The 57671-nt window shown below is 71.6% G+C and carries 49 protein-coding genes (1 of these 49 running past the window's edge); 24 read left to right on the top strand and 25 right to left on the bottom strand.

All coding sequences use genetic code 11. The features are described from left to right. From ACIO1C_RS30225 to ACIO1C_RS30205, 5 genes are all read right to left on the bottom strand, one after another. Positions 1–1493, bottom strand: partial view of a galactose oxidase-like domain-containing protein gene (locus ACIO1C_RS30225; protein ID WP_401869685.1) — the 5' portion only. It extends 952 nt beyond the left edge of the window; 1493 of the gene's 2445 nt are visible here — the first part of the coding sequence; its start codon is at positions 1491–1493; the stop codon falls past the left edge of the window. 44 nt (positions 1494–1537) lie between these two features. Next, positions 1538–2788: a glycosyltransferase gene (locus tag ACIO1C_RS30220; RefSeq protein WP_401869341.1), complete on the bottom strand. Its 1251-nt coding sequence runs from the start codon at positions 2786–2788 to the stop codon at positions 1538–1540. Further along, entirely contained in the window at positions 2785–4467 is a 1683-nt protein-coding gene (locus tag ACIO1C_RS30215; RefSeq protein ID WP_401869338.1) for a phospholipid carrier-dependent glycosyltransferase, read from the bottom strand. Before ACIO1C_RS30215 ends, ACIO1C_RS30220 begins: the two co-directional genes overlap by 4 nt. Continuing rightward, on the bottom strand, positions 4464–5720 hold the full coding sequence (locus ACIO1C_RS30210) for a glycosyltransferase (RefSeq protein ID WP_401869336.1): 1257 nt from the start codon (positions 5718–5720) through the stop codon (positions 4464–4466). Before ACIO1C_RS30210 ends, ACIO1C_RS30215 begins: the two co-directional genes overlap by 4 nt. 211 nt (positions 5721–5931) lie before the next feature. Further along, the gene (locus tag ACIO1C_RS30205) at positions 5932–7998 is read right to left on the bottom strand and encodes a thioredoxin domain-containing protein (RefSeq protein WP_401869333.1); all 2067 of its coding nucleotides are present in this window, start codon (positions 7996–7998) and stop codon (positions 5932–5934) included. Positions 7999–8111: 113 nt separating this feature from the next. Here ACIO1C_RS30205 and ACIO1C_RS30200 point away from each other — a divergent pair, with 113 nt between their 5' ends. Together ACIO1C_RS30200 and ACIO1C_RS30195 are read left to right on the top strand one after the other, a co-directional pair. Next, positions 8112–9602 (top strand): ATP-binding protein, encoded by a 1491-nt coding sequence (locus tag ACIO1C_RS30200; protein ID WP_401869330.1) that lies wholly within the window; start codon positions 8112–8114, stop codon positions 9600–9602. Positions 9603–9681: 79 nt separating this feature from the next. Next, a complete protein-coding gene (locus ACIO1C_RS30195; protein WP_401869327.1) occupies positions 9682–12924 on the top strand; it encodes a tetratricopeptide repeat protein in 3243 nt (1080 codons plus the stop codon). A gap of 55 nt (positions 12925–12979) precedes the next feature. On the opposite strand, the gene ACIO1C_RS30190 is transcribed toward ACIO1C_RS30195, so the two are convergent. Then, complete coding sequence (locus ACIO1C_RS30190; protein ID WP_401869324.1) at positions 12980–13318, bottom strand: hypothetical protein; 339 nt, start codon at positions 13316–13318, stop codon at positions 12980–12982. Between the two features lies 1 nt (position 13319). Beyond that, complete coding sequence (mca, locus tag ACIO1C_RS30185) at positions 13320–14201, bottom strand: mycothiol conjugate amidase Mca (protein WP_401869321.1); 882 nt, start codon at positions 14199–14201, stop codon at positions 13320–13322. A gap of 97 nt (positions 14202–14298) precedes the next feature. On the opposite strand from mca, the gene ACIO1C_RS30180 reads away from it, so the two are divergent. Beyond that, positions 14299–14700 (top strand): DUF4307 domain-containing protein, encoded by a 402-nt coding sequence (locus ACIO1C_RS30180; RefSeq protein WP_327234776.1) that lies wholly within the window; start codon positions 14299–14301, stop codon positions 14698–14700. Positions 14701–14903: 203 nt separating this feature from the next. Further along, positions 14904–15401, top strand: coding sequence for a transcription elongation factor GreA (gene greA, locus ACIO1C_RS30175; RefSeq protein WP_401869318.1), 498 nt, complete (start codon positions 14904–14906; stop codon positions 15399–15401). 107 nt (positions 15402–15508) lie between these two features. Here greA and ACIO1C_RS30170 read toward each other — a convergent pair whose 3' ends face one another. The 3 genes from ACIO1C_RS30170 to ilvA form a co-directional block, all read right to left on the bottom strand. Further along, positions 15509–16372 (bottom strand): ABC transporter permease, encoded by an 864-nt coding sequence (locus tag ACIO1C_RS30170; RefSeq protein ID WP_401869315.1) that lies wholly within the window; start codon positions 16370–16372, stop codon positions 15509–15511. Then, a complete protein-coding gene (locus ACIO1C_RS30165) occupies positions 16369–17379 on the bottom strand; it encodes an ATP-binding cassette domain-containing protein (RefSeq protein ID WP_401869312.1) in 1011 nt (336 codons plus the stop codon). The genes ACIO1C_RS30170 and ACIO1C_RS30165 overlap by 4 nt, the downstream gene beginning before the upstream one ends. Positions 17380–17637: 258 nt before the next feature. After that, entirely contained in the window at positions 17638–18879 is a 1242-nt protein-coding gene (gene ilvA, locus ACIO1C_RS30160) for a threonine ammonia-lyase (RefSeq protein ID WP_401869309.1), read from the bottom strand. A gap of 178 nt (positions 18880–19057) precedes the next feature. On the opposite strand from ilvA, the gene ACIO1C_RS30155 reads away from it, so the two are divergent. The 3 genes from ACIO1C_RS30155 to ACIO1C_RS30145 all read left to right on the top strand — a co-directional run bounded on the left by ACIO1C_RS30155 (position 19058) and on the right by ACIO1C_RS30145 (position 20560). Beyond that, positions 19058–19630: a MarR family winged helix-turn-helix transcriptional regulator gene (locus ACIO1C_RS30155; RefSeq protein ID WP_401869306.1), complete on the top strand. Its 573-nt coding sequence runs from the start codon at positions 19058–19060 to the stop codon at positions 19628–19630. A 151-nt stretch (positions 19631–19781) separates the two neighbouring features. After that, positions 19782–20312 (top strand): sigma factor-like helix-turn-helix DNA-binding protein, encoded by a 531-nt coding sequence (locus ACIO1C_RS30150; protein WP_401869303.1) that lies wholly within the window; start codon positions 19782–19784, stop codon positions 20310–20312. Next, positions 20309–20560: a hypothetical protein gene (locus ACIO1C_RS30145; protein WP_401869300.1), complete on the top strand. Its 252-nt coding sequence runs from the start codon at positions 20309–20311 to the stop codon at positions 20558–20560. Before ACIO1C_RS30150 ends, ACIO1C_RS30145 begins: the two co-directional genes overlap by 4 nt. Positions 20561–20965: 405 nt before the next feature. Here ACIO1C_RS30145 and ACIO1C_RS30140 read toward each other — a convergent pair whose 3' ends face one another. Further along, positions 20966–22126: a cystathionine gamma-synthase gene (locus ACIO1C_RS30140; protein ID WP_327234785.1), complete on the bottom strand. Its 1161-nt coding sequence runs from the start codon at positions 22124–22126 to the stop codon at positions 20966–20968. A gap of 95 nt (positions 22127–22221) precedes the next feature. On the opposite strand from ACIO1C_RS30140, the gene ACIO1C_RS30135 reads away from it, so the two are divergent. The 3 genes from ACIO1C_RS30135 (at position 22222) to ACIO1C_RS30125 (ending at position 24807) form a co-directional block, all read left to right on the top strand. After that, complete coding sequence (locus ACIO1C_RS30135) at positions 22222–23325, top strand: hypothetical protein (protein WP_401869297.1); 1104 nt, start codon at positions 22222–22224, stop codon at positions 23323–23325. Positions 23326–23418: 93 nt separating this feature from the next. Further along, a complete protein-coding gene (gene msrA / locus ACIO1C_RS30130; protein WP_401869294.1) occupies positions 23419–24084 on the top strand; it encodes a peptide-methionine (S)-S-oxide reductase MsrA in 666 nt (221 codons plus the stop codon). A gap of 51 nt (positions 24085–24135) precedes the next feature. After that, the gene (locus ACIO1C_RS30125) at positions 24136–24807 is read left to right on the top strand and encodes a hypothetical protein (protein WP_401869291.1); all 672 of its coding nucleotides are present in this window, start codon (positions 24136–24138) and stop codon (positions 24805–24807) included. A gap of 34 nt (positions 24808–24841) precedes the next feature. Here the strand turns inward: ACIO1C_RS30125 and ACIO1C_RS30120 are convergent, their stop codons facing one another. Then, positions 24842–25372 (bottom strand): hypothetical protein, encoded by a 531-nt coding sequence (locus tag ACIO1C_RS30120; RefSeq protein WP_401869288.1) that lies wholly within the window; start codon positions 25370–25372, stop codon positions 24842–24844. Positions 25373–25721: 349 nt separating this feature from the next. Between ACIO1C_RS30120 and ACIO1C_RS30115 the strand changes: the two genes are divergently transcribed. From ACIO1C_RS30115 to ACIO1C_RS30105, 3 genes are all read left to right on the top strand, one after another. After that, complete coding sequence (locus tag ACIO1C_RS30115; protein WP_401869285.1) at positions 25722–27167, top strand: ParB/Srx family N-terminal domain-containing protein; 1446 nt, start codon at positions 25722–25724, stop codon at positions 27165–27167. Positions 27168–27415: 248 nt separating this feature from the next. Continuing rightward, positions 27416–29113: a ribosomal protection-like ABC-F family protein gene (gene abc-f, locus ACIO1C_RS30110; protein WP_401869282.1), complete on the top strand. Its 1698-nt coding sequence runs from the start codon at positions 27416–27418 to the stop codon at positions 29111–29113. A 920-nt stretch (positions 29114–30033) separates the two neighbouring features. Next, a complete protein-coding gene (locus ACIO1C_RS30105) occupies positions 30034–31644 on the top strand; it encodes a hypothetical protein (RefSeq protein WP_401869279.1) in 1611 nt (536 codons plus the stop codon). A 14-nt stretch (positions 31645–31658) separates the two neighbouring features. Here the strand turns inward: ACIO1C_RS30105 and ACIO1C_RS30100 are convergent, their stop codons facing one another. The 5 genes from ACIO1C_RS30100 to ACIO1C_RS30080 form a co-directional block, all read right to left on the bottom strand. Further along, complete coding sequence (locus ACIO1C_RS30100; protein ID WP_401869277.1) at positions 31659–32642, bottom strand: GNAT family N-acetyltransferase; 984 nt, start codon at positions 32640–32642, stop codon at positions 31659–31661. Positions 32643–32734: 92 nt separating this feature from the next. Then, the gene (locus ACIO1C_RS30095) at positions 32735–33421 is read right to left on the bottom strand and encodes an ABC transporter ATP-binding protein (protein WP_401869274.1); all 687 of its coding nucleotides are present in this window, start codon (positions 33419–33421) and stop codon (positions 32735–32737) included. A gap of 157 nt (positions 33422–33578) precedes the next feature. Then, positions 33579–35036, bottom strand: a complete 1458-nt coding sequence (locus ACIO1C_RS30090) for an ABC transporter permease (protein WP_401869271.1) — start codon at positions 35034–35036, stop codon at positions 33579–33581. Between the two features lie 126 nt (positions 35037–35162). Next, complete coding sequence (locus ACIO1C_RS30085) at positions 35163–36434, bottom strand: Ig-like domain-containing protein (RefSeq protein WP_401869682.1); 1272 nt, start codon at positions 36432–36434, stop codon at positions 35163–35165. Between the two features lie 160 nt (positions 36435–36594). Then, entirely contained in the window at positions 36595–37068 is a 474-nt protein-coding gene (locus tag ACIO1C_RS30080; protein WP_401869268.1) for a hypothetical protein, read from the bottom strand. 109 nt (positions 37069–37177) lie between these two features. Here ACIO1C_RS30080 and ACIO1C_RS30075 point away from each other — a divergent pair, with 109 nt between their 5' ends. Continuing rightward, positions 37178–37492: an LPXTG cell wall anchor domain-containing protein gene (locus ACIO1C_RS30075; RefSeq protein ID WP_401869265.1), complete on the top strand. Its 315-nt coding sequence runs from the start codon at positions 37178–37180 to the stop codon at positions 37490–37492. A 51-nt stretch (positions 37493–37543) separates the two neighbouring features. Here ACIO1C_RS30075 and hutH read toward each other — a convergent pair whose 3' ends face one another. From hutH to ACIO1C_RS30060, 3 genes are all read right to left on the bottom strand, one after another. Beyond that, the gene (hutH, locus tag ACIO1C_RS30070) at positions 37544–39085 is read right to left on the bottom strand and encodes a histidine ammonia-lyase (RefSeq protein WP_401869679.1); all 1542 of its coding nucleotides are present in this window, start codon (positions 39083–39085) and stop codon (positions 37544–37546) included. Positions 39086–39812: 727 nt separating this feature from the next. Further along, positions 39813–40940: a diguanylate cyclase domain-containing protein gene (locus ACIO1C_RS30065; protein ID WP_401869262.1), complete on the bottom strand. Its 1128-nt coding sequence runs from the start codon at positions 40938–40940 to the stop codon at positions 39813–39815. 80 nt (positions 40941–41020) lie between these two features. After that, positions 41021–41821 carry an enoyl-CoA hydratase/isomerase family protein gene (locus tag ACIO1C_RS30060; protein ID WP_401869259.1) on the bottom strand — a complete coding sequence of 267 codons (801 nt, stop codon included), beginning with the start codon at positions 41819–41821 and terminating at the stop codon, positions 41021–41023. A gap of 149 nt (positions 41822–41970) precedes the next feature. Between ACIO1C_RS30060 and ACIO1C_RS30055 the strand changes: the two genes are divergently transcribed. Further along, on the top strand, positions 41971–42498 hold the full coding sequence (locus ACIO1C_RS30055) for a spore-associated protein A (RefSeq protein ID WP_401869256.1): 528 nt from the start codon (positions 41971–41973) through the stop codon (positions 42496–42498). A gap of 105 nt (positions 42499–42603) precedes the next feature. Here ACIO1C_RS30055 and ACIO1C_RS30050 read toward each other — a convergent pair whose 3' ends face one another. Both ACIO1C_RS30050 and ACIO1C_RS30045 read right to left on the bottom strand, forming a co-directional pair. After that, a complete protein-coding gene (locus ACIO1C_RS30050) occupies positions 42604–43752 on the bottom strand; it encodes an adenylate/guanylate cyclase domain-containing protein (protein WP_401869253.1) in 1149 nt (382 codons plus the stop codon). Positions 43753–44212: 460 nt separating this feature from the next. Continuing rightward, positions 44213–45061 (bottom strand): biotin--[acetyl-CoA-carboxylase] ligase, encoded by an 849-nt coding sequence (locus ACIO1C_RS30045; RefSeq protein ID WP_401869250.1) that lies wholly within the window; start codon positions 45059–45061, stop codon positions 44213–44215. 169 nt (positions 45062–45230) lie between these two features. Here ACIO1C_RS30045 and ACIO1C_RS30040 point away from each other — a divergent pair, with 169 nt between their 5' ends. The 4 genes from ACIO1C_RS30040 to ACIO1C_RS30025 all read left to right on the top strand — a co-directional run bounded on the left by ACIO1C_RS30040 (position 45231) and on the right by ACIO1C_RS30025 (position 47906). Beyond that, a complete protein-coding gene (locus ACIO1C_RS30040) occupies positions 45231–46817 on the top strand; it encodes an acyl-CoA carboxylase subunit beta (protein WP_401869248.1) in 1587 nt (528 codons plus the stop codon). 36 nt (positions 46818–46853) lie between these two features. Beyond that, positions 46854–47060 carry an acyl-CoA carboxylase subunit epsilon gene (locus tag ACIO1C_RS30035; protein ID WP_401869245.1) on the top strand — a complete coding sequence of 69 codons (207 nt, stop codon included), beginning with the start codon at positions 46854–46856 and terminating at the stop codon, positions 47058–47060. A gap of 79 nt (positions 47061–47139) precedes the next feature. After that, positions 47140–47268, top strand: a complete 129-nt coding sequence (gene mmpB / locus ACIO1C_RS30030; RefSeq protein ID WP_401869242.1) for a morphogenic membrane protein MmpB — start codon at positions 47140–47142, stop codon at positions 47266–47268. Positions 47269–47291: 23 nt separating this feature from the next. Continuing rightward, complete coding sequence (locus ACIO1C_RS30025; protein ID WP_401869677.1) at positions 47292–47906, top strand: nucleoside triphosphate pyrophosphatase; 615 nt, start codon at positions 47292–47294, stop codon at positions 47904–47906. Here ACIO1C_RS30025 and ACIO1C_RS30020 read toward each other — a convergent pair. Next, entirely contained in the window at positions 47841–48389 is a 549-nt protein-coding gene (locus tag ACIO1C_RS30020) for a hypothetical protein (RefSeq protein ID WP_401869239.1), read from the bottom strand. The two genes, ACIO1C_RS30025 and ACIO1C_RS30020, sit on opposite strands and share 66 nt — an antisense overlap. 305 nt (positions 48390–48694) lie before the next feature. On the opposite strand from ACIO1C_RS30020, the gene ACIO1C_RS30015 reads away from it, so the two are divergent. Together ACIO1C_RS30015 and ACIO1C_RS30010 are read left to right on the top strand one after the other, a co-directional pair. Then, positions 48695–50446: an acetyl/propionyl/methylcrotonyl-CoA carboxylase subunit alpha gene (locus tag ACIO1C_RS30015; RefSeq protein ID WP_401869236.1), complete on the top strand. Its 1752-nt coding sequence runs from the start codon at positions 48695–48697 to the stop codon at positions 50444–50446. Between the two features lie 153 nt (positions 50447–50599). Further along, on the top strand, positions 50600–51211 hold the full coding sequence (locus tag ACIO1C_RS30010; RefSeq protein WP_401869233.1) for a TetR/AcrR family transcriptional regulator: 612 nt from the start codon (positions 50600–50602) through the stop codon (positions 51209–51211). Positions 51212–51307: 96 nt separating this feature from the next. On the opposite strand, the gene ACIO1C_RS30005 is transcribed toward ACIO1C_RS30010, so the two are convergent. Together ACIO1C_RS30005 and ACIO1C_RS30000 are read right to left on the bottom strand one after the other, a co-directional pair. Beyond that, complete coding sequence (locus ACIO1C_RS30005; protein ID WP_401869230.1) at positions 51308–52285, bottom strand: DeoR/GlpR family DNA-binding transcription regulator; 978 nt, start codon at positions 52283–52285, stop codon at positions 51308–51310. A gap of 138 nt (positions 52286–52423) precedes the next feature. Further along, positions 52424–53863: an NAD(P)H-quinone dehydrogenase gene (locus ACIO1C_RS30000; protein ID WP_401869227.1), complete on the bottom strand. Its 1440-nt coding sequence runs from the start codon at positions 53861–53863 to the stop codon at positions 52424–52426. 220 nt (positions 53864–54083) lie between these two features. On the opposite strand from ACIO1C_RS30000, the gene ACIO1C_RS29995 reads away from it, so the two are divergent. The 3 genes from ACIO1C_RS29995 to ACIO1C_RS29985 all read left to right on the top strand — a co-directional run bounded on the left by ACIO1C_RS29995 (position 54084) and on the right by ACIO1C_RS29985 (position 57535). Then, complete coding sequence (locus tag ACIO1C_RS29995; RefSeq protein ID WP_161309502.1) at positions 54084–54521, top strand: gamma-glutamylcyclotransferase; 438 nt, start codon at positions 54084–54086, stop codon at positions 54519–54521. A gap of 270 nt (positions 54522–54791) precedes the next feature. Further along, on the top strand, positions 54792–55622 hold the full coding sequence (locus tag ACIO1C_RS29990) for a purine-nucleoside phosphorylase (protein ID WP_401869224.1): 831 nt from the start codon (positions 54792–54794) through the stop codon (positions 55620–55622). Positions 55623–55876: 254 nt separating this feature from the next. After that, positions 55877–57535, top strand: coding sequence for a phospho-sugar mutase (locus ACIO1C_RS29985; protein WP_401869221.1), 1659 nt, complete (start codon positions 55877–55879; stop codon positions 57533–57535). The last annotated feature ends 136 nt before the right edge of the window (positions 57536–57671 follow it).

The raw sequence follows: 57671 nt of genomic DNA, 5'->3' as shown, positions 1-57671 counted from the left end.
GTGCCCTGGGGCAGCGGCGGTCCCGCGACGTACTGCGGGCTCGGTGCCTTGAGGTCGATCAGGTCGGTGATGCGGTTCGCCTCCGGGTTGGAGTCGATGTTGCCGCCGCCGATGGTCAGCACCCGCTGGTCCTGCGCGGGCGGCAGCAACACGCTGGCCGACTGGTCGCGTTCGTCCTTGTTCCGCAGGCCCGGGATGTCCGTGACGGTGTTGGTGTCGTAGTCGTAGATCGCGGATCCGGTGCCCGGGGTGCCGTTGCCGAAGACATGACTGCCGGAGTAGAACAGCCGGCCGTCCTGCATGAGGATCATCGACGGGTACAGACCCCAGTACGACCAGGTCTGATTGACCTGCCAGAGCGGCAGCCACTGGTCCTGCGCGGCCGACCAGCGCTCGGCGGTGACCGATCCGCTGGAGTCCTCGCGCAGCCCGCCGAACGACAGCACGTCACCGTTGCCCATGACCGTGGCGGACGGGTACCAGTGGCCGTCGTTCAGGTCGTTGGTCCTGGTGTAGGTCTCCGTGTCGGGATCGAAGACGTACGAGTCCTTCAGCCCCTGGTAGCCGATCGTGCCGTCCGCCGACGCATAGCCCTTGTTGCCGCTCATCACCAGCACCCGGCCGTCGGCCAGTTGGACATGGCCGGAGCAGAACATGTCGTCGGGGGTGGGGATCGTACGGTACGTACCGGTCTCGGGGTCGTAGACCGCCGAGGTGAACGTACCGGCCTCGAAGTTCTCGGTGCTGTTGCCCGAGCCCGCGATGAGCAGGACCTTGCCGTTCTTGAGGACCACCGAATGCATCGAGCGCACGGGGTTGTTGGTGGGCAGGACTTCCCACTTGCCGTCGGCGCACTCCACGGTGGTGCCGGTGCAGGTCGGCTCGACGGTCGGAGGGGCGACCTCCTCCATCACGTAGTCGTCGGTGGTCACACTGCCCGTGCCGTACACGGAGACACCCCAGGTGATCCGGTCGGTGCCGGGCGGTACGGCGGGGGTACGAACCTCCGCGCGCTGGTAACCCGCGCTCAGGTCAAGCGTCTTGAGGTCGGTCCAGTACTGCCAGCCGGCCGTGGTGTCGTGTCGGAAGAGCGTGACCGACACGTCGGGGGTGGTGGACTTGTACCAGAGCGAGAGGTCGTACTGCTTGTCGGGCGCCACGGCCGGCGCGCACGCCGCGGTCTCCGTGATCAGCGCCTTGCGGTCGCCGTCGGCCCGGCGGGTCAGCTCGACCTTGAGGGCCTTGGTGCCGGAGTGGGCGTCCGCGACGGTGGCGAAGGTGAAGTCGTTGTCGCCCCAGCCGGACTGCTCCCAGCAGTACGGCATGGAGTCGCCGCCGGTCCCTGCGGTCTCGAAGCCGGGGTTCTTGATCAGGTTCGTCCCGGCCGCCGCCGGCTGCTGGGCGCTGAGGAACAGCCCGGCGGTCAGGGCGGCGACGGCGAGCAGGGCGGTACGGCGCCGGGGGCGCGGGGGCGTGCGGAAGCCGTTGCTCACACGGGTGCGGAAGCCGTCACGGACACGGCTCGTTCTCAGAAATCTCACCGGCTGACCCTCTCCGTACGGGTACGAGTACGGGCCACGGCCACCCGGCTCCGCGCGACCGTCCGTCCCGCCGCGGCACCCCGCCGCTCCCGCTTGGGCAGGTAGACCAGCGCCTCCGTACCCGCGAACCGCAGGACGAACGTCGCCAGCAGCGCGCACGCGGTCGCCGTCAGCACCCCCATGGAGAACTGCGAGACGAACAGCGCGATCAGCGGGATGCGCAGCAACAGGTCGGCGTTGGCGAGCAGCGCGAATCTGCCCACCCGGTCCGCCCAGTGCCGGTGGACCCGCCGGCTGCGGAAGAGCAGCACCTCGATCAGGACGAAGTTCCACACCACACCGAACTGGTTGGCGAGCACCTCGGCCGGCAGGTAGTGCAGCCCGGCCGCCGTCAGTCCGGACAGCGCGAGCAGGTTCGGTACGAAGCCGGTCAGCCCGATCAGTCCGAAGGCCAGCATCCGGGCGACCGGTGAGGCCGTCCGCAGCTCCACCAGGTGGCGCAGGAAGCGCAGGCCCTCCTTGGCGGACGACTTGGACTCGCCGGCGAACCGGTCGCGGAAGACGAACGGCACCTCGGTGGGCTGCCCGGGCCGGCACCGTACGGCCAGCTCCAGCAGGATCTTGTAGCCGAGGGGCCGCAGCGCGTCGGAGGTGACGGCGCTGCGCCGGATCGCGAAGAATCCGCTCATCGGGTCGCTGATGCCGCGCAGGCGCCCCGGGAAGACGCCCTTGGTGAGCCAGGTCGCGGCGCGGGAGACGGCGACGCGGTAGCCGCCGGCCAGTCCGGCCCGGCTGCCGCCGTCGATGTAGCGGCTGGCGACGACGAGGTCGGCGGAGTCCCGCTCGCCCGCCGCGACCAGGTCGGGCACGAGGGCGGGCGGGTGCTGGAGGTCGGCGTCCATGACGACGATCCACTCGGAGCCCGCCGCCTTGAGGCCGACGACGACGGCCCCGCCGAGTCCGCCGTCCGGGGTCTCCCGGTGGATGACGCTGACCGGGAAGGGGCAGTCCTGCGCGGCGGCGGTGATCACCGCGGGCGTGTCGTCCGTCGAGTCGTCGACGAAGAGGACTTCGCAGGGCAGTCTGGCGGGGACGGCGTCGGTGAGCTGGCGGAGCAACTCCCGTACGTTCCCTGACTCGTTGAAGGTCGGGATGATGACGGTGACGGCTCCGGGCTCGGCCACGGCCGTCGCTTCCAGCTCCGGATCGCCGAGCTCGCCGGCTCCGACGGGGGGAAGAATGCTCATCGCTTGCCTCCCACGATCTGCCGGATCTCGATCCGGTCCTCGCCCGCGCCGAACACGGCGACGGCGGTCGAATGGTTGAGGGCGTCCCGCACGTTGGGCAGGTCGCGCGCGTCGCGCCGTACGGTCGGGGAGGCGACGACGTAGTCGAGGTCGCGCCACCCTCCCGGCATGGTCTTGGTCACCGCGGGGTCGAGGTCCGCCTTGTAGAACCAGATCGCGCCGAGACCTGGTTCATACCCGGCGTGGACGAGGTCGAGCCACAGCGCGTCGTCGACCAGCACCCGGGCCGAGGACGGGTCGGGCACTTCCTTCGCCATCCACGAAGCGGCCGCCCGGTAGGGGGCGTTGGCGTCGGCGGTGATCGCGGTGTGGTTGCCGTCGTACCACCGCGGTACGACGTACACGAGCGAGGTCGCGGCGAGCACGCCGAGGGCCGTCCAGCGGACGACGGTCAGCGTGCGGCCCTCCTGGGGCCCTCGCCGCTTGCGCAGGATCGCGTGGGTGATGCTCGCGGCGCCGCCCGCCAGCACCAGGGCGAGGAACGGCAGCCCCTGGATGACGTACATCGCGGGCAGGTAGCCGGTCGGGCGCAGCGCGACGAGGGTGAGGATCACCACGGCGAGGGCCGGTCCGGCCAGCGCGCGGGCGGTGACGGACCAGCGCAGGGTGAGCATGAGCAGGACACCGCCGGCGATTCCGCCGAGCGGCAGGATCCGGTCGTAGTAGAGCCAGGAGCGCAGGACGCCGTTGGAGCCCGTACCGCTGTCGAGTACAAAGCCGGAGCCGGGCCTGCTCATCTGGTAGACGATGCCGTCCCAGAGCGACACGTGCCCGGCGCCCGCCAGCAACTCCCCCTTGAGCAGGGCGAAGAGAGGGTACGACAGCCCGATCAGCGCGCAGGCGGTGATGGCTCCCGTCAGCGCGAACTTACGGGTGTCGCGATGGCTGTGCCGCCACATCGTCAACAGCAGCGCGGGCAGGATGACCAGCATGGTCTCCTTGGTGAGCACCGCGACGGCGGCGGCGAGGCCGGAGGCGAAGTGGTGCCAGAGATGGCGGTTGGGCGAGGCCGCGAGGCAGAACGCCAGCAGCATCCACATCACGGCGATGTTGTCGAGGAAGATCTCCCGCTGGAGCACCACGGACAGCGGGGACAGTCCGAACAGGACCATCGCCAGGCCGGCCGCCCAGCGCGGCAGCCACAGCCGGCGGGCGAGTATGTAGAGCAGTACGGCGCTGGCCGCGCTGACGACCAGCATCGAGAAGCGCATCGGCGCGACGGTCATCGACTCGGGTGAGATGAGCGCCGGCAGCCAGGTCAGGAACGCGATCTGCATCCAGCCGAGCGGCGGATGGTCGTACCAGTACGTGTAGTGGGCGAGGCCCTTGCCCTCCTGGACCGCCCAGGCCTGGGCGAGGTAGGTGCCCTCGTCGTCGCTGAGGGTGGGGTAGTGCTGGATGTTCCAGCCCTGGACGATCAGGATCGCGACGAGCAGCACACCGCACAGCAGCAGGTCGGACCGCGAGCTCCTGAACCGCACCACGGGGCGGACCGTGAGGTGCCGCTTGTCCTTCCTTCCGCCGTTGTCCTTCTTCCTGCCGCCGTGGTGTGCGGGGGCAGGGCTTCGCTGCGCGGGGACGGCCGTTTCGGTCGTCACCGCGGGGAGGGTGGAGGTCACGCGTGGACGTCCTCTCGGATGAGGTGCGCGCCGACATGACTGGTCAGCTCCCAGTCGCTGCGTCCCCGTTGCTCGCGGTAGACGGCCCGGATCGCCGCGCCGGCGAGGAGCACCTGGTAGAAGGGGCCGCCGACGACGAGCTTCAGGTAGTGCCAGAAGCGGACGCGCAGCCCGTACTGCTTGCCGAAGTCGTGCAGCCCGACCACCTCGAAGACGAAGGTGACCATGGCGGTGACCAGCGGCAGGAAGGTGATGAAGGCGATCGCCACGGATACGTCGAGGAACAGCGCGATCGCCACGTTGAGCGGGATGACCACGCCGGTGAACGCCTGGAGGAACGGTGTCATCAGGGTGTAGCGGGCGAGCATCCGCTGGCCCGCTGTGGGGAGTTGCTTCCAGTCCTTCTTGCGGTAGACCTGAAGGAAGCCCTGGTTCCACCGGGTGCGCTGCTTGAGCAGGGACATCAGGGAGCCCGGGGTCTCCTCGCGGGTCACCATGTCCGAGTCGTACGCGACGACGACCTTCTTGCCGACGCTGGAGAGCCGTACGCCCAGGTCGCAGTCCTCGGCCAGGCAGTTGGGATCCCAGCCGCCGGCCTCGCGCAGGACGTCGGTCCGTACGAAGACGGTGTTGCCGCCGAGCGGGATGAAGCCCTTCTGGGCGTGCAGGTGGAGCCTGCTGCGGAACCAGAAGAAGTACTCCAGGCAATTGCGCAGGCTGTACCAGCTGGAGTGGAAGTTGATCAGCTGGACACCGCCCTGGACCACGTCGGCGCCGGTGGTGCGGAAGGCGTGGTCGACGTGGGTGAGCAGCTCGGGATGGACTTGGTCCTCGGCGTCGAAGACCCCGACGACCTCACCGGTGCAGTACGGCAGCGCGGTGTTGAGCGCCTTCGGTTTGTTCTTCGCCTCGTGGGTGTCGACGACGACCCTGACCCGCCCGGGGTCGCGGGCCGCGGCCCGCTCGGCGACCTCGGCCGTCTCCGGGTCGTCGTGCCCGACGATGACGATGATCTCGAAGTCGGTGTGGCTGGACTCCAGCAACCGCTTGATGGTCTGCTCCAGCACGGCCTGTTCGTGACGGGCGGGCAGGAGCAGCGAGAACGAGCCCGCCCGGCCGCCGTCGGGCCGGTCGAAGCTGGTCGAGGCCAGCGTCTCCGGCGTTCTCCAGGCATGCATCTGCCACCACAGCGTGAACGCGGCCATCCAGAAAAGTGCAAGTGAAACGGCGGCAATGAACACGGACGTGACCACTCGGCCCCCCTCGGCCTGGGCTGCCGCGGCAAGGCCCCCCTTGGCCGCCGGCTGCCCGTAAAACCCCCTAGGACGCAGGTCCCCCCTGCGTACCCCTTGTGTCTCTCGTGAAGAGAGTAGGGGGGACCTGTGACGGTCGGAGGGCTGATTTGGTGAATACTGCGTTTCAGGCCGATTCGCGTCGCATCACAATCCGGCCACAGCCGGGGGCTTACCGGTCAAATGCCCCCAACTCGGCTTTGAGGGCGGCCACTTCGGTCGTCGGGGCGGCGCAGACGAAGTGCCGGCAGACGTAGGCGGCGGCCTGTCCCGCGACCAGCGGCCGGTCCGCGAGGAGCGGGAACTCGTCGCTGCCGGGCGTTCCCGCGGCCACGACCGCGCCGGGTGCGGTCGCCAGCAGGGCCGTACGGTGCAGCTCGGCCGACCGCACGTCGCCGACGGGGCCGAAGGAGGGCCCGACAACCGCGATCTCGCGCGGGCCGTCGAGGACGGCCTCGGCGACGGCGAGTCCCCAGCCGATGAAGCGCGGCGCGCGCGGGCCGAGCGCCTTCACGACGCCCAACGCCCCTTCGGCGGCGGCCCGGTGGCGTGCGGAGCCGGTGTGGGCCGCGTACGAGAGCAGGGCGCCGGCGGCAGCCGTCCAGCCGGAGGGGGTCGCGTTGTCCGTCGGGTCCTGGGGCCGCCGGATGAGCCGCTCGGCGTCGTGCGCGGTGTCGTAGAGCGTCCCGCGCCCGCCCTCACCGTCCCTGGCGACGAACTGGTCGAGCACAATGTCCAGCAAGAAACCGGCGAATTCCAGCCACGCGCCTTCACCGGTCACCCCAGCCAGCGCGAGGAACCCTTCCGCCACATCGGCGTAGTCCTCCAGCACACCGGCGTTGGCGCCGGCCCTGCCGTCCTTGGAGGTACGGGCGAGCCGTGCGGCGTCGTCCATGTGCAGCCGTACGAGCAGATCCGCCGCCTCGGTGGCCCGCTCCACCAGGTCGGGCCGGTCGAAGTACGCGCCGGTCTCGGCCAGCGCGGCGATCGCGAGCCCGTTCCAGGCGGCCACGACCTTGTCGTCCCGGCCGGGGCGCGGCCGGGTGTCGCGCGCGTCACGGAGCCGCTGCCGTACACCTTCAACCCTCCCTGCGTCCTCCACCCCTTCCCCGAGGGGCAGTTGAAGCACGGAGGCGCCCTCCTCGAAGGTGCCCTCCTCGGTCACCCCGAAGTACCGCGCGGCGAACTCCCCGTCCACATCGCCCAGTACGTGGCGCAGCTGCTCCGGGGTCCAGGCGTAGAACGCCCCTTCGACGTGCTTCCCGCTCGCCTCGTCCTCGCTGTCCGCGTCCAGGGCGGAGGCGAACCCGCCCTCGGCGGTGCGCAGTTCACGCACCATGAAGTCGGCGGTCTCGACGGCGACGCGGCGCGCCAGGTCCGATCCGGTGGCGCGCCAGAGGTGGGCGTACACACGGCACAGCAGCGCGTTGTCGTACAACATCTTCTCGAAGTGGGGCACCACCCACTCCCGGTCCACGGAGTACCGGGCGAAGCCGCCCCCGAGCTGGTCGTAGATCCCGCCCCTGGCCATCGCCTCACAGGTGTCGGCGGCCATCTGGAGGGCGCCCTCGGCCCCCGTACGCCCGTGATGGCGCAACAGGAATTCGACCACCATCGACGGCGGGAACTTGGGCGCGCCACCGAACCCGCCGCGCCGCTCGTCGTACTCCCTGGTCAGCCCCAGCAGCGCCTGCGCCAGCTCCCCGTCCCCCGGCACGCCGTCCCCGCCCTGCGCGAGCGACCGCCCGGCCAGCTCCCCCACGATCCGCCCGGCCACCTCGGTGACCTCGTCACGCCGGTCGGTCCAGGCGGAGGTGACCCCTTCCAGGACCTGCGGGAAGGAGGGCATGCCCTGGCGGGGCGCGGGCGGGAAGTACGTACCGAAGTAGAAGGGCTCCCCGTCGGCGTTCAGAAACACGGTCATGGGCCATCCGCCATGCCCGGTGGCGGCCTGCACGGCCTCCATATAGACGGCATCCACATCGGGCCGCTCCTCGCGGTCGACCTTGATGTTGACGAAGTGCCGGTTCATGTACGTGGCGGTGGTCCGGTCCTCGAAACTCTCGTGAGCCATGACATGACACCAGTGGCAACTGCTGTACCCCACGCTGAGCAGCACAGGCACATCCCGCTTACGCGCCGCGGCAAACGCCTCCGGCGACCAGGGCCACCAGTCGACGGGGTTGTCGGCGTGCTGGAGAAGGTACGGAGAGGTCTCATGGGCGAGTCGGTTCACCATGTCCCCATCCTGCCCGAGGGCAGCGCCGCGAAGGGTTTCCCCACACCCAGAGTTAGGTAGACTGAATCTACGTAGAACAGATCTACGTAGATGAGATCTACCAAGGAGCCGCCATGGCAGCCACCCCCTTCGTGGGCCGCAGCACCGAGCTGGGGCTGCTGCGCAAACGGCTGGACCGGGTCGTCACGACGGGGTCGGGGAGCGCCCTGACCATCCGGGGCCGGCGCCAGGTCGGCAAATCGCGGCTGGTCCAGGAATTCTGCGACCGGGCTTCGGTCCCCTACTTCTTCTTCAGCGCCTCCAAGGGCGCGCCCACCCTGGAGGCGCTCGCGGCCTTCCACACCGAGCTGCGGACCTCGTCCCTGGGGAACACCGACTCCCTGGGAAACGCCGACGCCGTCCTTCCCACGAGCGCCCCGACCAACTGGCCGGACGCCTTCCGCCTGCTCTCCGCGACGCTCGCCGGCTCGCCGGCCGCGCCCGGCGTACCGAGCGTGGTTGTCCTGGACGAGCTGCCCTGGCTGGCGGAGCAGGACTCCGTCTTCGACGGAGCGCTCCAGACGGCCTGGGACCGGCTACTGGCGCGGCAGCCGGTCCTGCTTCTCCTGCTGGGCAGCGATCTGCACATGATGGAGCGGCTCACCGCCTACGACCGGCCCTTCTACGGCCGGGCCGACAACCTGGTCCTCGGCCCGCTCAGCCCCGCGGAGACGGGAACCGCCCTCGGGCTGGACGCGGCCGACGCGATCGACGCCCATCTGGTCTCCGGTGGCCTGCCGGGCATTCTCCGCGCCTGGCCGCACGGCACTCCGGCCCTCGCGTTCCTGAAGGCGGAGTGCGCGGACCCCGCCTCGCCGGTCTTCGGCGTACCGGAAGTGACGCTGATGGCGGAGTTCCCCGCCCCCGACCAGGCCCGGCGGGTCCTTGAAGCGGTCGGCAGCGGAGACCGTACGCACGCCAACATCGCCGCCACCGCGGGAAGCCAGAGCGCGGCGCTGCCGTCGGGGGTGCTGTCCCCGCTCCTGCGCAAGCTGTCCGAGGAGAAGCGGATCCTGGCCGTCGACCACCCGCTGTCCGGCAAACCGGGGAAACCCGCACTCCACCGAGTCGCCGACAGCAATCTACGGCTCTACCTGGCCGCCCTGCGCGCCGCCCAGGAACAGACCCGCCGCGGCCGCCCCGAGGCAGCCTTCCGCCTGATCGAACGCCGCTGGGCGTCCTGGCGGGGCCGGGCCGTCGAACCCCTCATCCGCGAATCACTCGCCCTCGCGGCCGGCAGCACCGACTTCCCGTGGCCGGAAACCGAGGCGGTGGGCGGCTGGTGGAACCGCCGCTTCGACCCCGAGATCGACCTGGTCGGCTCGGACCGCGCCCCGGTGGCCCGCACGGTCTTCTTCGCAGGCTCGGTCAAGTGGCTGAACACCCCGTTCGACCACCACGACCTGACCACCCTGAAACAGTCCGTGGCCCAGGTACCGGGCTACAGCGAAGGTCCCGGCGGCCTGGTGGTCGCCACGCTCAACGGCACCTCCCACCTCACCCCCCAGGACGGCGTCCAGGTGATCTGGGGCCCCCGCGACGTCGTCACGGCGTGGCCCGCGTAGCAGCGCGCCCGGCTCCCTCGCGCTCGGGCTGTGTGCGCAGGACAATGGCTCCTTCGTGGCCATCCGGAGGGGGACGTTCATGCGGGAGAGTCATCGGGCTGAGGCCGAACGGCTGTTGGTGCGGGCCGTGGAGGAGGAGGTGCGGCGGTCCGGGGGGCGGGTTGACGCGGGGGGCTTGTTGTCCCGGGGGCGGGGGGCGCTCGACTCGTTGGCCGCCGGGGCCGGGGAGGAGTACGCCGCGTACGTGCGGGCCCTTGACGCCGAGCGTCAGGGGCGGCCGGAGTTGTCGGCGCGGTTCAGCCGGCAGGCGCTCGGAACTCCCGTGCTGGTCACCGCCGTTGCCGCGGCCGCCGCCGTCGGCGCGGACGTCGCGCTCGGGACCGCCGCCGCCACCGCGCTCGGGGCGGGGGCCGTGGTCGCCGTCGCCGGGGCCGCGACCACCGTCGCCCGGGTCACCGCCTCCCACTGGCCCGCCGCGCACCGGCGGGCCGCCGCGGCCGGGCAGCCCGGCGGGGCCGAGCAACTGCGGCTCCAGTGGCTGACGGCGCTGGAGGTACGGTCCATCCGGCCGTTCCTGGACCAGCAGCGCGTCCTGACCTCCGCCACCCGGCGCACCACGAAGAAGCCCGCCGTGGCGCCCCGGCTGCGCGGCGGGGACCGCAGCGCAGCCGCGCGCCGCCGCAGTGTGCTGGAGCAGTCCTTCGGCCATCTCCCGCAGCCCACAGGGCCGTTCACCGGGCGCCGCGCCGAGATGGCGCAGATCGCGCAGTGGGTGCACGCGGCCCGGGTGTCCACGGAGACCAAGCCGACCGTCGTGGTGCTCCACGGCGAGCCCGGCTCCGGGCGTACGGCGCTGGCGGTACGGGCCGCGCACCAGCTCAAGGACCAGTTCCGCGGCGCGTGTGTCGTCGACCTCCGGGGCGGCGGTGCGGGCGAGGCGCCCCTGCCCACCCGCGACGCGCTGCTCCACCTGCTGAACCGGCTCGGCGCGCCCCGTGAACAGCTGCTGTTCCGTGAGCGGTCCTCCCCGGAGCAACAGGTCAGGCGGCTCGCCGAGTTGTACCACCAGCACCTGACCGGCCTGCCCGTCACCGTCGTCCTCGACGACGCCTCCGACCCCGAGCAGATACGCACCCTCGTCCCCGAACGCTCCGACAGTCTGGTGTTGGTGACCGCCCGTCAGAGCATTGAGCTGCCCGCCGATGTGCCCGCCTGGGTGCATCAGCTGCCCGTCGAGGCCCTGGACGCCGTCGGCACCGAGGAACTGCTGCGGGAATCCGCCGAACACTCCGCCGAGTCCGCCGCCGCCCCCTACGACAGCCAGTCGACCGACCTGGTAAGGGAGTTGTGCGCCGGCCTGCCCCTCGCCCTGCGCATCGCGGGCTCCTCGCTCGGCGCCCGCAGCACCCAGCAGCTCGCCGCCGAACTCTCCGTCGCCGGACGCGGGGTCGGGGCCGTCGAACGGGCCCTGTGGCTGCGCTACAACGACCAGAACGAACAGACCCGCAGGCTGCTGCGCCGCCTCGCCCTCGCGGGCCGCGCCTCCCTGGGCGCCGCCGCCGCGGCCGCGCTCCTGGCGACGGACGAGCAGGAGGCGGCACAGCGGCTCGTCGCGCTGTCCCGGGCCGGGCTGATCGACCACGTGCGGTCCGGCCGCTACCGGCTGCACGACGCCGTACGGGCCTTCGCCCACGCCCGCCTCCTCGACGAGGAGGAGGACTCGGACCGTACCGCCGCACAGGAACGGCTCATCAGGAACTACGGCGAGCTGGCCGGCTCCGTGATCCGGATGGTCGACGGCAAGACATCGACCCGCGCCGACCTGTTCAGGACCGCCGCCGGCGCCCACGGCTTCACGTCCCTGGACGCGGCGCTGCGCTGGCTGGACGACGAGTCGAGCTTCATCACCGCGACGCTGCGCCACGCCGAGGGCGTCGACCAGCAGGCCGTACTGAACCTCCTCGGCGCGCTCTGCGACTACTGCCTGCTGCGCGGCGACCTCTACCGGCTCGGCGAGATCAGCGAGTTGACCCAGGCCGTCGACCAAGGACTGCTGGTCCGCTCGGTCCAGTGGCGTACGGGCATCGCCGCCCGCCAGCTCGGTGAGCTGGACAAAGCCCGTACGACCCTGACCTCCGTGGTCGACCTCTACCGGGAGGCGCAGCACGACGCCGGGGCCGCCCTCGCGCTCTGCTCCCTCGGCATCACCCTGCACCACCAGGGCAATCTCAGCGAGGCGTCGGTGAAGCTGCGCGAGGCGCTGGACCTCCAGTCGGCGAAGGAGCTGGCGGGCGACCGCGCCTGGACACTCCACGCGCTGGCCGCCGTCGAGCGCGACCGCGCCAACCTCGCCGAGGCCCTCACGCTGCTCGCCACCGCGCTGGTGCTCCACCGCGAGAACGAGTCGGTGCACGGCGAGGCCTGGTCGCACTTCCAGCTGGGGCAGGTGTGCCTGCGCATGGGGGACGTCCCGCGCGCCGAGTCCGAACTGCGCACCGCCTCCGACCTGTACGGCCGCACCCAGGACCGCCGCGGCGAGGCCTGGGCGCTGACCCAGCTGGCCAGGGCCCGGCTGGTGGACGGCGAACCCGCCCCGGCGGCCGGGCAGTTGCGCGAGGCACTCGCCCGCCACCGTGAGAACGAGGACGCGCGGGGCGAGGCCTGGACGCTGTACTACCTGGGCCAGGCCCTGGAGGAGAGCGGCGATCCGGGCCAGGCCGTAAGGGAGTTGGAGCGGGCGCGCACGATGTTCTCCCGGATGCGGGACGTGTACGGGCTGGCCTGCGCCCGGCACCACTCGGGCCGGGTCACCCGCGACCAGCAGGCCGACCGGACGGGCAACCTGCGCAACTCGGGCTTCGCCCGCCAGCTGCTGGTCGACGCCCGCGCCGACTTCCGCCGCATCGGCGTGGCCCACGGCGAGGCCTGGACCTGTCTGGAGCTGGCCGTCATCGACGCGGGCAACAACCGCGCGGCCCAGGCGCTCCAGCTGTGCGACGAGGCGACGGCGCTCTTCACGTCGTACGAGGACCGGCGCGGCGCGGACTGGTCACGCTTCCTGCGCTGCACGCTGCTGCCGTACGCCTCACCCGGCGGGGTCGAGGTGGGGTCCGTGGTGGCCGAACAGGAACTGGCCGAACTGGCGGCCGCACGCCACACGACCCGCGACGGCAAGCTGGAGGACTGCGCGGAGGCGTTCGCGGTGGTGCTGGACCGGGGCATCACGCTGGAGGACGGGTGGCAGGCCTGGCGCCTGGGCATGATCCCGAACCGCCACGCGCGCGAGGTGATGGGCGTCCCGGTGGGGGTGGAGCAGCGCTGAGTGGGTGCGGTACGGGGCCGGTACGCGCCGCACGCACAGCGCGGACCGGCTCCGGCTACTTCTTCTTGCCCGGCACCCGGTCCGTCGGCGCACCGGTGGCCGCCCCGGCGCCCACCGCGTCCGCCGGCTTCGCGTCCTCGGACGCCGAAGACGCCGACGACGCCGAAGCCGCTGATGCCGCTGATGCCGCTGATGCCGCCGAAGACGCCCCGTCCTCCGGCGCCTCCTTGAAGTCGACCTTCCCCATGTGCCGGTTCATCGACTTCATCAGCCACCACAGCCCCGCCGCCATCACCGCGAAGACGACGAAGCCGAGAACGCCGGGAGTCACCTTGTTCTCGTCGAGCTCCTGCGCGAGCGGAACAACGTGTGTCACTGCCTGGGTCGCATACATATCAGGCATTGTCGCGGATGCCCGCGAAGAGGTCGCTCTCGGGGAGGGATGTATCGACGAGCGACTTCGCGAGCTCGTACTCCTCGGTCGGCCAGACCTCCCGCTGGAGATCCATCGGCACCCGGAACCAGCCGCCGTCCGGGTCGATCTGCGTGGCGTGCGCGATCAGCGCCTTGTCCCGGATCTCGTAGAAGTCCGCGCACGGGACGTGCGTGGTCAGCGTCCGTGCCTTGCGCTCGAACTCGTCCCAGCGCGCCAGCCAGTCCCCGTACGGAGACTCCAGGCCGCGCGCCAGCAGCGCCTCGTGCAGCGCGACCGTGCGCTGGAGGTTGAAGCCCTGGTTGTAGTAGAGCTTCTGCGGCTGCCAGACGGGGCCGAACTCCGCCTCGGGGTACTTCTCGGTGTCCGTCGCGCCGTCGAACGCGACCACCGAGATGTTGTGGGTCATGATGTGGTCCGGGTGCGGGTACCCGCCGTTCTCGTCGTACGTCGTGATGACCTGCGGCCGGAACGAACGGATCAGCCGGACGAGCCGCCCCGCCGCCTCGTCCACGTCCTCCAGCGCGAAGCAGCCCTCGGGCAGCGGCGGCAGCGGATCGCCCTCGGGCAGCCCGGAGTCGACGAACCCGAGCCACTCCTGCTTCACACCGAGGATCTCGCGCGCCTCGGCCATCTCCTTCTTACGGACCTCGTGGATGTGCTCCTCGATGTAGGAGTCACCCTGGAGCTTGGGGTTGAGGATGGAGCCGCGCTCGCCTCCGGTGCAGGTCACGACCAGCACGTCCACCCCCTCGGACACGTACTTGGCCATGGTGGCCGCACCCTTGCTCGACTCGTCGTCGGGGTGGGCGTGGACGGCCATCAGTCGCAGCTGGTCAGTCAAGACTCGATCCTCAGTGATTCGTCGCATCTGGCGGCTTCTATAGTGACGGATATCGGGGGGAGGAAATTCCGGCCGCCCGACTCCGGGAGGAACGACCATGGCTGTGGTACGCGAGCAGCTCCCCCAGGGACGCTACGGCCGCTCGGCCGACCAGCGTGCCGACCGCCGCCTGAAGATCACCGGCGCCGTCCTCGGAGCGCTCGCGGTGGTCCTGCTCGGCTGGTACGGGTACCACTCCATCGCCGGGCAGAGTGTCTCGGGCGAACTCATCAAGTTCAAGCGGGTTTCCGCCACCTCCGTGGAGGCGCATCTCGAAGTCCGCAAGAAGCGGGACGCCACCGGCACCTGCACCCTGCGCTCGCTCGCGGAGAGCGGCGCCGAGGTCGGCCGCAAGGAAGTCCGCTTCACCAAGGGTGAGACGCGGGTCGACGAGGTGGTCACGATCAGGACGACCGAGAGCGCGACCGCCACGGAACTCGTGGGCTGCACGACCGACTGACTCGTGGGCCGCGCGACCGGCTGATGCCGCCCATTCGACCCACCGCACCTTACAGCTCTGACCTGCGGTGACGTATTTCTGATGGCATTCGTCCTCCCCCTTACGCCCTGAAATTGTTAGGCTCGTGGTTTCGCCCCACCGAGAAGGCACAATCTTCTGGGTAGGGCGTTGCTTTGTATTCCCAGTACCTACGAGGAGCACCTGTGACCCAGACCAGCGAGAACGTGACCTGGCTCACCCAGGACGCGTACAACCAGCTGAAGGCCGAGCTGGACTACCTGTCTGGTCCCGCCCGCACCGAGATCGCCAAGAAGATCGAGGCTGCTCGCGAGGAGGGCGACCTGCGGGAGAACGGCGGGTACCACGCGGCCAAGGAAGAGCAGGGCAAGCAGGAGCTCCGGGTGCGCCAGCTGACCCAGCTCCTTCAGAAGGCGAAGGTCGGCGAGGCGCCCGCGGACAACGGGGTGGTCGAGCCCGGCATGGTGGTGACCATCGCGTTCGACGGCGACGCCGACGACACGGTGACGTTCCTCATGGCGTCGCGCGAATACGCGAGCGCCGACATCGAGACGTACTCCCCGCAGTCCCCGCTGGGCTCGGGTGTGAACGGCAAGAAGGTCGGCGACGACGCGGAGTACGAACTGCCCAACGGCAAGAAGGCCGCGGTGAAGATCCTCGCGGCCAAGCCGTACCAGGGCTGAGCGCGACACGAACGCGAGCAGGGCCTTACCGCGTCACACGAGGTGACGGGGCAAGGCCCTGCTGTGCTTACGGGTGCGTACGGGGTCGTGAAAAGGCGCCGGAGTCCTCAGACCGACGCCGACCGGTACTTCCGTACGGCCAGCGTCCGGAACACCACGATGATCAGGATCGACCAGATCACCGAGGCCCAGACCGGATGCTCCATGGGCCAGGCCGGGGAGTTCGACACCCCCGGGTTCCCGAACAGCACCCGGCAGGCCTGCACGGTGGCGCTGAACGGATTCCAGTCGGCGATGTGCCGCAGCCAGGGCGTCATCTGGCTGGAGTCCACGAAGGCGTTCGAGATGAACGTGACGGGGAACAGCCAGATGATCCCGCCCGAGGTCGCCGCCTCGGGCGTCCGCACGGACAGACCGATGAGCGCGCCGATCCAGGTGAAGGCGTACCCCAGCAGGAGGAGCAGGCCGAAGGCGCCCAGGACCCTCCCGAAGTTGGTCGGGTCGGGGGTGCCGGTGCGCCAGCCCACGATCAGGGCGACGATCGCGAGGACGAGCAGCGTGATGCACGTCTGCACGAGGTCGGCGACGGTACGTCCGGTCATCACCGCGCCCCGCGCCATCGGGAGGGAGCGGAACCGGTCGACGAGCCCCTTCTGCATGTCGTCCGCGATGCCGGCCGCTGATCCCGCGGTGGCGAAGGTGACGGTCTGCGCGAAGATGCCGGCCATCAGGAAGTCTTTGTAGACGTCGGCGTTGGTGCTGTTGCCGACTCTGATGGATCCGCCGAAGACGTACGTGAAGAGGACCACGAACATCACCGGCTGGATGATCCCGAACAGGACCACCTCCGGGATCCGGGTCATGCGGATCAAGTTCCTGCGCGCGATGACCAGGGAGTCCCCGGCCGACTGGATGATCCCGCCGCGCGGCCGGGGGGCCGTGGTCCGCGGTGCGTCGCTGGTGGCGGTCACTTCCGGGCCTCCTCGGTGGTGGTAGTGGTGTCACTGCGGGTGCTGTCACTGCCGGGGGCGTCACTCGCGTGGCCGGTGAGCGAGATGAAGACGTCGTCGAGGGTCGGCCGGCGCAGTCCGATGTCGTCGATCTCGACGCCCCGGCTGTCCAGCTCCCTGATGACCTCGGCGAGCAGCTTGGCCCCGCCGGTGACCGGGACGGTCAGCTTGCGGGTGTGTTCGGCGACCGCGACGAGCTCCTCGCCGCCCTTGCCGAAGGCGGCCAGGACCGTGCGGGTGGGCCCGATCTGGTCCTGTTCGTGTACGACGACCTCGACGCGCTCGCCGCCGGTCTGGGCCTTGAGCTGGTCGGCGGTGCCACGCGCGATGACCTGGCCGTGGTCGATGACGCAGATGTCGTGGGCGAGGTGGTCGGCCTCCTCCAGATACTGCGTGGTGAGCAGCAGGGTCGTACCGCCCGCCACCAGCTCCTGGATGATCCCCCACAGCTGCTGGCGGTTGCGCGGGTCGAGTCCGGTGGTCGGCTCGTCCATGAACATCACGGGCGGCGAGACCACGAGCGCGGCGGCGAGGTCGAGCCGGCGGCGCATGCCGCCCGAGTAGGTCTTGGTCGTACGGTCGGCGGCGTCGGTGAGGTTGAAGCGCTCCAGCAGCTCGTCCGCGCGGGCCTTCGCGGCCTTGGAACGCATCTGGTAGAGCTGCCCGACCATCCGCAGGTTCTCGCGGCCCGTCAGGTATTCGTCGACGGCCGCGAACTGCCCGGACAGGCCGATGGACCTGCGGACCTCGTTCGGATACTTCACGACGTCGATGCCCGCGACCTCGGCACGGCCGCTGTCCGGCTGGAGGAGCGTGGTGAGGACCCGTACGGCGGTGGTCTTGCCCGCGCCGTTCGGTCCGAGGAGCCCGAGGACCGTGCCTTCGGGGACGTCGAGATCGACGCCGTCCAGAGCTCGTACGTCGCCGAAAGTCTTCACCAGGCCTTCGGCGTAGATGGCGCCTGGCATGTGGGTTCTCCCGAGTGGAGTGAAATGTCGGTGCTCTGCGTACGCAGAGCCTATGGCGCCCGGGCCTCTCGGCGCCCGGAATATCACCACCGGGCCCGGACAGGATCGGGTCAGAGCCGGAACACTAACGCGATATATCGCGAGTCACAAGCGGTTCCGGCACACCTGGTGGATCCGGCACATCGGTGGAGCACGTCTCCGGAAAGGGGAGCACATCCGTGGAATGAAGTCGGGGAGTTCCCGGGAACAGCGCGGCGGTCAGCCGAGAATGGTGTATCCCGCCGCCCGCAACGCCTGCGCGACAGCCGCGCAGTGCGCGGGCCCCTTCGTCTCCAGGTGCACCTCGACGTCCGCCTCCGTCAGCCCCAGCTTCGGATCGGTCCGTACGTGACTCACGTCGAGGACGTTCGCGTCGGCCACCGACAGCACTCCGAGCATCGTCGCGAGCGCGCCCGGGCGGTCCGTCACCCGCAGCCGCAGACTCAGATAGCGCCCCGCCGCCGCCATGCCGTGCCGCAGGATCCGCTGCATCAGCAACGGGTCCACGTTGCCGCCCGACAGCACCGCGACCACCGGCCCCCGGAACGCCTCCGGAGCGCTCAGCAGCGCCGCCACCGGGCTCGCCCCGGCCGGCTCCACCACCATCTTCGCCCGCTCCAGGCACAGCAGCAGCGCGCTGGACAGCTCGTCCTCGGAGACCGTACGGATCTCGTCCACCAGCTCCTGGACCAGCGGGAACGTCAGGTCGCCGGGGCGGCCCACCTTGATGCCGTCCGCCATCGTCAGCTGCGACCCGATCGACATCGGCCGGCCCGCCCTCAGCGAGGGCGGATACGCGGCCGCGCCCTCCGCCTGGACACCGATCACCTTCACGTCGGGGCGCAGGGCCTTCACGGCGAGCGCGATGCCCGCGGCGAGCCCGCCGCCCCCGAGGCCGACCACGATCGTCCGTACCTCCGGGCACTGCTCCAGGATCTCCAGGCCGACCGTGCCCTGCCCGGCGATGATGTCCGGGTGGTCGAAGGGGTGGATGAAGACCGCGCCGGTGGCCTGGGCGTACTCCTCGGCGGCGGCCAGCGTCTCGTCCACGACCTGGCCGTGCAGCCGCACCTCGGCGCCGTACTCCCGGGTGGCCGCGACCTTCGGCAGCGGCGCGGCCAGCGGCATGAACACCGTCGAGCGCACCCCCAGCAGCGTGGAGGCCAGGGCGACACCCTGCGCGTGATTGCCCGCGCTGGCCGCGACGACCCCGGCCGCGCGCTCCTCGGGGGAGAGCCCGGCGATCCGTACGTACGCGCCCCGCAGCTTGAAGGAACCGGTCCGCTGGAGGTTCTCGCACTTGAACAGGACCGGGGCGCCCACCAATTCGGTCAGGTGCCTGCTGCCCTCGATCGGGGTTGTCCTGGCCACCCCCGCGAGCATCTTCCGCGCCCCCCGGACGTCGTCGAGGATCACGGCGCGCGCGGGGCCTGCGGTGAAGCGGGACGGACCGAAGCTCATGCGTGCCAGTCTCGCAGCTCCCCGGCGCGCGGGTGTCCGGTCCCGCCGGCCCGCGGGTGCGGGATCCCGTCCCGGAACCTGCCCCCGACGACGGGTTTCCGCAGGACAGGTACGGTCCGGGGTGTTGCCGCGTACTCTGTCCCCCACCAACCGACCACCGCACGAGAGAGCCCTAGCCATGCCCCCCATTCAGGACATGACTTCCGCTGCGTCGGCCTCCCGGGAGACGGTCACCGAACTTTCGGGCGACGCGGGCCTCCTGGATGCCCTCCAGCACCAGGTGGCCGTCTTCGCCCGCCGCGCCGAGCAGACGCGGCTCGGCGGCATCGGGCAGGTCCGCAACTCGATGGACCGCGCCGCCTATCTGCTGCTCAACCGGCTCCACCAGGAAGGCCCGATGGGCGTCAAGGCCCTGGCCGCCGGGATGGGCATCGACTCCTCGACCGTCACCCGGCAGGTCGCGCCGCTCGTCGACACCGGGCTGGTCAAACGCACCTCGCACCCGGAGGACGGCCGCGCGGTCGTGCTCCAGCTGTCGGCGCGCGGACAGGCCAGGCTCGAAGAGGTCCGCTCGTCACGGCGTGAGCTGATGGCGCAGGTCACGGAGGGGTGGGCGGCGGAGGAGCGAGAGGCCTTCGCCACGCTGCTGACCCGGTTCAACGCCGCCCTGTCCGCCCGGCAGGCGGGCCTGCCGCCCGGGGAGGGCGGCCCCGCTGTCGAACCGGACGAGACGGGGCAGCCGACCCGCTGACGAGAGGCCGGGTCAGCGCCTGACCCGGCCTCCGGCCCGACCCGGCCCTCGCGTGACCCGGCCTCCGGTCCGACCCGCCCCTTGCGTGACGCGGCCTCCGGCTCGACCCGCCCTCTTGACCGTGGGCCCCCGGCGGGCCTCATATGAGGGCGTGCGACAGCGGCAGGCGGCCATGGACCGCCGGCGAGCCCGGGAGTTCGAGACGTTTGTTGCGGGCGCGGCCGGCCGGCTTCTGCATGCGGCCACCCTGCTCACCGCAGAACCCGCCCCCACCGCCCCCCGCGCCCAGCAGCTGCTGACGGCCGCGCTGTCCCGTACGTACGCGCGCTGGGACGAGCTGCGCGGCGAGGACCCGTACGACGTGACCCGCCAGGATCTCGCGCTGCGGTACGCCCATGGGGCGTGGCGCACCCGGCGTCACACCGAGGGGGTCCTGGGGCCGCTGCGCCCGCAGGAACGGGTGGTGCTGGTGCTGAGGCTGTACGAGGGAGTGGCCGAGGAGCAGACCGCCGCGCTGGTCGGGCTGCCGCCGGAACGGGTGCGGATGATCTGCGCCCGGGCGGTGACACGGGTACGGGAAGCGGCGCGAATACGGGAAGCGGCCCAGGTACGGGAAACGGCCCAGGTACGGGAAGCGGCCCGGGTACGAGACTCGGCGCCGACACGGAAGGCGGCGGAGTGACGCGCTTCGATCGGGAGGAGACCGAGGTCAGACGGCTGCTGGACACCCCGCACCCCGTCGTCCCCGCCGATCTCGCGCCCCGGGCCCTCGCACGCGGCGGCCGCCTGCGCCACCGGCGCCGTACCGCACGCCGGCTGCTGTGGCTGACGCTGATCACCGCCGTGATCCTCTTCGCCGTCTGGGCGTCGGTCACCGAACCGTGGTCGCCCCCGCCGATGCGGACGACCCCGCCCCTGGAGGGCGGCTGACCCGGGCCGGAGCCCGGGTCGGAGCCCGGGTCGGACGCGCGCGGCGCCCCTCGCCGTGAAAGAGCCGTTCCAATGGTCACGGCCCCCCTCCGCTGTCCCTTCACCGGCCCCTTCGCCGTGGGACTCGGTGTCGCGCTCGGGACGGGTCCTGCCGGTACCGGCCGTACGGCCCGGGAGATGTCGGCCGGGGCGGTCAGCAGGAGCGCCGCCGCGGTGAGCGCGGCGCCGCAGACCGCGACGCCCCCGGCGCGGCGCCGGACCCTGCGCCGCCACACCGCGCGGTGGCCGCACCACCCACGCGCGGGTGACACGTCCGACGCGGTTCTTCCGGCGCGGGCCCCACCACGCGAACCGCCTCCCGGGCCGAAGAGCCCGGGAGGCGGTGAAAGGTCAGAAGGATCAGGCTTACCCCAGCGCCTGCTGGAGGTCCGCCAGCAGGTCGTCCGCCGACTCCAGGCCCACCGACAGCCGCACCAGGTCCGACGGCACCTCCAGGGCCGAGCCCGCCACCGACGCGTGCGTCATCCGGCCGGGGTGCTCGATCAGGGACTCGACGCCGCCCAGGGACTCGCCCAGCGTGAAGAGCTTCGCGCGGTCGCAGACCGCGACCGCCGCCTCCTCGCCGCCCTCGACCTGGAAGGAGACCATCCCGCCGAACGCCTTCATCTGCTTCGCCGCGACCTCGTGGCCCGGGTGGTCGGGCAGGCCCGGGTAGAGGACCTTGCTGACCCGGGGGTGGCTGACCAGCATGTCCGCGATCCGGGTCGCGTTCTCGCTGTGCCGGTCCATCCGGACCGCGAGCGTCTTGACGCCGCGCAGCACCAGCCACGCGTCGAACGGCCCGGCGATCGCTCCCATCGCGTTCTGGTGGTACGCCAGCTCCTCCGCCAGGTCCGCGTCGTCCACGACCAGCGCGCCGCCGACCACGTCCGAGTGCCCGCCCATGTACTTCGTGGTCGAGTGCACGACGACGTCCGCGCCCAGCGCGAGCGGCTGCTGGAGATAGGGACTGGCGAACGTGTTGTCGACGACCAGCTTCGCGCCGGCCGCGCGCGCGACGCCCGCGAGCCCGGCGATGTCGCTGATGTTGAGGAGCGGGTTCGACGGGGTCTCGACCCAGATCGCCTTCGTACGGGGGGTCAGCGCGGCCCGCACCGCCGCCGGGTCCGACGTGTCCGCGACGGACCATTCGACGCCCCAGCGCGAGACGACCTTCGCGAAGAGGCGGAACGTACCGCCGTACGCGTCGTTCGGGATGACGACATGGTCACCGGGCGACAGCAGCGTACGCAGCAGGCAGTCCTCGGCGGCCAGCCCCGACGCGAAGGCGAGCCCGCGCCGGCCGCCCTCCAGGGCCGCCAGGTTCTCCTCCAACGCGGTACGGGTCGGGTTGGCGCTGCGGCTGTACTCGTAACCGCCCCGCAGCCCGCCCACGCCGTCCTGCTTGTACGTGGACACCTGGTAGATCGGGGGGACGACCGCGCCGGTGAGGGGATCAGCGGTGTTGCCCGCGTGGATGGCGACGGTTTCGAAGTTGCGGTGCTCGCCGCTGTGCTGGTGGCTCATGAGGACCGAGCGTAGCGCCGGACGGCCGCCCCTCGCGTACGCCGCCCGGTGGACCCCGTACCGGGAACACCCCCGCCGTCCGGGACAATGGGGCCATGGAGATGCTCTGGTTCCTGTTCGCGATCGGCCTGTTGGTGATGGCCTTCAGCCCCTATCTCAGGCGGCGGCGCGGCGGTCCCCGCCTGGTCGCGCCCGGTTCGCCGGACGCCGCCGACCCGGCGGCGTACGGATTTGTCCGGCAGGAGGAGCTGGACATCCGGCTGCCCGGACCCGACGAGGAGCTCCTCCACGTGCTCGACGTCGTCCAGGCCACCCAGGACTGGCGGCCCGCCGAGCGGCTGCTCGCCGCGACGCCCAAGGAGGGCGAGACGCGCTGGCAGCGGGTGCAGGCGTTCGCCGGCGCGGCCTCGCTGGAGCTGCGGCAGCGGCCCGGCGTGGGCGGCACCTGGCTGCGGACGTGGCGGTCGGAGTCGCCCAAGGACGCGGGGGCGGCCGCCGTGTACGCGGAGTTCCTGGTCCAGCAGGCGTGGCGGACCTCCACCGTCGGCGCGGACGACTTCCGGATCATCCTGGAGGAGGCCCGTACGCTCTGCGGCGAGGCGGCCCCGCTGGCGCCCGGCGACCCCGTGCCGTACATCATCGAGCTGGCGGTGGCCCGGGGCCTCGGCTACACCCATGAGGAGTTCGACCAGGTGTGGGCGAAGGTCATCGACCGCGCGCCCGCGCACATGGGCGCGCACCTGGCGGCGCTGCGGTACTGGTCGGAGGCGTGGCACGGCTCACGCGAGGAGGCCGACCACTTCGCGACAACCGCCGCCGCGCGGGCCCCGCAGGGTTCGCTGCTGGCGGCCCTGCCGCTGTTCGCGGTGTACGAGCACCTCCCCGAGGTCAATCTGGTGCAGGGCTTCTACCGGAGCGCGGTGGTGCGGAAGGCGCTGGAGGGCGCCCTGTTCGCGGTGCACGCGGCGCGTCCCGACGACCCGATGCTGTCGCACGTACGGCACCTGCTGGTCCTCTTCCTCGTACGGTCGGAACGCTGGTCCGAGGCGATGAACCAGCTGGTGGGGGTGGACGGGCACGTCGGCGCCCTGCCCTGGACGCACACGCCCGACCCGGCGGCGGAGTACACGGTGTACCGGGCGCTGGCGGTGGCGGGGTTCGAGGCGAACGGCGGGACGACGGCGTCGCTGCCAGGGTGACGACTGAACCGGGCCCCACCTGCCGGAATGGAATGTCCCGGGCCCCCGGCACGTTGTGAAGGGCAGGACCCCACAGCCGAGGAGACCTGAAAGATGTTCGTGACACGCCGTACCCCCGTACTCCCCACCCCCGAGCAGGCCCTGCCCGGCCGTCCCGAGCCCGAGTACTCGGTGCCGGCCCGCCACACGGTCCTCGGCAATCCCTTGACCGGCCCCTACCCGGAAGGCCTGGAGGTCGCCGACTTCGGCCTGGGCTGCTTCTGGGGAGCCGAGCGCAATTTCTGGCAGACGGAGGGCGTCTGGACGACGCTCGTCGGCTACCAGGGCGGCTTCACGCCGAATCCGTCGTACGAGGAGGTCTGCTCCGGCCTCACCGGTCACACGGAGGCCGTGCGGGTCGTCTTCGACCCGAAGATCGTGTCGTACGCGGAGCTGCTGAAGCTCTTCTGGGAGTCGCACAACCCCACCCAGGGCTTCCGCCAGGGCAATGACGTGGGCAGCCAGTACCGCTCGGCGGTCTACACCCACTCCCCCGCCCAGGAGAAGGCCGCGGCCGAGTCCCGCACGTCGTACCAGCAGGTCCTGACGGACTCCGGGTACGGCGAGATCACGACGGAGATCGAGCCGTCGGAGGGCCGCCACTTCTACCCGGCGGAGGCGTACCACCAGCAGTACCTGGACAAGAACCCGTCCGGCTACTGCGGCATCGGCGGCACGGGCGTCTCGTGCCCGATCGGCGTGGCCCCGGCCACGAGCTGACCTGTAGGAGTGGGCTTCCGTGGCTACGCGCGCCTGGTACGCGACGAGCAGGTGCCACTGACTCGACGGCACACCGCACTGGGGTGTGCCGTCGGGCGTTACTGCCCGCTGGGCTTCGAGGCGACCTGGGCGTACGTGACCACGGTCGCGCTCCCCTCTCCGGACCTGCGCCAGGATCCGGCGGCGTTGGTGCGCGCGCTGGACACGCTGGAGGCGAGCCGGGCGGTACGGCTCGGTGCCCTGGAGGACTTCGCGGTACGCCGCCGTGCGGAGAAGGCGCGGGGCAGGCGCACCCCGGGGGCCGGCGAGACCGTACATCTGCGGCAACCGGGATGGCCGGGTGCAACGAGCCCCTCACGGCTGGGACTTGTGGCGGCCGTGGCGAACCGGCACACGGCGTTCCGGTCCGGTCCATACCCCGACGAGACGCTTTCGAGTGACGCCCAGGTGGGCCGGCTCGCCGACCTGCACGCCCGTCTGGACGCCTGCGCCTCGGCGTATCTCACCGGCCTCGGGCACCTGGACGGCCCGGCACGGGACGAACTGGCCCACACGACGAGCGGCATCGACGCCCTGACCCGCTCCGGCCACGCGCCCCTGAACGGGTACCTTCTGGCGTGGCTGCGCTTCGCGCGGCTGGTGGCGTACGCCTCGGACGCGGTGCGCGCCTCGGATTCCTCGTACGTCTCCGGGCTCCCGCCCGCCCCTGACCTGACCCGGTGACGGTCCGCGTCGGCCCGTTCCCGCGCGTGACCACTCACTTGGTCAGGACGTTCGCCGCCACGATCACCAGTCCGATCAGTACGTCGACCGCGCCCACCCGGCAGGCGGACCACCAGTCCCGGCCCGCCGTCCTGGCCGCCCAGAGGCCCCAGCCGAACAGGGCGGCCGTGTTGATCGTCAGGGCCGCGTCGATCGCCGCGTTCTCGCCCCACCAGCCCCAGTACGAGCCCAGCAGCACCGCTCCGGTCGGGACGGCCGCCGCGGCCAGGGGCCACTCGGTCAGCACCGAGCGGACAGTGCTCGCGGTGACGGGTTTCTCGTCGGCCGTACGGTGGGCGATCGCGTGGGCGTACCCGTGCCCGGTCGCCGAGACCAGCGCCGCCACCATGATCCACAGGGCGTCGTAGCCCGGGTCGTCCGGTCCCGTGTCGTGGTCGAGCGCGGCCGCCAGGGCGCTGGCCAGGACCGTTCCGTACACACCGCCGAACAGCAGCCGCTGGAGCGGTTCTTCGCGCCGGCCCGGAGGCTCGGGGGCGCTCGCGGGGGCACTGACGGGGTTGGACAAGGCGCCACCTCCCGGGACGAGGACGTCGTTCCACTCCGGAGATGTAACCGCACACCGGACATATCCCCCGCGAACCCGCGCCCGGCCGTCGTGGCGCCCGCTGCGGGGCGCGTTGCTGTGCCGTCGTACCGCCCGACCGGTGGTTTCCGGCCCTCCAGGCGCCAACTGCGTTATTTTGAAAGGCGTTTACCCCTCCCGAACCGCACCAAATGCTAGCGTTCACGCGCCCGTCGCCCTTCTGACAGTTCCGCTTCATCCCGTGGGCCGGGAGGGATGAGTGGATGTCCGCGCCCCCCGCAGCGCCGCTCCCGTGCGGGTGCGCGCTCACGCCTAGACAAGTGGAGACCGTATGAGCGGCTCGTCCCGTACGCCGTCCAAGCCCCACGGAGCGAGAGGCCTCAGCGGCGGTCTGGCGGCCGGGGCCCTGGTGCTGGGCACCGCCCTCGCAGGCGGCGGCCCCGCCCTCGCGGCGAGCGGGCCGGCGGCGACCACAACAGCGGCGGCGAGCACGGCTCGCTGTGCCGGGCCGAACGCGGCGGCGCTCTGCGCCCAGCCCGGCGACCTCCTGGACGTGACGCTGGACCAGCTGCGCCCCACCCAGCCGGCCATCGGCTCCGACCAGATCTACTACAAGCTCGGCCGCTACAGCAGCGCCAAGGACGAGCAGGCCGGCGACCTCAACAAGCGCTTCGACGACTGGTGCGAAACCAACGGCCAGGAAGAGGCGGCGTCCGCGCAGCCCGGCGCCCGGATCTCCGACCCGTCGAGCTTCACCTGCACGGTCGCGGTCGGCGACGAGACCCCGGACACCCTCGCCCAGATGAAGACGGTCGTGGTCGGCCCCGGCGGCGCGCTCTACCTCACCGACGGGCACCACACCCTGACGTCCTTCCTGGAGACGCCCGACGGCGGCCCGAAGACCCACATCCGGCTGCGGGTCACGGGCAACCTGAGCACGCTGCCCACCGCCGCGTTCTGGAAGACCATGCAGGACAACAAGTGGGTCTGGCTGAAGGACGAGAACAACGACCCGATCACCGTGGACCAGCTCCCCACCCGCCTCGGGCTGGCGTCCTTCCACGACGACCCGTACCGGAGCCTCGTCTACCTCACCCGCGACATCGGCTACCAGGCCCCGGCCGAGGCCGCCGAGTTCCTGGAGTTCTCCTGGGGCACCTGGCTGCGCGGGCGCCTTGACCTCGCCTCGTACGACCTCCGCGACCCCGCGTCGTACCTCTCCGCCGTCCGCGCCGCCTCCGAGGCCATGTCCGCGACCCCGGGCGACACCGAGATCACCCCCGGGCTGACCGCCGACCAGGCGGGCCGTATGGCCGAGTGGAACGACGGGAAGAAGCCCACCGGCGGGGAGTTCGCGAAGCTGGGCCTCCCGCTCTCCGACAAGAAGCCCGGCAAGCTCGCCTTCGCCCTGGACTACAGCGCCAAGGTCGCCGTCCCGCCCGCCTGCACGAAGACGCTGACCGGCGCGTACACCGGACCGCTGGTCGTCGCCTCCGGCGTCACGTGCCTCGACCGCACCCGGCTGACCGGTCCCGTCGTGGTCCGCGCGGGCGCCTCGCTGGTGTCCAGGGGCGCGGACATCACCGGGCCCGTCCAGGCGGTGGGTGCCCGTACGGTCAGCCTGTGCGGCACGCGGCTCACCGGCCCGCTCTCCGTCGTGAACACGAAGGAGCGGCTGACGCTGTCGGGCCCCGGCTGCACCGCGAACGCGCTGAACGGGCCGGTCCAGCTCGTCGGCAACCCGGTCGAGGCGCCGGCCCCGGCTCCCGTCCCGTAACCGGCCGGGCCGGCCGGACCGTCTCCGGCCGGCCCGACGCACAGCTTGACCCCCACGCACAGCTTGACCCTCGCGGGCGGCGCCGCCCTCGCGGCCCGCGCCGCCCGCGCCGCTCCAGCCGCCTAATTCGCTGGGCGCCGCCGGGCGGCGCCGCTAGCATCGGCGTCATGTTCGCCCACTACTTCTTCGTCTGATTCCGGACCCGCGCCCCAGGTCCGAAGAATCCACCCGCCATCAGGGGAAGAAGCATGCGCGAACGCGCCCAACTCACGATGAAGGACGTCTCGAAGGGGTACGGCGACCGGCCGGTCCTCGACCAGGTGTCGCTGACCGTACGGCCCGGCGAGAAGGCCGGGATCATCGGGGAGAACGGCTCCGGGAAGTCCACCCTGCTCCGGCTGCTCGCCGGGGCGGAGCGACCGGACGACGGTGGGATCACCGTCCGCTTCCCGGGCGGAATCGGTCACCTCACCCAGACCCTCCCCCAGACCATGGACCTCGCCCCGTCGCCCCTGGGCCTCTCCCGGCCCCTCGGCCGGGACCGTACCGTCCAGGACGCCGTCGACACCGCCCTCGCCGATCTGCGCGACCTGGAACGGCGGTTGCGCGCCGCCGAGGCCGCCCTCGGGTCGGCCGGACCCGCCGAACTGGCCGCGTACGGCGACCTGTTGACGGCGTACGAGGAACGCGACGGCTACCGGGCCGAGGCCCGCGTCAACACCGCCCTGTACGCGCTGGGGCTCGCCCACGTGACGCGCGACCGCGCGCTGGACTCGCTGTCCGGCGGCGAGCGGTCACGGCTGGCGCTGGCGTGTGTGCTGGCGCCCGCACCGGAGCTGCTGCTCCTGGACGAGCCCACCAACCACCTGGACCTCCGGGCCACGACCTGGCTGGAGGACCAGCTCAGGTCGCACCGGGGTACGGTCCTGGCCGTCACGCACGACCGGGTGTTCCTGGAGCGGATCGCGACCACGATCCTGGAGGTCGACCGCGACACCAGGGCCGTGACGCGGTACGGCGACGGCTGGGCCGGCTACCGCACGGCGAAGGCCGCCGCCCGGCGCCGCCGGGCCCAGGATCACGCCGAGTGGCTCGCCGAGGTGTCCCGTACGGAGGAACAGGTCGCCGCCGCAGGACAGCGGCTGGCCGTCACTGGCAAGGACCCGGGCCAGGGCTTCGGCAAGCACCGGCGCTCGCACGAGACGAAGCTGTCCGGGCAGGTGAGGGCGGCCCGGGAGCGGCTGGCGCGGCTGCGCGGAGAGCCGGTGCCCGCGCCGCCGGAACCGCTGCGGTTCACGGCGGCCCTGCGCGCGGGCCCCGACCCTGCCGTGATCGGCGAGACACTCGTCTCGCTCGAACGGGTGACGGTCGGCGACCGGCTGCGGGTGGACGCGCTGCGGATCGAGACGGGCGCGCGGCTGCTGGTGACCGGTCCGAACGGCGCGGGCAAGACCACCCTGCTGCGTGTCCTGGCCGGTGAACTGCGGCAGGACTCCGGGACGGTGCTCCGGTCGGGCCGGGTCCGCAGGGGCGGGATCGGCTACCTGCCGCAGGAGCTGCCCGCCGCCGCGTCGCCGCTGCCGCTGCTGACCGCGTTCGCGGCGGGGCGCCCGGGGCCGCCGGACGAGCACGCGGACGAGCTGCTCGGCCTCGGCCTGTTCCGCGAGGCCGATCTGCGGGTCCCGGTCGCCGCGCTCTCGATCGGCCAGCGGCGCCGGCTGGAACTGGCCCGCCTGGTGACCCGCCGCGCCGAACTGCTGATCCTGGACGAGCCGACGAACCATGTGGCGCTCAGCCTGGTGGAGGAGTTGGAGGAGGCGCTGGTGCGGTACGCGGGCGCGGTGGTGGTGGTCTCCCACGACCGCCGCTTCCGCGAGTTCTTCGAGGGCACGCACCTGGAACTGCGCGCGGGCCGCGTGGCGGAGACGGCGCGGGCGGGCGACTGACCGGGGGGCGATCTCGAAGCGGAGGCTGGTGCTGGTGCTGGTGATCGTGCTGGTGCTCGTGCTGGTGTGCCGGGGAGGGCTGGGACGGCTGGGCTTTGTGCTTGGCTGGGGTCGTGACGGCAGAGATTTCTTGGCCGGTGCCGGTGCGGGGCTGAGCGAGGCACACGTGGCGGGTGATCGGTCGGCTTGGCCGCCGTCGTGGCCGGCTTTCTGTGGTTGCCGCCAGAACCTCATGCCCTGCGGGGTGGTGTGCTGTTCGCCCCTTGGGACGGGGAACCGAGCACGTGCTGGACGTACCCGTCCGGTCTGTACGCGCGGCAAGTGCGCGTGTCAGACGTCAGGGGCCGGATGCCACTTCGCGGCCACACCCTAGGGTGAGAGCCGTGCGCATGAGCGAGGAGACGGCGGAAGAGGATCCGACGGCCGGGGCGGGGGAGGGACCGACTCCCGCGACCGGGAGGGGGGCGGGGCCCCGGCCCGGGACGGGAGCGGGATCCCGGTCCGGTGTAGGGGCCGGGTCCCGATCCGGCGCGGGAGCGGGATCCCGGTCCGGTGTAGGGGCGGGGTCCCGGTCCGGTGTAGGGGCGGATTCCCGGTCCGGCCCGGGGGCCGGGGCGAAGGCAACGTCTCGAACCGAGCCCGCAGCCCGGCCCGAGCCGAGGGGTCGGCCCGAGGCCGCACGCCGGACCGACAAGACGGGCCGCACCGAGCCCGGGTCCAGGACCCGGACAGGAGCCGCACCCCAGGCCGAGGACGCGAGCCGGGCCGCGCTCCGGGCCGAGGTCGCCGGGTCGGGCTCGCTGGCGGTCGGGGGTGCGGCGGGGGCCCTGCCCGGCCCCTGGCCGGGTGGCCGCCCGGCCGACGGCGACCTCCCCGGCGGCCGGGCCGCCGACGCGCGGGGTCTCGCGGGCCCGTGGCGCGTGCCGCTCCTCGTCACCGGGGTCGCTGTCCCCTTTTACGTACTCTGGGCCGTCGTCCTCGCCACCGGCGGTGGTGATCTCGCCGCCCAGCTCTCCTGGGCCGGGTTCATGGCCCGGCATCCCGGATCCGCGTATAACCTCTCCTGGTACGGCGGTACGCACACCGCCAACTACAGCGTCCTCGCTCCCCCGCTCATGGCGCTCCTCGGCGTCAGGACGACGTCCGTGCTGGCGGGGCTCGCCGGGACGTGGGCCATGGCGGCCCTGTTCGTACGGGCCAAGGTGCCCCACGCCCTGTGGCCCGCGCTGCTGGGCGCACTCGTGCTCTGGTGCAACGTGGCCTCCGGACGGACCACGTTCGCGTTGGGCGCGGCCGTCGGGCTGCTGGGTCTGCTCGTCATCCTCCGGCCGGAACGGGCGGCGGCGCGGCGGTCGGTCGCCCTTGCCGCCGCCCTGTCCGCCCTCACCGCGCTCGCCAGCCCCGTCGCCGCGCTGTTCCTCGTCGTGGCCGGCGCCGCGTACCTGTTCGACCGGCGGTGGGGGAAGGCGGCCGCGCTGATCGCCCCGCCCTTCCTGACGGTCGGCGTGGTCACGCTGCTCTTCCCGTTCCACGGCGAACAGCCCATGGCGACGGAAAAGTTGTACATGCCGCTCACCGCCTGCGCCGCCGTGTGGCTCGCCGCGCCGCGCGACCCGCGCGGCTGGCGCACGGTGCGGTACGGCGCCGCCGTCTACGCCGCCGGCGTTGTCCTGACCTATTCGGTCGCCTCGCCGATCGGCACGAACGTCGAACGGCTGATAGGGATCGGGGGACCGCCGGTGCTGCTCGCGGCGCTGCTGACCCGCGGCCTCGAACCGTCCCGGCTGAGGGACCTCGTACGCGGAAGCCGCCTGCGGGCCCCCCGCCGCGCCCTCCCCCACCTCGTGCTCACCGCGGCCGTGGTCCTGAACACCGGCTGGGTGATCGACAAGACCGACGACGACCTCGGGGTCTCCAACTCCGTGCCGTCCTGGGCCGCCCACCCCGAGGGCGTGATCGCCGCGCTCGACCGGCTGGGCGCGGACCGCACCCGCGTCGAGGTCGTCCCGGCCCGCAACCACCGCGAGGCGGACGTCCTCGCCCCGTACGTCACCATGGCCCGGGGCTGGAACCGCCAGCTCGACGTGGAGCGCGGCCGGCTCTTCTACGACGGCACCTTCTCCCCCGCCACGTACCGCGCCTGGCTGGACCGCTGGGCGGTGGGTCTTGTCGTCCTGCCGGCCGCGCGGCCCGACAGCCCCGCCGCCGCCGAGGCCGCGCTCGTGCGGAACCCGCCGGACTGGCTGGAGCCGGTGTGGCAGGACAGCGGATGGGCGGTCTACCGGGTACGGAACGCCGTGCCGCTGGTGTCCGCCCCCGCGACCGTCGTGCGGAGCGGTGACGCGGATCTGGTGGTACGGATGCCGGCGGCGGGCTCGGTGACGGTACGGATCGCGTACTCGCCCTGGCTCAGGGCGCCGGGCGCGTGTGTCGAGCGGACGGGCGACTGGACCCGGCTGACGGTCCCGGGGGGCGGTGAGTACCGGCTGGGGTCGGCGTACCGGCTGCCCCGGTCGAACGGCTGCGGCTGACCGCCGTACCGCTCCTACAGCTTGGCCTCGAAGAGGCCGACCGGCCGCTCCCGGCGGTAGCCGAGTCCTTCGTTCACGGCGATCATCGACGTGTTGCTGTCGGCGACCGTCGTGCTGATCTCCCTTATGCCCGGGTGCAGTTCGTGCAGCGTCCCGAGGAGATGGCGCTTGACCGCGCGGCCGAGGCCCCGGCCGCGGTGGGACGGTACGACCACCGTGTCGTACTGGACGGCGCGGGTGCCCGCCGGGTCGCGCAGGACCAGTTCCGTATAACCGACCACGGCGTCGCCCGCCGTCGTGTCGAGCACGGCCGAGGTGAGGATCGCCCCGCCCCGGTCCTCGATGAGCCGGGCCGCGGCCCGCACTCTCCGCGTGTCCCAGCCCGACACCCGCTCCTCCAGGGCCCCGCCCGGCGTGTCCTCCATCGCGTCGTGGGCGCGGGTGAAACCTTCCGCCAGGTCGTCGGGGACCACCCCCGACCAGTCGGCGAAGCGCAGCCCGGCCGGGAGCGCCGGCTCCGGGACCTCGTCGAGGGTCTGCCGGACCCGCATCACGTACCAGCCGAGCGGGAGCACGTTCGCGAAGCCGAGGCTGTCCACGAACGCCTCCCCCGCACCGCCCAGTTCGAGCACGGTCGAGACCGACGTCCGCCCGGCGGCGGCGAGTTCGTCCCGTATCGCGGTCCAGAGCGCGGCACCGACACCACCCCGTCGGGCGTCGGGCCGCACCACCAGGACGTCGAGGAAGGCGGTGTGGAGGTGCGGCTCCTCGGTGAAGAGGAGAAGGGAGGCGACCCCGTCGTACGAGCCGTCGTCCGCCGTCGACACGACATGCACGTTCCGTCCGCTCACCGGGGACAGCCGCAGCTTCCCCGCCGTCTCGGACCGGCTGGGCTCGGGGACGGACGCCGGGAGATCGAGGACGTGGGCGGCGGTGATCACCGCGTGCCAGGCGTCCGTCTCGGCGTCCGTGGGCGGGCTTCCCAGAGTGATCAGCATGAACCGAACCTACGCGTACGGGGGTGGCGACGCCCGCGAGTTGGCGGGACATCCGGGCAGGGGCGCCGCCCCAGGGCCTGTCGCCCTGGACCTCAGGCGGCGGTCGCGTTCTCGGTCACCGTGACCTTCCCCTTGCGGATGGTGGCGAGCCGGGGAGCACGGCGGGCGATGGAACTGTCGTGCGTGACCATGATGAAGGTCAGCCCGTGCTCTTTCCAGAGGCCCTCCAGCAGTTCCATGATCTCGTCACGCATCGACTCGTCCAGATTTCCCGTGGGTTCATCCGCGAGCAGCACCTTCGGGCGTTTCACCAGGGCGCGCGCGATGGCGACCCGCTGCTGCTGACCTCCGGACAGCTCACCGGGTACGTGCGTGAGTCGCTCGCCGAGCCCGACGGACTCCAGCGCCTCGGCGGCCTGTTGGCGCCGGGCGGCCCCTTTGAGGCCGAGCGGGACGAGCGCCGTCTCGACGTTCTCCTGCGCGGTGAGGGTGGGGATGAGGTTGAAGCTCTGGAAGACGAAGCCGATGGACTCGGCGCGCACCTTGGTGAGCCGGGCCTCCGACAGGCTGGCCAGGTCGACCCCGTCGAGCTCGACGGAGCCCGAGGTCGGCCGGTCGAGCGCGCCGAGCATCTGGAGCAGCGTGGACTTGCCGCCGCCGGTGGGGCCCTGGATGACCAGCCGGCCGCCGTCCTCGATGGTCAGATCGACGCCGGCGAGCGCGTGGACGGGCTTCTTTCCCCGGTGGTAGACCTTGGTGACGCCTTTGAGCTGGTACATCGTGCAACTCCTGCGGTACGAGGGAGAAACGAGGGTGGGGCGGGGTGGGGTGGGACGGGGGCCGGGGGTACGGAGCCGGGGAACGGGCGGGGAGCCGGGCCAGGGCGAAGAGCCCGGCTGCGGACGGAGGTCCGGCCACGGACTTCCCGAGGACGGCCTACTCGACCCGCCGCAGGGCGTCCGCCGGGCGCAGCCGCGAGGCGCGCCAGCCGCCGAAGCCGCCGGCGATCAGACCGCCGCCGACCGCGAGCGCCACGGCGATCCCGATGGTGGCGAGGGACACGGGCGCGGTGAGCGCGACGTCGAGGGCCTTGGACGCGGTCTGCCGCGCCGGGCCACCGCCACCACCACCGCCGAAGCCGCCACCGCCGGGTCCTGACGAGGCGGCGGAGCCGATCTGTGCCTTGAGGGTCGGGCTGATGGCCGTCACCAGGTAGGCGCCACCGACGCCGATGGCGATCCCGAGCACTCCGCCGAGCAGCCCGTTGACCAGGGCCTCACCTATCACCTGGCGGGTGACGCGGCCGGACTTCCAGCCGAGCGCCTTGAGGGTGCCGAACTCCCGTACCCGGCGGCTGACCGCCGAGGAGGTGAGCAGTCCGGCGACGAGGAAGGCGGCGATCAGTACCGCGATCGACAGCCACTTGCCGACGCTCGTGGCGAGGTCGGAGGCGGTGGAGAGGGAGCCGGAGACGGTGTCCGCGAGGTCGGCGGAGGTGGTGACGGTCGTGCCCGAGATGTTCTTCTGGATGGTGGACTTGACCGCGTCGATCTGCTGCGAGTCGGACGCCTGCACATAGACCGTGGTGATCTTGTCCTTGGAGTCGGACAGGGTCTGGGCCTGCTTCAGCGGGAGATAGGCGTTGGCGGCGGCGTCACCGCTGTCCGCCGTGGCCACCCCGATGATGCTGTACTTGGTGCCGTGGACGGTGAGGGTCTTGCCGACCGAGAGGTTGTTCTTCTTGGCGTACGCGCTGTCGACGACCGCGACCTTCGCGTTGGTCTCCGTCGCCTTGAACGTACGGCCTGAGGTGATCTTCGACGAGGTCAGCGGGCCGAGCGCGGGCTCCGTGACGTCGGCGCCGTACAGCGTGAACGAGTCGACGTCGAAGTTGGCGCCGCCCCCGGCGACCTGACCGCCGGTGCCGCCCCCGCCGCCACCGCCGCCACGGGGAGCGCCGCTCGCGTCGGGCTTGAACTCGCCGCGGGTGAACTCACCGTTGATCTTCAGCACGGTCAGGCTCAGTCCGCCGACCGCGCCGGACACACCGCTCTGGTCGGCGACCTTGGTCACCGTGGAGGACGCCAGCGTCTGGAAGCCCTGGACGACCACGCGGTCGCTGCTCTGCGACTCGCCGTCCTCACCCTTCGCGTCGAACTGGAACCGCGGGCGCGCCGTGCCGCCTTCGGCCGCCGCGGGCGCCGCCTTGGTGACGGTCATGTCCGTGCCGAGACCGTAGAGCGATTGAAGAACCTTGTCCTGGGCATTACTCATACCGGCGGACACGGAATTGACGATGATCACGAGCGCGATGCCGAGCGCGAGCCCGGAGGCGACGACAAGCGCCGCCTTTCTGCGGCGGCGCAGTTCGCGCCGGAGGTATGTGAAGAACATGGGCGTGAAGTTAGGCGCCCGGCGTGATGGTCAGTTGAGGTCCGGCTGAGAACGCCATGAGAACGCCGACGGCGGCCGAACCCTCGCGGGGTCCGGCCGCCGTCGGCGTCGGCAGCTGACGGAGGATCAGGCGGCGGAGCCGGCCTGCCAGTCGGCCCAGTTCAGGTTCCAGCCGTTGAGACCGTTGTCGGCCTTGATGGTCTTGTCCGGCGAGTTCTTCACGATGACGACGTCACCGACCAGCGAGTGGTTGTAGAACCACGCGGCGGGCTGGTTGGCGTCGCCCGCGCCCTTGACGTCCTGGAGGCCGACACAGCCGTGGCTGGTGTTGACGTTGCCGAAGACGGAGGGGGCGCCCCAGTAGTTGCCGTGGATGAAGGTCCCGGAGGTCGACAGCCGCATGGCGTGCGGCACGTCGGGGATGTCGTACTCACCCTTGCCGTCGTCGTCGGTGAAACCGACCGTCGCACCGTTCATCCGGGTCTCCTTGAACTTCTCGGAGATCACCATCTGACCGTTGTACGTGGGGTTCTCGGGCGAGCCCGACGAGATCGGGATCGTCTTGATCGTCTTGCCGTCCTGCGTGACGGTCATGGTCTTCGCCTTGGCGTCGACCGTGCTGACCTGGTTGCGGCCGATGGTGAAGGTGACCGTCTTCTGCTGCACGCCGAAGAGGCCCTTCGAGCCCTCGACCCCGTCCAGGTTCAGCTTGAGGGTGACCGTCGAGCCGCCCTTCCAGTACTGGTCGGGGCGGAAGTCGAGGCGCTGCTGGCTGAACCAGTGGCCGACGACCTGCTGGCCGCTGCTGGACGTGACGGTGATCCCGTCCTGCACGGCCTTCTGGTCGGTGATCGCCTTGTCGAAGTTGATCGAGACCGGCATGCCGACACCGACGGTGGAGCCGTCCTCGGGCGTGAAGTTCCCGATGAAGCTGTTGGCGGGCGAGACGGTGGTGAACGAGGAGTTCTCGAAGGCCTTGCGGCCCTTGCCGTCCTTCGCCGTCGCGGCGATCTTGTACGTCGTGGAGCGCTCCAGCTGCGCGTCCGGCTTCCAGCTGAGGCCGTCGGCGGCCAGCGTGCCCTTGACGGCCGTGCCGTCGGCGGTGGTCATGGTCACCTGCGTGAGGGTGCCCTTGCTGACCGTGACCTTGGCGTCGTCGTTGATACCGGCGTTCGACGCCCCGTCCCGGGGTGCGATGACTATCTTGGCCTCGGACGTCGCCTTGGCGGCCGCCTCGTCCACCTGGGCCTGCGACGACGACTTCGTGCTGTCGGCGCCGCTCGCGGTCTTGCCGCCGTCGTCGCTACAGGCCGAAAGGACCAGTACGCCACCGAGCAGTGCGGACGCGGCCATGAGGCCCCTGCGCCGCTTGCTGTCCGTCATCACACGTATCTCCATCATCGCCGATTACCCTGCCGATAACCCTTAAGAACACCTGTACCGGTTCGTCCGGTTCCACTTCGGCCGGCGATGTGGTGAATACCACTTGCCGCTCGCGCACGGCCGTAAGCCCCGGCCCGCCACTGCAAAGGACCGGGGCTTACCAGAGTGACACGACTCAGCGCGGGCCCTGACCGTTGCGGTGGTCGAAGCGCGCTCCCCGGCCACCCGGCGCGCCGTCCGCGCCGCCGTCACCCAGCACGCCCCAGGGGCCGTCGCCGCCCTCGTCGTCGTCCTCGTCGTCGTCGCCGTCCTCCCCCTCGTCCTCGTCGCCCTCCGCCTCGTCGTCCTCGTCGAGCGCCCACTCCACCGCGTCGGGGTCGTAGTCGATCTCCTCGCTGGTCCACGACGCCTGCGCGAGCTCCACCCCCGGCACGTCCCTGACCAGGTCGTACGGCTCCACGAGGTACGCGAGGGCCTCCGCCGGGTCCTCCCGTACCGTCGCCTCGGCGTGCGCGCGCTCGTCCTCGCGCATGCCGTCGTCGGCGACGATCCGGCCCAGCGCCGCCGCGCTCAGCGGCTCGGGCCCCTCGATCTCCAGTACCAATTCGACCCGTAGCCGCACAAAGCGTGATGTCTCAGAAGTGGTCATACGACGGAGCGTAGGGCTCCTGGCCTCCACGACTTTCCCGCGACCCGCTGCTTTCACTAGCATCAGCCCACCCAGCCAATTCGGCGTTGTCACAAGGGGGATCGATCACGTGTCCGTCGCACGCCGTCCGCTGCTGACCGCTACCGCCGCCGGAACCCTGCTCTGCGCTCTGTGGTTCGTCCCGTCCGCGAAAGCCGCGGAAGAGCACTCCGGCCCGGATCAACAGCCGGTCGCAGCCGGTCAGAGCTTCACCTCAGCCGGTCTGAACACCACCTCCGAGGACCCGAACACCTCACAACCCCTGGCCCTCGCCGACACGGGCAGCGTGAACACCACGCCGTACCTGATCGGCGGGACCGCCTTCCTCGGCATCGGCGCGGGCTTCGTCGCGTACTCGGCGCGAAGAAGCGCCGGCCTGATCTGACGTACGTGAGGGGCCGCCCGATGCACCGGGCGGCCCCTCGCGCTTTCCCCGTCAGGCAAGCGGTCCCGTGACCGACTCGACGGCGGCGATCAGACTGCCGTCCCGTACGAACGCGTCCGCGCCCGCGAGGTCGGGGGCGAGGAAACGGTCGGGGCCGGGACCCTCGACCCCGGCGGCGCGCAGCGCCTCGATCGCGGCCCGCGAGGCGGGCGCGGGTGTGAGGCCGGCGCGCAGCTCGATGGCGCGGGTCGCCGCGTACAGCTCCACGGCGATGATCCGGGTGAGGTTGTCCACGGCCGTACGGAGCTTGCGCGCCGCCGACCAGCCCATCGAGACGTGATCCTCCTGCATCGCGGAGGACGGGATCGAGTCGACGGACGCGGGGACGGCCAGCCGCTTCATGTCGCTCACCAGCGCGGCCTGGGTGTACTGGGCGATCATCAGGCCCGAGTCGACCCCGGCGTCGTCGGCCAGGAAGGGCGGCAGGCCGTGCGAGCGGTTCTTGTCGAGCAGCCGGTCGGTACGGCGCTCGGCGATCGACCCGAGGTCGGCGGCGGCGATGGCCAGAAAGTCCAGTACGTACGCGACGGGCGCGCCGTGGAAGTTGCCGTTGGACTCCACGCGGCCGTCGCGCAGGACGACGGGGTTGTCCACGGCGGCGGCCAGCTCGCGGCCGGCCACGATCCTGGCGTACGCGAGCGTGTCCCGGCCGGCGCCGGCGACCTGGGGGGCGCAGCGCACCGAGTACGCGTCCTGGACCCGCGGGGCCGCGTCCTCCTGGAAGTGGCCGGTGAGACCGGACCCGGCGAGCACCCGCAGCATGTTGTCGGCGCTGGCGGCCTGGCCCGGATGTGGCCGGATCGCGTGCAGCTCGGGCGCGAGGACCTTGGCGGTGCCGAGGAGGGCCTCCAGGGTGAGCGCGGCGGTGATGTCGGCGGAGGTGTAGAGCCGGTCCAGGTCGGCGAGGGCCATGACCAGCATGCCCAGCATGCCGTCCGTGCCGTTGAGCAGGGCGAGGCCCTCCTTCTCGCGCAGCTCGACGGGCGCGATGCCGTGCTGCGCGAGCAGCTCTCCGGCGGGGCGCACGATCCCGTCGGGTCCTTCCGCGTCGCCCTCGCCCATGAGGGTCAGCGCGCAGTGCGAGAGCGGCGCGAGGTCGCCGGAGCAGCCGAGGGAGCCGAACTCGTGCACGACGGGCGTGATCCCGGCGTTCAGCACGTCCGCCATGGTCTGCGCGACCTCGGGGCGTACGCCGGTGTGACCGGAGGCGAGGGTCTTGAGCCGCAGGAACATCAGCGCGCGGACGACGTCCCGCTCGACGTGGGGGCCCATGCCGGCGGCGTGGCTGCGCACGATGTTGCGCTGGAGCTGGGCGCGGAGGTCGGGCCCGATGTGCCGGCTGGCGAGCGCGCCGAACCCGGTCGAGACGCCGTAGACGGGCTCGGGCTTGGCCGCGAGCGCGTCTACGATGCGGCGGGCGTCGGCGATCGCGCTCTGCGCGTTTTCGCTGAGCGCGACCTTGGCGTGGTTTCGGGCTACGGCGATGACGTCTTCGGGGGTGGTGCCGGTGGTGCCCAGGATGACGGTGTGCATATCCATATTCAGGAGCGTACGGATTGAATCCGAACGTGTCACTAGGCGGGTCGTTGGGTGGCCTCGCGGCCGGCTTGCGTCCTCAATCGCCGGACGGGCGGTCTGGGGCCGGGGGCCGCGCGTTCTCAGTGACCGCGTTGCGGTCCGTGTTGTCCTCAATCGCCGGACGGGCGGTCTGGGGCCGGGGGCCGCGCGTTCTCAGTGATCGCGTTGCGGTCCGTGTTGTCCTCAATCGCCGGACGGGCTTGATTTTGCCCGCTGCGGGCCGGTTTTTGTCCGCGGGCCGGTTGCCGGGGGCCGGTCAGGGGCCGTGTCCTGCACTGCATGTTTTACGTCGCGTTCAGCAACTCCGAATCGCGTAACGGTCGCCATGCGACACAAAACACGCTTTACGTTCCGGACACGACCCCTGCCCGTCCCCCTTCCAGGCCCGCGCTACTACCCGGCCCGCTCCGGGGCGGGGGGGCGTTCACTGTCCCGTCCGGCGTGAGGGGGGTGGGGTCGGAAGAGGTGCGTGTGTCCGGACGTAAAGCGTGTTTTGTGTCGCATGGCGATCGTTGATCAAAGCAAGTGGCTGAACGCGACGTAAAACATGCAGTCCGGACATACGTACCTCCGGAGGCCCCGCCCCCCGCCACCACGACAAACCAAGCCCGTCCGGCGATTGAGGACAATCAGTAAGCCGCGCCAAACGCACCGGGCAGAGGCAAAAGACAAGGACAACGGGTCAACGCGCATCGCGGAAACGACGGCGGTCCCCCGACCGCGGCGGCGTGTCCGCGAGGCGCAACACCGCGTCGTCCCGCCCCGCCACCACCGGCCCAACCGCACGCGCAGCCTTCGCGCGATATTGCGCCGCGTCCGCCAGACGGAACAGGCGCCGCGCGGAACGGACCTCCCCGATCTCGTCCCCCGTGGACGCGACCCCGCACGCCACCCCCTCGCCCAGCTCCAGCTCCGCCGCCCGCACGCACAGCTCGTCCGCGACGGCGATCACCTCGTCGGCCGACGGCCCCACCGTCAAAAGACAGAACTCGTCCCCGCCCAGCCGCGCGGCCACCGCGCCCGGCAGCTTCGCCGCGCACAGGGACAGGACCGAGGCGAACCGCTCCAGCAACCGGTCGCCGACCGCGTGTCCGTGCGTGTCGTTGACCGCCTTCAGGCCGTTCAGGTCGCAGACGACCAGGCTCGTGACGGAGCCGTCCGCCCGGTACCGCCCCACCGCCTCGTCGAGCCGCATGTCGACCGCCCGCCGGTTCGCGAGGCCCGTCAGGGGGTCCGTGAAGGCGAGGCGGCGGACCTCTTCGAGCCGCTCCGTCTGGGCGATCCCCGACGCGACGACCGACGCGATGACGGTCGCGAAGTCCGCGTCGTCCCGGCCGAAGAGCGGGGAGCCCTTGGGCCGGGCCACGTACAGCTCACCCCACGCCCGCCCGTGCAGGATGATCGGCGCGACCACACAGCACCCCCGCCCCCGCCGCCGCAGCGCGGCCACCCGCTGGTGGCTGTAGCCGGGCGAGCCGGCCGCCGCGCCCTCTGCGGTCTCGACCCAGGCGTTCGGGCCGCCGCCCCCCGCCCACCGCTCGTGCAGGAACTCCGCGATCTCCGGGAACTGGTGGACGGGATACGCCTCGGCCTCGGGGAACTCCTCCTCCCCCGCCACCCGCTCCCCCGCGTTGACGAGCACCTTGAGCCGCCCGAGGTCCCGTTCCCACACGGACAGCGCGGCGAAGCTCCCGCCGAGCGCCTCGCGCGCCCCCTGCGCGGCGGCCCGCCAGGAATCGCGTGGCGCCTGGGCCGACGCCATGGCCTGCGCCAGCGACACCACGGCTCGCAGTCGCCCATCCACTCCCATCACCACAGCTTAGGGCGCTTTGGGATGATTTGATCACTTGGAGCGAGGGGTGCTCACTCTGCGTTCACCCGCTCACCCGCTCACTCACCGGGCCACCGCGGCGCCCGCTTCTCGTTGAACGCCGCGACCCCCTCCGCCCGGTCGCCGGAGAACGCGACCGACCGCCACGCCGCGTCCTCGACCTCCAGGCCGGCCCGCAGGTCAAGGCCCTGCCCGAGCCGCAGCGCCCGCTTGGCGGCGCGCAGGCCGACGGGCGAGTTCGCGGCGATACGGTCCGCGAGGGCGAGCGCCTCGTCCCGGTCGTCGCCCTCGTCGACGAGCTGGTCGACGAGACCGAGATCACGCGCCTCCGCCGCCTCAAGACGCCGGGCCGTGAAGATCAGCTCCGCCGCGCGGGCCGCCCCGACCCGGCGCGGCAGCAGCTGCGTACCGCCCCCGCCGGGAATGACGCCGACCGAGACCTCGGGCAGCCCGACGACAGCCGTACGGTCCGCGACAATCAGGTCGCAGGCGAGCGCCAGCTCGAAGCCGCCGCCCAGGGCGAAGCCGTGCACGGCGGCGATCGTGGGCATGGGCAGCTCCAGGACGCCGGTGTACGCGGCACGCGCGGTCGGCCGCTGCCGTACCAGGTCGGCGTCGGTGAAGGAGTTGCGCTCCTTGAGGTCCGCGCCGACGCAGAACGCGCGCGCGTGGGTGGACGTGAGGACCGTGACCCGTACGTCCCGGTCCGCGCCCAGCGCCGTACACGCGGCGGCGAGGGAACGGGCCATCTCCGTGGACACGGCGTTCATGGCCTTCGGCCGGTCGAGGACCAGCTCGGCGACGTACCCGGACCTCCGTACGACAACAAACTCCCCGTACCTCTGCTCGGACCCAGCCATGGAACACCCTCCCGGTTAACGACGGTTCACCGAGATCATAAAGGCCCGGCTTTTGATGGCGGAAAGTTCCGTACAACTCTTTTCTTGATCGGCTGGTCTGGATTGATGAGCACACAGAAAGTACTCGTGGAGTTACAGGGGGAAAATTCATGCGTAAATCTCGTCGTGCGGCAATGGCAGCGGCCCTGACCGCGCTCGCCCTCGCAGGAACGACCGTCGCCCTCACCCAGCCCGCCAGCGCCGCACCGGCCGCCGCCGGGCCCCAGGCCGCGTACAACGGGGTCTGCGGCGCCGGCTACAACGTCGTGAACTGGGCGGACATCGCCAAGCAGGGCACGGTGTACCTGACGTACAACGCCAAGACCGGAAAGAACTGTGCGGTGACGATCCGCAAGACCAGCGGTTCGCCGGTATACGTCTTCACCTCTGTGTCCGTACCGGACACATACGATTCCGCGTCCGACGCCGGCGACTACCGTTCGTACGCCGGACCCGTCTACGTCTACGGAAAGGGCTACTGCGTCGACTGGGCCGGTGGCATCACCAACCAGGGGACGTGGACCTACGGCTCGAACTGCGGCGCGCGGGTGGCCACCCGGGTGACGAAGACCGACGGGAAGGCCGTGCGGTCGACGGTCGCGGAGCCGAGCGCGGCGGTCGCGGGCGGTACGCGCTGACGCGTGGGGGCGCCGCCCACTGACTCACCGGGGCGGCATCCGCTGACACACCGGCCGGTCCTCGCGTGCACCGGGGGCCGGCTCGGGTCGTGCGGCGGGCTCGGCTCAGGTCGTGCGGCGGGCCAGGAGCCAGGGCTCGACCACGCCGAGACCTCGGACGGGCCGCTGCCACATCGGCCGGAGCCCGAAGCGGTACGAGGGGGTCTCGCGCCCCTCCTTCTCCGCCTCGGCGGCCGCTTCAGCGGCCCCGGCCTCGGAGGCGGGGGCCTCGCCCGTACGGATCAGGTCCTCCGCGAAGGCGCCGTCGACCAGGACCGTGTCCTTGGGAGCTATCGAGGTGAGCCGGCTCGCGAGGTTCACCGTCGTACCGAAGACATCACCCATGCGGGTGGTGACCGTGCCGAACGCGATCCCGACGCGCAGCGCCGGCATCGTCTCGTCATGGGTCATCGTCTCGATGAGGCGCAGCGCGATCTCGGCGGCGGTGCCGGCGTCGTCCGCCGCGAACAGCACTTCGTCGCCGAGCGTCTTGATCAGCCGGCCGCCGTGCGCGGCGACCAGGTCGGCGGAGGTCGTCTCGAACGCCTCCACCAGCTCGCCCAGCTCCTCCTCCTCCAGCCGACGCGTCAGCCGGGTGAACCCGACGAGGTCGGCGAACCCGACGGCGAGGCGCCGGTCGACCATCTCGTCGTCGTCGGCGGCCTGCACGACGCGCCCGGTGGCGGCGGCGAGCTGGCGGCGCCACACGTAGACGAGGAACTCCTCCAGCTCGGGAAGGAGCAGCTCCACCAGGGGGTACGTGACTTCGGTCCGCGTCATCCCCGGCTCGGGCGGCTCGGTGAGGCCCTCCAGGAACGAGTCGATCTGCCACTCCGCGAGGCGGGCGGTGGTCTGTCCGGTGGACCGCGCGACCTGGATCGCCATGGGCTCGCTGAGCAGCCCCGCCTCCACGAGCCCGGCGAGACGCCGCAGCGCGAGGACGTCGGCCTCGGTGAGGGCCTTGGCCTGCCCGATGTCGGCGAAGCCCATGGCACGCCAGAAGCGGGAGGCGAGGTCCATGGAGACGCCGGCGGTCCTGGCGGCCTGGAAGGGGGTGTAGCGGCGTTCCGCCCCGAGGATGAGCTGCTCAAGCCGGATGGCGAGCGGGTCGTCGGTCGGTTCGGCCGTGTGGTCCACGATGTGGTGGGGCGTGGAGTGGGGCGAGGGGGCGGGGTCGGGCTGCGCGTCTGCTCCGCCCGCGTCGTCGACGGTCACCAGCCGCCTCCTGCCCGTTCCCTGCGCACAGTCCTGCCGATCTGTCGTGGATCGGGCTCAACGATACGACAGGTGTGCGCTGGCTCACGTGCACGGGGCCCTCGGGCGTGGTCCCGCCCCGCACTCGACGCGCCTGGGGGCGCCCCCTTTTTGTCCTCAATCGCCGGACGGGCTTGATTTTGCCCGCTGCGGGGCGGGGGGAGTCGTTCACTTCCCGTCCGGCGTGAGGGGGGCGGGGTCGGAGGAGGTGCGTGTGTCCGGACGTAGAGCGTGTTTTGTGTCGCATGGCGAACGTTAAGGAAACGAGTCGTTGCACGCGACGTAAAACATGCAGTCCGGACATACGTACCTCCGGAGGCCCCGCCCCCCGCCACCACGACAAACCAAGCCCGTCCGGCGATTGAGGACACCTGGCCGGCCGCCGGGCCGGGCCCGCCAGGCCGGGCCCGCCAGGCCCAGGTCAACGCAAATGCACCACGTCACCCGCGCCCACCGGACACCGCACGCCCTCCCCCGTCGCCAGAACAAGGCGTCCGTCCCCGTCGATCGCCACCGCCTCGCCCACAAGCTCCCGCGAACCCGGCAGCACCGCCCGCACCGTACGCCCCAGCGTCGCGCAGGCCGCCGCGTACGCCTCCTGGAGGCCCGACGACGCCGGGTCGCCGTCCGCCTCGCGCCAGTCGCCGTACCACTGCTCCAGCGACCGGAGGACGGACCGCAGCAGCGTGTCCCGGTCCAGGGACACCGCTTCCGCCAGCGCCAGCGACCCCGCGGTCGGGACCGGGAGTTCCGTCGCGCGCAGTGACACGTTCAGGCCGATGCCCACGATCACCGCCTCGCCCCCCGAACGCTCCGCCAGGATCCCGCCCGCCTTGCGCTCCTCGCCGTCCACCGTCACCAGCAGGTCGTTCGGCCACTTGAGGGCCGTGTCGACGCCCGCCGACCGCGCCACCGCCGTCGCCACGGCCACGCCGGTGAGCAGCGGCAGCCACCCCCACCGATGGACGGGCACGTTGTCGCCCGGCGTGAGGAGCACCGAGAAGAAGAGACCCGAGCGCGCCGGCGCCGACCACCGCCGGTCCATCCGCCCCCGCCCCGCCGTCTGCTCCTCGGCGACGAGGACGGCGCCTTCGGCGCGCGAGGACGCCCCGTCCGCGAGGTCCGAGTTGGTCGAGCCTGTCGTCGTGACGACGTCCAAGGACGTCCACAGGCCACCCGGCCGGATGAGCCCGCGCCGCAGCGCCCGTGCGTTCAGCGGCGGGCGCTCCAGGTCGGACCAGCGGCTGTGTGGGGTATCGGGATCGGTCATGCGAGCCACCCTAGATGTGGCAAACACCGCACTGCCGAACCGTATCCGCGCCGATACGCTACGGATCAGTAGCCAGATCAGTTGCCAGACGGATCAGTAGCCAGGCAGACAGCGCAGACAGCAAGGCGGAAAGACACCGCACCCGCAACCCGCAGGGAGCCGCATCCCGATGTCCGAGCCCGAAACCGCCCACACCACCGCGGGCAAGATCGCGGACCTCCAGCACCGTATCGAGGAAGCCACACACGCGGGCTCCGCGCGTGCTGTGGAGAAGCAGCACGCCAAGGGCAAGCTGACGGCCCGTGAACGGGTCGGCCTGCTGCTGGACGAGGGCTCGTTCGTCGAGCTGGACGAGTTCGCCCGGCACCGCTCGACCGCCTTCGGCATCGAGAAGAACCGCCCGTACGGCGACGGCGTGGTGACCGGCTACGGCACGGTCGAGGGCCGCCCGGTCTGCGTCTACTCGCAGGACTTCACGATCTTCGGCGGCTCGCTCGGCGAGGTGTACGGCGAGAAGATCGTGAAGGTCATGGACTTCGCGCTGAAGACCGGCTGCCCCATCATCGGCATCAACGACGGCGGCGGCGCCCGGATCCAGGAGGGCGTGGTGGCCCTCGGCCTCTTCGCCGAGATCTTCCGGCGCAACGTGCACGCCTCCGGAGTGGTCCCGCAGATCAGCCTGATCGTCGGCCCCTGCGCGGGCGGCGCCGTCTACTCGCCCGCCATCACGGACTTCACGGTGATGGTCGACCAGACGTCCCACATGTTCATCACGGGCCCCGACGTCATCAAGACGGTGACCGGCGAGGACGTCGGCTTCGAGGAGCTGGGCGGAGCCCGTACGCACAACACCACGTCCGGCGTGGCGCATCACATGGCGGGGGACGAGAAGGACGCCATCGAATACGTCAAGTCTCTTCTGTCGTACCTCCCTTCGAACAATCTCTCCGAGCCGCCCGCCTTCCCCGAGCAGGCCGCGCTGGAGACGACCGACGAGGACCGCGAGCTCGACACGCTGATCCCGGACTCCGCGAACCAGCCGTACGACATGCACCGCGTGGTCGAGCACGTGCTGGACGACGGTGAATTCCTGGAGACCCAGGCGCTGTTCGCGCCGAACATCCTGACCGGCTTCGGCCGGGTCGAGGGCTGTCCGGTGGGGATCGTCGCCAACCAGCCGATGCAGTTCGCCGGTTGTCTGGACATCAACGCCTCGGAGAAGGCGGCCCGGTTCGTCCGTACGTGTGACGCCTTCAATGTTCCGGTGCTGACGTTCGTGGACGTGCCGGGCTTCCTGCCCGGTGTCGACCAGGAGTACGGCGGCATCATCCGGCGCGGCGCGAAACTGATCTACGCGTACGCGGAGGCCACCGTCCCGCTGATCACGGTGATCACCCGCAAGGCGTTCGGCGGCGCGTACGACGTGATGGGCTCCAAGCACCTCGGCGCGGACCTCAATCTCGCCTGGCCGACGGCCCAGATCGCGGTGATGGGCGCGCAGGGCGCGGTGAACATCCTGCACCGCCGTACGATCGCGGCGGCCGGCGACGAGGCCGCACAGGACGCGGCCAGGGCGGGGCTGATCCAGGAGTACGAGGACGCGCTGCTCAATCCGTACGTGGCCGCCGAGCGCGGGTACGTCGACGCGGTGATCATGCCGTCGGACACCCGGGCGCACCTGGTCAAGGGCTTGCGTCAACTCCGTACGAAGCGGGAAAGCCTGCCTCCCAAGAAGCACGGGAACATTCCGCTCTAGAGGGTCGAGGGCCGGGATGCCGGGAAAGGGAACGTGATGATGATCAAAGTGATACGCGGCAATCCGACTCCGGAGGAGCTGGCCGCGGCCCTGACGGTCGTCCAGGCGCGGGTACGGGCCACGGGCGCGGAGACCGCCCCGCCCCCGCCGCCGGCCGCCTGGTCCGCCCCGGACCGGGTGGTCCGCGAACGGCTTCCCCAGCCGGGCCCGCGCTCCTGGGCCCGTACCTACTGGCCCGGCTGACGGGCGTAGTCCGTGGGGACAGGGCGCCTGAGTACGTGTACTCAGGCGCCCGGGGCGCGATCGCCGGAGGATCGAAGGCATGCTGTGGTCCGACCCGAAGAACGAACCGCCCGAGGAACTGCGCGAGGGGCAGACCATGCTCCACCGCGCCGGAGTGGTCCTCGCGCTCGCGATGATCCTGGCGATGCTCGTGCTGGGTCTGCTCTGAGGTCCATGAGCCCCCCGCCTACCATGGCCCGCATGACCGCTCCCCGCCGCAGGCTCGTGCTCGCCTCCGCCTCTCCCGCCCGCCTCTCCCTGCTCCGTCAGGCCGGGCTCGCGCCCGAGGTGATCGTCAGCGGCGTCGACGAGGACGCGCTGTCCGCCCCGGACCCCGCCGCGCTCGCGCTCCTGCTCGCCGAGGCCAAGGCCACCACCGTGGCGGCCCTCCCGGAGACGGCCGGCGCGCTTGTCGTCGGCTGCGACTCCGTGCTCGACCTGGACGGCGAGGCCCTCGGCAAGCCCGCCGACGCCGAAGAGGCCACCACCCGCTGGAAGTCGATGCGCGGCCGCGAGGGGATCCTCAGGACCGGCCACTGCGTGATCGACACGGCGACCGGCCGCCGCGCGTCCGAGACCGCCTCCACCACCGTCCGCTTCGGCAGCCCCTCGGACGCCGAGATCGCCGCGTACGTCGCCTCGGGCGAGCCGCTCCATGTCGCGGGGTCCTTCACGCTGGACGGCCGCTCGGCGCCGTTCGTCGACTCGATCGACGGCAACCACGGCAACGTGATCGGCCTCTCACTGCCCCTGCTGCGTCGGCTGCTGGCCGAGCACGGGGTGCCGATCACCGATCTCTGGGTCTGAGATCTGTGGGTCTGAGATCTGTGGGTCTGAGATCTGCGGGTCTGAGATCTGTGGGTCTGACGGACCCACCAGCACCAGCACGACCAGCGCCAGCACCACCATCATGAAGAGGAAGGCCGTCCACCCCACCAGCCCCACCGTCAACGCCCCGAGCACGCCGTGCACCACCGCGCAGGTGATCAGCAGGATCCGGCCGAAGCGGCCGGGGGCGCGGTTCGTGAGGGCCGTACGCACCATGGTCACCGCGCACAGGACGAGGAAGAGGGCGGTCACGCCGCCCACCGCCCACGTACCGGCGGACATGGCGTCGGGGTCGAGCCCGGCCAGGGACATCCGCTGGTTGTGGACGACCGTGGCGAGCACCCCGTTGACGAAGACAAATCCGACGGCTTCCACCAGCAGCACGATCGCGGCCACCCAGGCCACGGGTCTGCGTATCACGGCACCACCCTCTCCAGTTGTTACCGCCAGTACGGACGACATCGCGCACGCTACTCACCGGTAAACGGCCGGACAAGGGCTCGGGCAGGGGCAAAGAACCATCTGCCCGTTCGTAGAGAGTCAACAAAGAAACACGATCGAGCGCGGGGCACACTGACAGAGAAACGGACCGCACTCGACCGTTACTGTGCGGGGGAGGATCCGGGCGTACCGTGGTGCCACAAGGGAATTCGCGACTTGGGCAAGCCTCGACTCACGCTCCGTGTGGGCAAGCTCACCACTGGGGACGGGTCGAGGGGGCGTGTCGGCAGTCCCTAAACTCAGCTTGTTCCAAGGAGGGAGCCATCGTGCGCAAGGTGCTCATCGCCAACCGAGGCGAAATCGCTGTCCGCGTCGCCCGTGCCTGCCGGGACGCCGGAATCGGGAGCGTAGCCGTCTACGCCGATCCGGACCGGGATGCCCTGCATGTCCGCGCGGCCGACGAGGCGTTCGCCCTGGGCGGTGACACCCCGGCCACCAGCTATCTGGACATGGCCAAGGTGCTCGGGGCCGCGAAGGACTCGGGAGCGGACGCGGTCCACCCCGGCTACGGGTTCCTCTCCGAGAACGCGGAATTCGCCCAGGCCGTCCTCGACGCCGGGCTGACGTGGATCGGCCCGCCGCCGCAGGCCATCCGTGACCTCGGCGACAAGGTCGCCGCGCGGCACATCGCGCAGCGCGCGGGCGCCCCGCTGGTCGCGGGCACCCCCGATCCGGTCTCCGGCTCGGACGAGGTCGTGACGTTCGCGGAGAAGAACGGACTGCCGATCGCGATCAAGGCGGCGTTCGGCGGGGGCGGGCGCGGGCTCAAGGTCGCCCGCACCCTGGAGGAGATCCCCGAGCTGTACGACTCCGCCGTACGCGAGGCCGTCGCCGCCTTCGGGCGGGGCGAGTGCTTCGTGGAGCGCTATCTCGACAAGCCCCGGCACGTCGAGACGCAGTGCCTGGCCGACACGCACGGCAACGTGGTCGTCGTCTCCACCCGTGACTGCTCGCTCCAGCGCCGCCACCAGAAGCTGGTCGAGGAAGCGCCGGCGCCGTTCCTGAGCGAGGCGCAGAACGCGCAGCTGTACGCCGCGTCGAAGGCCATCCTCAAGGAGGCCGGGTATGTCGGCGCGGGGACCGTCGAGTTCCTCGTCGGGGCCGACGGCACGATCTCCTTCCTGGAGGTCAACACCCGTCTCCAGGTGGAGCACCCGGTCACCGAGGAGGTCACCGGGATCGACCTGGTCCGCGAGATGTTCCGGATCGCCGACGGCGAGGCGCTGGGGTACGGAGACCCGGCGGTGCGCGGTCACTCCTTCGAGTTCCGTATCAACGGCGAGGACCCGGGCCGGGGCTTCCTGCCCGCGCCCGGCACCGTCACCACGTTCGCCCCGCCCAGCGGCCCCGGTGTCCGCCTGGACGCGGGCGTCGAGTCCGGCAGCGTGATCGGCCCGGCGTGGGACTCCCTGCTCGCCAAGCTGATCATCACCGGCGCCACCCGCGAGCAGGCGCTCCAGCGCGCGGCGCGCGCGCTCGCCGAGTTCGACGTGCAGGGCATGGCCACGGCGATCCCCTTCCACCGCGCGGTGGTCGTGGACCCGGCCTTCACCGCCGACCCGTTCACGATCCACACGCGGTGGATCGAGACGGAGTTCGTCAACACCGTCCCGGCGTTCGCGGTGGCGGCCGACGCGGACGAGGACGAGTCGGGCCGCGAGACGATCGTGGTCGAGGTGGGCGGCAAGCGCCTGGAGGTCTCGCTGCCGATCAGCCTGGGCATGACCCTGGCGCGTACGGGTCTGGCGGCCGGCGCCCGCCCCAAGCGCCGGGCGGCCAAGAAGTCCGGCCCCGCCGCCTCCGGCGACTCCCTCGCGTCCCCGATGCAGGGCACGATCGTCAAGGTCGCGGTGGAGGAGGGCCAGGAGGTCAAGGAGGGCGAGCTGATCGTCGTCCTGGAGGCCATGAAGATGGAACAGCCCCTGAACGCCCACCGCTCGGGCACGGTCAAGGGCCTGAACGCCACGGTCGGCTCCTCGGTCACCTCGGGCGCCCTGATCTGCGAGATCAAGGACTGACGCGCCCGTCACCACCCTCCCTTCCGCCCCCGCCGGGTGTTCCTGGCGGGGGCGGGGCCGTGTCGCGGGACGTGGCGCCGGAGCGGGGCGGTGGCATCCTTGGGGCGACGGGGGCCGGTTCGCGGGCCGCCGGTGGGGAGACGAGGAGTCCGCATGACGGCGAGGAGTACGGCGCAGGCGCCGCCCCGGCCCATGCGCGCCGACGCGCGCCGCAACTACGAGCGGTTGCTCACGGAGGCCCGGAGCAGTTTCGCGGCACACGGCACGGACGCCTCGCTGGAGGTCGTGGCGCGGCGGGCGGGCGTGGGCATCGGCACGCTCTACCGCCACTTCCCCACCCGGCAGGCCCTGCTGAGCGCGGTCTTCCAGGAGGCGCTGGCCTCGTTGCTGGAGCGCTCGCGTGAACTGGCCGGGGCCGAGCAGCCGTGCGGCGCGCTGGTCGAGTGGCTGCGGGCGCTGATCACCCACGCGGGTGAGTACCGCGGCCTCTCCCGCGCGCTCATGTCGGCGTCGCACGACGAGAGTTCGGCGCTGTCGCAGTGCAGCGTGCCGCTGCGGGCGGCGGGCGAGCGGCTGCTCGTACGGGCGCAGCGGGGCGGTCACGTACGGCCCGAGGTCTCGATCGACGACCTGATGCAGCTGACAAACGCGATCGCCCTGGCAGCCGAACAGTCCCCGACGGACCCGGCCCTGGCCGACCGCCTCCTGACGCTGACCCTGACGGGCCTGAAACCGACCGTCACCTCAAGCCCGTCCGGCGATTGAGGACACCACGACCCGCACCGGTCAACGGCCGGGCAGACCGCCGTCCGCGTATCGAGCCCGTCCGGCGATTGAGGACAAAAGCCGGCCGCACCGCGCTCAACGGCGCCGCATATCCGCCACCCTCGCCCGCTCCGACGGCTCCGCCAAGGCCGCCGCCGCCGCCGCGCTACGGAGCTGCGGACCCGGGCCACCAGGTGTGTGCGTACGACGCTGGCCGGGAAGGGGTACGTCCCGGCGGGACCGGCCACCCGGCGGGACGCCCTCACCCGACGGGGAGCCGGATCCCGCGGGCCCCGCGCCCGCGACCGTGATCTGCACGCCCTGGTCGGCGAGCGCCTGGAGCTCTGTCCCCGCGCGGTCGTCGTGCGCGGGCGGTTCGTCGGTGACCAGCCGGCTGATCAGGTCGGTCGGCACCGTCTGGAACATGGTGTCCGTACCGAGCTTGGTGTGGTCGGCCAGGACGACGACCTCAGCCGCCGCCTGCACCAGCGCCCGGTCGACGCTCGCCGAGAGCATGTTGGAGGTGGACAGGCCGCGCTCGGCCGTCAGCCCGCTCCCGGAGAGGAACGCGCGGCTGACCCGCAGCCCCTGGAGGGACTGCTCGGCCCCGCTGCCGACCAGCGCGTAGTTGGACCCGCGCAGCGTGCCGCCCGTCATGACGACCTCGACGCGATTGGCGTGCGCCAGGGCCTGGGCGACCAGCAGGGAGTTGGTGACGACGGTCAGACCGGGGATCCGCGCGAGCCGGCGGGCCAGCTCCTGCGTGGTCGTACCGGCGCCGACGACGACGGCCTCGCCCTCTTCGACGAGACTCGCGGCGAGGTCGGCGATGGCGGTCTTCTCCGCCGTTGCGAGACGGGACTTTTGCGGAAAGCCGGATTCTCGCGTGAATCCGCCCGGCAGTACCGCACCGCCGTGCCGGCGGTCGAGGAGTCCTTCTGCCTCCAGCGCCCGCACGTCCCGCCGGACGGTCACTTCGGAGGTCTGGACGACACGGGCGAGCTCACGGAGCGACACGGCCCCGTTGGCGCGCACCATTTCGAGAATCAGTTGGCGACGTTCTGCAGCGAACACGAAACTGACAGTAACCCCAACGACCGTCTGCTTTCAGCAGTTTGCGGCGAATAACAGAAGTTGTACACAGACGAGCGTCCCAAGTGGTATTGGACGATCGATACGCTCGCGGTCAGGCCCCCGGGAGCGCCCGCGCGGTCAGGCCTCTTCGGCCGCCCTCTTCGTGTGCAACTGCCGCGCCACCTCGGCGATCGAGCCCGACAGGGACGGGTAGACCGTGAAGGTGTTCGCGATCTGCTCGACGGTGAGGCTGTTGTCCACGGCGACCGCGATGGGGTGGATCAGCTCGCTCGCCCGCGGGGCGACCACCACCCCGCCGACCACGATTCCCGTACCGGGACGAGCGAATATCTTGACGAAGCCGTCCCTGATGCCCTGCATCTTGGCGCGCGGGTTGCGCAGCAGCGGCAGCTTGACGACCCGGGCCTCGATCTTGCCGCTGTCGACGTCCGACTGGCTGTAGCCGACGGTCGCGATCTCCGGGTCCGTGAAGACGTTCGACGAGACCGTCTTGAGGTTCAGCGGGGCCACCGCGTCCCCCAGGAAGTGGTACATCGCGATACGGCCCTGCATCGCCGCGACGGACGCGAGGGCGAAGATGCCGGTCACGTCACCGGCCGCGTAGACGCCGGGTGCGGACGTACGGGAGACCCGGTCGGTCTTGATGTGGCCCGAGTCCTTCACCACGACGCCGGCCTCCTTGAGGCCCATCCCGCGCGTGTTGGGGATCGCGCCGACCGCCATCAGGCAGTGCGTGCCGGAGATGACCCGGCCGTCCGAGAGCGTCACCTCGACACGGTCGCCGACCCGCTTGACGGCCTCGGCGCGCGAGCGGGACATCACGTTCATGCCCCGGCGGCGGAAGACGTCCTCCAGGACGGCGGCGGCGTCCGGGTCCTCGCCCGGCAGCACCCGGTCGCGGGAGGAGACGAGCGTCACGCGGGAGCCGAGCGCCTGGTACGCGCCGGCGAACTCCGCGCCCGTGACACCCGACCCGACCACGATCAGCTCCTCGGGAAGCTCGTCGAGGTCGTACACCTGGGTCCAGTTGAGGATCCGCTCGCCGTCCGGCTGCGCGTCCGGGATCTCCCGGGGGTGCGCGCCGGTCGCGATCAGGACGGCGTCGGCGGTCAGCGACTCCTCCGTGCCGTCCACCGCCCGCACGATGACCTGGCGCGAGCCGTCCACGGCCTGCCGGCCGTCGAGCCGCCCACGGCCGCGCATGACGCGCGCGCCGGCCCGGGTGACAGAGGCGGTGATGTCGTGGGACTGGGCGAGGGCGAGCCGCTTCACCCGCCGGTTGACCTTGCCGAGGTCGACGCCGACAACCCGCGCCTTCTGTTCGAGGGGAGGCGTGTCGTCCGCGACGATGATCCCCAGTTCCTCGTACGAGGAGTCGAAGGACGTCATCACCTCGGCCGTCGCGATGAGCGTCTTCGACGGCACGCAGTCGGTCAGCACCGACGCGCCGCCGAGCCCGTCGCAGTCGACGACCGTCACCTCCGCGCCGAGCTGGGCGCCCACCAGGGCCGCCTCGTAGCCGCCGGGTCCGCCGCCGATGATCACGATCCGGGTCACGAAAAAGTCCGCCTCGCATGGTCGACCCGGCCCATCGACACCCCGGCCGGGGTTCCGGGGGTGTCCCCGGGGGATGCAGTCGTACCCCATTGTCCCGCACGCGCCAAGTGGATTCGTCCCCGCCCGCCAGGTTCCTCCGTCCGAAGATCACCCGCCATCCGTTCGGGCGTCCTGACGGTGCACCGGCGGCCACGCCCCCACCTCCCGTACCCTCGGACCCATGTCGCTCTACGCCGCCTACGCCGGCAACCTCGACGCGCGGCTGATGTCCCGCCGCGCCCCGCACTCACCGTTGCGCGGGACCGGCTGGCTCAACGGCTGGCGGCTCACCTTCGGTGGGGAGCAGATGGGCTGGGAGGGGGCGCTGGCCACGATCGTGGAAGCGCCGCGTTCCCAGGTCTTCGTCGCGCTGTACGACATCGCGCCGATGGACGAGGACTCGATGGACCGCTGGGAGGGTGTCGGCCTCGACATCTACCGGCGGATGCGGGTGCGCGTGGACACGCTGGACGGCGAGGAGCCGACCTGGCTGTACGTCCTGAACGGGTACGAGGGCGGCCTGCCGTCCGCCCGCTATCTGGGCGAGCTGGCCGACGCGGCGGATTCGGCGGGCGCGCCGCACGACTATGTGATGGAGCTGCGCAAGCGCCCCTGTTGAGCGGGGGCGGGGGTACGGGCAGGGCGTGCGACGGGGGTACGGGCGGAGCGTGCGGCCCGGCAGTTCGGCCGGATCAGCCCTGACCGCCGTACGCCCGGATCAGCCTTTGTCGTCGTACGGACAGATCGTCGTCACGTGCCGTACCTACAGATCAGGCCTCCCCGCCACGCAGACGGATCAACCTTTTGTCGGAAACGACACGTTAACGATCCCGGCACCGTCCCACCCGTCATCTACGCGCGTAGGGCACGACCGGCTACGCTCATCCGCGTGAACGCATCTGTTAACCCGGCCTTCGCCGACGGACCTGCCGACCCCCACGCCGCCGCAGCCGAGGCCGCCGGCCTCCTGCGCGAGCTCACCGGCGCCGAAACCCACGACGTGGCCCTCGTGATGGGCTCGGGATGGGGGCCGGCCGTCGACGCGCTCGGAGAACCCGAGGCGGACTTCCCGGTGACCGAACTACCCGGGTTCCCGGCGCCCGCGGTCGCAGGCCACGGCGGCAGGATCCGGTCGTACAAGATCGCCGAGAAGCGCGCGCTGGTCTTCCTGGGCCGTACGCACTACTACGAGGGCCGCGGGGTCGCCGCCGTCGCGCACGGCGTCCGTACCGCCGTCGCCGCGGGCTGCAAGACCGTCGTCCTCACCAACGGCTGCGGCGGGCTGCGCGAGGGCATGCGCCCCGGCCAGCCGGTCCTGATCAGCGACCACATCAACCTGACGGCGGTGTCCCCGATCGTCGGCGCGCACTTCGTGGACCTGACGGACCTGTACTCCCCCCGGCTGCGCACGCTCTGCAAGGAGATCGACCCGGCGCTGGAGGAGGGCGTGTACGTCCAGTTCCCCGGGCCGCACTACGAGACCCCCGCCGAGATCAACATGGTCCGGGTGATGGGCGGCGACCTGGTCGGCATGTCCACGGTGCTGGAGGCGATCGCGGCGCGCGAGGCCGGCGCGGAGGTGCTCGGCATCTCGCTGGTCACCAACCTGGCGGCGGGGCTCTCGGGCGAGCCGCTGAACCACGAGGAGGTCCTCCGGGCGGGCCGCGACTCGGCGACGCAGATGGGGGCGTTGCTGGCGCGGGTGCTGGAACGGGTGTGACGCGTGTGACGCGTCCGGCGGGTCTGTCGGGCCCGGCACGTCTGGCTTAGGGTCACATCTCCGGGGCCGCTCCGGTCGCGCGTACCCGTCAGCCGGACACCGGTCCGCATCCCTCTGTCCCTGTCTCCCTCTGTCCCTGTCTCCCTCCTTCCCCGCATCCCTCCGTCCCTGTCTCCCTCCATCCCCAGCCGTCACTCTCCAGCCCTCACTCCCCAGCCCAGGCGCCGTTCCGGCGCGAGGAGGTATCGCCCACCGTGCAGCAGGACATCGTCACGCGTGCCAAGGCCTGGCTGGCCGAGGATCCGGACGGGGACACCCGGGCCGAACTCGCCGCGCTCATCGACGCGGGAGACCTGGACGCCCTGACCGAACGCTTCTCCGGCACGCTCCAGTTCGGCACCGCCGGGCTGCGCGGCGAACTGGGCGCCGGACCGATGCGGATGAACCGCGCCGTGGTGATCCGGGCGGCGGCCGGCCTCGCCGCGTACCTCAAGGCGCGCGGGGACGGCGGCGGACTGGTGGTCGTCGGGTACGACGCCCGCTACAAGTCCGCGGACTTCGCGCGCGACACCGCGGCAGTGATGACCGGCGCGGGCCTGCGCGCCGCCGTGCTGCCGCGTCCGCTGCCGACCCCCGTCCTGGCCTTCGCCGTACGGCATCTCGGCGCGGTCGCCGGGGTCGAGGTCACCGCCAGCCACAACCCGCCCCGGGACAACGGCTACAAGGTGTACCTGGGCGACGGCTCCCAGATCGTGCCGCCCTCCGACGGCGAGATCGCGGCCGAGATCGCGGCGGTCGGCCCGCTGGCCGGCGTACCGCGGCCCGAGGACGGCTGGGAGATCCTCGGGGACGAGGTCCTGGACGCGTATCTCGCCCGTACGGACACGGTCCTGACGGCCGGCTCGCCGCGGACGGCGCGGGTCGTGCACACCGCGCTGCACGGCGTCGGTACGGAGACGCTCCTCGCGGCCTTCGCGCGCGCGGGCTTCCCCGCGCCCACCCTGGTCGCCGAACAGGCGGACCCGGACCCGGCGTTCCCGACGGTGGCCTTCCCCAACCCGGAGGAGCCGGGCGCGATGGACCTGGCGTTCACGACCGCGCGGCGGGTACGGCCGGATCTGATCATCGCCAACGACCCCGACGCGGACCGCTGCGCGGTGGCCGTTCCCGACGAGCAGGCCGAGGGCGGCGCGGGCTGGCGGACGCTGCGGGGCGACGAACTGGGCGTGCTGCTCGCGGCGCACCTGGTGAACAAGGGCGTGCGCGGCACGTTCGCCGCCTCGATCGTCTCGTCCTCGCTGCTCGGCCGGATCGCGGAGGCGGCGGGGGCCGGGTACGAGGAGACGCTGACCGGCTTCAAGTGGATCGCGCGGGTCGAGGGCCTGCGGTACGGGTACGAGGAGGCGCTGGGCTACTGCGTCGACCCCGGCGGCGTACGCGACAAGGACGGCATCACGGCGGCGCTGCTGGTGGCGGAGCTGGCGTCCGAGCTGAAGTCCCAGGGCCGTACGCTCGGCGACCTGCTGGACGACCTCGCGCTCGCGCACGGGCTGCACGCGACGGACCAGCTATCCGTACGGGTCACGGACCTGTCCCTGATCGCGGACGCGATGCGCCAACTGCGGGAGCGGCCGCCGGTGACGCTGGCGGGGCTGGCCGTGGTCTCGGCGGAGGACCTGAACGAGGGCGGTGGGCTGCCGCCCACGGACGGGTTGCGTTACGTCGTGGAGGGCGAGGGGTATCGGGGGCGGGTGGTGGTGCGCCCGAGCGGCACGGAGCCGAAGATCAAGTGCTACTTGGAGGTCGTGGTGGGGGTGTCCTCGCGGGGCGCGCTGGCTCGGGCGCGGGCGTCTGCGACGGGCGTGCTGTTGTCTTTGAAGCGGGATGTTGCGGGGGCGGCGGGCCTTCGGTAGCCGTCCGCCACGGTGTCCGTTGCCGGACGGGCTTGTTTCTGGCGTCTGCCCGGTGCGTTTGGCGCGGCTTACTGCTTGTCCTCAATCGCCGGACGGGCTTGGGTGTGCCGTGGTGACGGGGGGCGGGGCCTCCGGA

Origin of the sequence: Streptomyces sp. NPDC087420 (assembly GCF_044744165.1) — a bacterium.
Taxonomy (GTDB): Bacteria; Actinomycetota; Actinomycetes; order Streptomycetales; family Streptomycetaceae; genus Streptomyces.
This window is presented reverse-complemented; position numbering and strand designations above follow the sequence as displayed.

Excerpts from the sequence above, each read along its gene's own strand:
- ACIO1C_RS30220 (WP_401869341.1), bottom strand. The coding sequence starts at position 2,788 with ATGAGCATTCTTCCCCCCGTCGGAGCCGGCGAGCTCGGCGATCCGGAG.
- ACIO1C_RS30205 (WP_401869333.1), bottom strand. The coding sequence starts at position 7,998 with ATGGTGAACCGACTCGCCCATGAGACCTCTCCGTACCTTCTCCAGCAC.
- ACIO1C_RS30200 (WP_401869330.1), top strand. The coding sequence starts at position 8,112 with ATGGCAGCCACCCCCTTCGTGGGCCGCAGCACCGAGCTGGGGCTGCTG.
- ACIO1C_RS30195 (WP_401869327.1), top strand. The coding sequence starts at position 9,682 with ATGCGGGAGAGTCATCGGGCTGAGGCCGAACGGCTGTTGGTGCGGGCC.
- ACIO1C_RS30190 (WP_401869324.1), bottom strand. The coding sequence starts at position 13,318 with ATGTATGCGACCCAGGCAGTGACACACGTTGTTCCGCTCGCGCAGGAG.
- ACIO1C_RS30180 (WP_327234776.1), top strand. The coding sequence starts at position 14,299 with ATGGCTGTGGTACGCGAGCAGCTCCCCCAGGGACGCTACGGCCGCTCG.
- ACIO1C_RS30165 (WP_401869312.1), bottom strand. The coding sequence starts at position 17,379 with ATGCCAGGCGCCATCTACGCCGAAGGCCTGGTGAAGACTTTCGGCGAC.
- ilvA (WP_401869309.1), bottom strand. The coding sequence starts at position 18,879 with ATGAGCTTCGGTCCGTCCCGCTTCACCGCAGGCCCCGCGCGCGCCGTG.
- ACIO1C_RS30155 (WP_401869306.1), top strand. The coding sequence starts at position 19,058 with ATGCCCCCCATTCAGGACATGACTTCCGCTGCGTCGGCCTCCCGGGAG.
- ACIO1C_RS30140 (WP_327234785.1), bottom strand. The coding sequence starts at position 22,126 with ATGAGCCACCAGCACAGCGGCGAGCACCGCAACTTCGAAACCGTCGCC.
- ACIO1C_RS30135 (WP_401869297.1), top strand. The coding sequence starts at position 22,222 with ATGGAGATGCTCTGGTTCCTGTTCGCGATCGGCCTGTTGGTGATGGCC.
- msrA (WP_401869294.1), top strand. The coding sequence starts at position 23,419 with ATGTTCGTGACACGCCGTACCCCCGTACTCCCCACCCCCGAGCAGGCC.
- ACIO1C_RS30115 (WP_401869285.1), top strand. The coding sequence starts at position 25,722 with ATGAGCGGCTCGTCCCGTACGCCGTCCAAGCCCCACGGAGCGAGAGGC.
- abc-f (WP_401869282.1), top strand. The coding sequence starts at position 27,416 with ATGCGCGAACGCGCCCAACTCACGATGAAGGACGTCTCGAAGGGGTAC.
- ACIO1C_RS30100 (WP_401869277.1), bottom strand. The coding sequence starts at position 32,642 with ATGCTGATCACTCTGGGAAGCCCGCCCACGGACGCCGAGACGGACGCC.
- ACIO1C_RS30095 (WP_401869274.1), bottom strand. The coding sequence starts at position 33,421 with ATGTACCAGCTCAAAGGCGTCACCAAGGTCTACCACCGGGGAAAGAAG.
- ACIO1C_RS30090 (WP_401869271.1), bottom strand. The coding sequence starts at position 35,036 with ATGTTCTTCACATACCTCCGGCGCGAACTGCGCCGCCGCAGAAAGGCG.
- ACIO1C_RS30085 (WP_401869682.1), bottom strand. The coding sequence starts at position 36,434 with ATGGAGATACGTGTGATGACGGACAGCAAGCGGCGCAGGGGCCTCATG.
- ACIO1C_RS30080 (WP_401869268.1), bottom strand. The coding sequence starts at position 37,068 with ATGACCACTTCTGAGACATCACGCTTTGTGCGGCTACGGGTCGAATTG.
- hutH (WP_401869679.1), bottom strand. The coding sequence starts at position 39,085 with ATGCACACCGTCATCCTGGGCACCACCGGCACCACCCCCGAAGACGTC.
- ACIO1C_RS30065 (WP_401869262.1), bottom strand. The coding sequence starts at position 40,940 with ATGGGAGTGGATGGGCGACTGCGAGCCGTGGTGTCGCTGGCGCAGGCC.
- ACIO1C_RS30060 (WP_401869259.1), bottom strand. The coding sequence starts at position 41,821 with ATGGCTGGGTCCGAGCAGAGGTACGGGGAGTTTGTTGTCGTACGGAGG.
- ACIO1C_RS30055 (WP_401869256.1), top strand. The coding sequence starts at position 41,971 with ATGCGTAAATCTCGTCGTGCGGCAATGGCAGCGGCCCTGACCGCGCTC.
- ACIO1C_RS30045 (WP_401869250.1), bottom strand. The coding sequence starts at position 45,061 with ATGACCGATCCCGATACCCCACACAGCCGCTGGTCCGACCTGGAGCGC.
- ACIO1C_RS30040 (WP_401869248.1), top strand. The coding sequence starts at position 45,231 with ATGTCCGAGCCCGAAACCGCCCACACCACCGCGGGCAAGATCGCGGAC.
- ACIO1C_RS30035 (WP_401869245.1), top strand. The coding sequence starts at position 46,854 with ATGATGATCAAAGTGATACGCGGCAATCCGACTCCGGAGGAGCTGGCC.
- mmpB (WP_401869242.1), top strand. The coding sequence starts at position 47,140 with ATGCTGTGGTCCGACCCGAAGAACGAACCGCCCGAGGAACTGCGCGAG.
- ACIO1C_RS30025 (WP_401869677.1), top strand. The coding sequence starts at position 47,292 with ATGGCCCGCATGACCGCTCCCCGCCGCAGGCTCGTGCTCGCCTCCGCC.
- ACIO1C_RS30020 (WP_401869239.1), bottom strand. The coding sequence starts at position 48,389 with ATGTCGTCCGTACTGGCGGTAACAACTGGAGAGGGTGGTGCCGTGATA.
- ACIO1C_RS30010 (WP_401869233.1), top strand. The coding sequence starts at position 50,600 with ATGACGGCGAGGAGTACGGCGCAGGCGCCGCCCCGGCCCATGCGCGCC.
- ACIO1C_RS29995 (WP_161309502.1), top strand. The coding sequence starts at position 54,084 with ATGTCGCTCTACGCCGCCTACGCCGGCAACCTCGACGCGCGGCTGATG.